This window comes from Chitinophaga deserti, assembly GCF_003149455.1.
Lineage (GTDB): Bacteria > Bacteroidota > Bacteroidia > Chitinophagales > Chitinophagaceae > Chitinophaga > Chitinophaga deserti.
This window is the reverse complement of sequence record NZ_QFFK01000006.1, coordinates 173,014-230,684: the sequence shown is the minus strand read 5'-3', so window position 1 is coordinate 230,684 and position 57,671 is coordinate 173,014. Positions and strand designations below refer to the sequence as shown.

General features: G+C 51.2%; 49 protein-coding genes (2 of these 49 only partly in view). 21 read left to right on the top strand and 28 right to left on the bottom strand.

Translation table 11 applies throughout. The features are described 5' to 3' along the window. The 4 genes in view from DEV76_RS15430 to DEV76_RS15415 are tightly spaced (at most 11 nt apart) and all read right to left on the bottom strand, a layout consistent with a single transcriptional unit that may run on beyond the window. Positions 1 to 355, bottom strand: partial view of a hotdog fold thioesterase gene (locus DEV76_RS15430; RefSeq protein WP_109699028.1) — the 5' portion only. 89 nt of this gene lie to the left of the window's left edge; the window shows 355 of its 444 coding nt (coding positions 1–355); its start codon is at positions 353 to 355; the stop codon falls past the left edge of the window. Between the two features lie 11 nt (positions 356 to 366). Then, complete coding sequence (gene coaD, locus DEV76_RS15425; protein ID WP_109698818.1) at positions 367 to 849, bottom strand: pantetheine-phosphate adenylyltransferase; 483 nt, start codon at positions 847 to 849, stop codon at positions 367 to 369. 10 nt (positions 850 to 859) lie between these two features. Then, positions 860 to 1,423, bottom strand: a complete 564-nt coding sequence (locus DEV76_RS15420) for an RsmD family RNA methyltransferase (RefSeq protein WP_109698817.1) — start codon at positions 1,421 to 1,423, stop codon at positions 860 to 862. Then, on the bottom strand, positions 1,414 to 2,289 hold the full coding sequence (locus DEV76_RS15415; RefSeq protein WP_109698816.1) for a DUF3822 family protein: 876 nt from the start codon (positions 2,287 to 2,289) through the stop codon (positions 1,414 to 1,416). The genes DEV76_RS15420 and DEV76_RS15415 overlap by 10 nt, the downstream gene beginning before the upstream one ends. A 165-nt stretch (positions 2,290 to 2,454) precedes the next feature. On the opposite strand from DEV76_RS15415, the gene DEV76_RS15410 reads away from it, so the two are divergent. After that, entirely contained in the window at positions 2,455 to 3,789 is a 1,335-nt protein-coding gene (locus tag DEV76_RS15410; protein WP_109698815.1) for an MATE family efflux transporter, read from the top strand. Between the two features lie 11 nt (positions 3,790 to 3,800). On the opposite strand, the gene DEV76_RS15405 is transcribed toward DEV76_RS15410, so the two are convergent. The 5 genes from DEV76_RS15405 to DEV76_RS15385 form a co-directional block, all read right to left on the bottom strand. After that, positions 3,801 to 4,556, bottom strand: coding sequence for a tetratricopeptide repeat protein (locus DEV76_RS15405; RefSeq protein ID WP_109698814.1), 756 nt, complete (start codon positions 4,554 to 4,556; stop codon positions 3,801 to 3,803). 103 nt (positions 4,557 to 4,659) lie between these two features. After that, positions 4,660 to 5,010, bottom strand: coding sequence for a dihydroneopterin aldolase (locus DEV76_RS15400; protein ID WP_109698813.1), 351 nt, complete (start codon positions 5,008 to 5,010; stop codon positions 4,660 to 4,662). A gap of 53 nt (positions 5,011 to 5,063) precedes the next feature. Continuing rightward, entirely contained in the window at positions 5,064 to 6,011 is a 948-nt protein-coding gene (trxB, locus tag DEV76_RS15395; RefSeq protein ID WP_109698812.1) for a thioredoxin-disulfide reductase, read from the bottom strand. A 45-nt stretch (positions 6,012 to 6,056) separates the two neighbouring features. Continuing rightward, complete coding sequence (locus DEV76_RS15390) at positions 6,057 to 6,902, bottom strand: DUF4249 family protein (protein ID WP_109698811.1); 846 nt, start codon at positions 6,900 to 6,902, stop codon at positions 6,057 to 6,059. A 162-nt stretch (positions 6,903 to 7,064) separates the two neighbouring features. After that, positions 7,065 to 7,922: a sigma-70 family RNA polymerase sigma factor gene (locus DEV76_RS15385; protein ID WP_109698810.1), complete on the bottom strand. Its 858-nt coding sequence runs from the start codon at positions 7,920 to 7,922 to the stop codon at positions 7,065 to 7,067. Between the two features lie 392 nt (positions 7,923 to 8,314). Here DEV76_RS15385 and DEV76_RS15380 point away from each other — a divergent pair, with 392 nt between their 5' ends. Continuing rightward, positions 8,315 to 9,331: a threonine aldolase family protein gene (locus DEV76_RS15380; protein WP_109698809.1), complete on the top strand. Its 1,017-nt coding sequence runs from the start codon at positions 8,315 to 8,317 to the stop codon at positions 9,329 to 9,331. Positions 9,332 to 9,450: 119 nt separating this feature from the next. On the opposite strand, the gene DEV76_RS15375 is transcribed toward DEV76_RS15380, so the two are convergent. From DEV76_RS15375 to DEV76_RS15340, 8 genes are all read right to left on the bottom strand, one after another. Next, positions 9,451 to 9,987: a hypothetical protein gene (locus DEV76_RS15375; protein WP_109698808.1), complete on the bottom strand. Its 537-nt coding sequence runs from the start codon at positions 9,985 to 9,987 to the stop codon at positions 9,451 to 9,453. Between the two features lie 391 nt (positions 9,988 to 10,378). After that, positions 10,379 to 11,740, bottom strand: coding sequence for a TlpA disulfide reductase family protein (locus DEV76_RS15370; protein ID WP_109698807.1), 1,362 nt, complete (start codon positions 11,738 to 11,740; stop codon positions 10,379 to 10,381). A gap of 77 nt (positions 11,741 to 11,817) precedes the next feature. Next, positions 11,818 to 13,329 (bottom strand): PKD-like family lipoprotein, encoded by a 1,512-nt coding sequence (locus tag DEV76_RS15365; RefSeq protein WP_109698806.1) that lies wholly within the window; start codon positions 13,327 to 13,329, stop codon positions 11,818 to 11,820. 17 nt (positions 13,330 to 13,346) lie between these two features. Then, positions 13,347 to 14,111, bottom strand: coding sequence for a DUF4843 domain-containing protein (locus DEV76_RS15360; protein WP_109698805.1), 765 nt, complete (start codon positions 14,109 to 14,111; stop codon positions 13,347 to 13,349). 18 nt (positions 14,112 to 14,129) lie between these two features. Continuing rightward, a complete protein-coding gene (locus DEV76_RS15355) occupies positions 14,130 to 15,620 on the bottom strand; it encodes a RagB/SusD family nutrient uptake outer membrane protein (RefSeq protein ID WP_109698804.1) in 1,491 nt (496 codons plus the stop codon). A 22-nt stretch (positions 15,621 to 15,642) separates the two neighbouring features. Continuing rightward, positions 15,643 to 18,951: a SusC/RagA family TonB-linked outer membrane protein gene (locus tag DEV76_RS15350; protein WP_109698803.1), complete on the bottom strand. Its 3,309-nt coding sequence runs from the start codon at positions 18,949 to 18,951 to the stop codon at positions 15,643 to 15,645. Between the two features lie 242 nt (positions 18,952 to 19,193). After that, complete coding sequence (locus DEV76_RS15345; RefSeq protein ID WP_109698802.1) at positions 19,194 to 20,327, bottom strand: FecR family protein; 1,134 nt, start codon at positions 20,325 to 20,327, stop codon at positions 19,194 to 19,196. A 66-nt stretch (positions 20,328 to 20,393) separates the two neighbouring features. After that, a complete protein-coding gene (locus tag DEV76_RS15340) occupies positions 20,394 to 20,972 on the bottom strand; it encodes an RNA polymerase sigma-70 factor (RefSeq protein ID WP_157962911.1) in 579 nt (192 codons plus the stop codon). 193 nt (positions 20,973 to 21,165) lie between these two features. Between DEV76_RS15340 and DEV76_RS15335 the strand changes: the two genes are divergently transcribed. Together DEV76_RS15335 and DEV76_RS15330 are read left to right on the top strand one after the other, a co-directional pair. Then, positions 21,166 to 23,802: a valine--tRNA ligase gene (locus DEV76_RS15335; RefSeq protein WP_109698800.1), complete on the top strand. Its 2,637-nt coding sequence runs from the start codon at positions 21,166 to 21,168 to the stop codon at positions 23,800 to 23,802. A gap of 51 nt (positions 23,803 to 23,853) precedes the next feature. After that, a complete protein-coding gene (locus DEV76_RS15330; RefSeq protein WP_109698799.1) occupies positions 23,854 to 24,345 on the top strand; it encodes a hypothetical protein in 492 nt (163 codons plus the stop codon). On the opposite strand, the gene DEV76_RS15325 is transcribed toward DEV76_RS15330, so the two are convergent. Both DEV76_RS15325 and DEV76_RS15320 read right to left on the bottom strand, forming a co-directional pair. Beyond that, a complete protein-coding gene (locus DEV76_RS15325; protein WP_109698798.1) occupies positions 24,342 to 25,394 on the bottom strand; it encodes an AI-2E family transporter in 1,053 nt (350 codons plus the stop codon). The genes DEV76_RS15330 and DEV76_RS15325 overlap by 4 nt on opposite strands. 10 nt (positions 25,395 to 25,404) lie before the next feature. Further along, a complete protein-coding gene (locus DEV76_RS15320; protein WP_109698797.1) occupies positions 25,405 to 28,224 on the bottom strand; it encodes a TolB-like translocation protein in 2,820 nt (939 codons plus the stop codon). 132 nt (positions 28,225 to 28,356) lie between these two features. On the opposite strand from DEV76_RS15320, the gene DEV76_RS15315 reads away from it, so the two are divergent. Then, entirely contained in the window at positions 28,357 to 28,701 is a 345-nt protein-coding gene (locus DEV76_RS15315) for a HesB/IscA family protein (protein WP_109698796.1), read from the top strand. 777 nt (positions 28,702 to 29,478) lie between these two features. Here DEV76_RS15315 and secDF read toward each other — a convergent pair. Beyond that, a complete protein-coding gene (gene secDF / locus DEV76_RS15310; protein WP_109698795.1) occupies positions 29,479 to 32,631 on the bottom strand; it encodes a protein translocase subunit SecDF in 3,153 nt (1,050 codons plus the stop codon). A 224-nt stretch (positions 32,632 to 32,855) separates the two neighbouring features. On the opposite strand from secDF, the gene DEV76_RS15305 reads away from it, so the two are divergent. From DEV76_RS15305 to DEV76_RS15295, 3 genes are all read left to right on the top strand, one after another. Continuing rightward, positions 32,856 to 34,052: a serine hydrolase gene (locus DEV76_RS15305; protein WP_157962910.1), complete on the top strand. Its 1,197-nt coding sequence runs from the start codon at positions 32,856 to 32,858 to the stop codon at positions 34,050 to 34,052. Positions 34,053 to 34,108: 56 nt separating this feature from the next. Further along, positions 34,109 to 34,816, top strand: a complete 708-nt coding sequence (locus DEV76_RS15300; RefSeq protein WP_109698793.1) for a DUF4397 domain-containing protein — start codon at positions 34,109 to 34,111, stop codon at positions 34,814 to 34,816. A gap of 122 nt (positions 34,817 to 34,938) precedes the next feature. Then, complete coding sequence (locus DEV76_RS15295) at positions 34,939 to 36,129, top strand: pyridoxal phosphate-dependent aminotransferase (RefSeq protein ID WP_109698792.1); 1,191 nt, start codon at positions 34,939 to 34,941, stop codon at positions 36,127 to 36,129. A gap of 295 nt (positions 36,130 to 36,424) precedes the next feature. On the opposite strand, the gene DEV76_RS15290 is transcribed toward DEV76_RS15295, so the two are convergent. The 5 genes from DEV76_RS15290 to nusB form a co-directional block, all read right to left on the bottom strand. After that, positions 36,425 to 37,066 (bottom strand): hypothetical protein, encoded by a 642-nt coding sequence (locus DEV76_RS15290; protein WP_109698791.1) that lies wholly within the window; start codon positions 37,064 to 37,066, stop codon positions 36,425 to 36,427. Between the two features lie 24 nt (positions 37,067 to 37,090). After that, entirely contained in the window at positions 37,091 to 37,678 is a 588-nt protein-coding gene (gene coaE / locus DEV76_RS15285) for a dephospho-CoA kinase (protein ID WP_109698790.1), read from the bottom strand. Positions 37,679 to 37,748: 70 nt separating this feature from the next. Continuing rightward, positions 37,749 to 38,105, bottom strand: coding sequence for a preprotein translocase subunit YajC (gene yajC / locus DEV76_RS15280; RefSeq protein WP_109698789.1), 357 nt, complete (start codon positions 38,103 to 38,105; stop codon positions 37,749 to 37,751). Positions 38,106 to 38,141: 36 nt separating this feature from the next. Beyond that, positions 38,142 to 38,585 (bottom strand): DUF1573 domain-containing protein, encoded by a 444-nt coding sequence (locus DEV76_RS15275; protein ID WP_109698788.1) that lies wholly within the window; start codon positions 38,583 to 38,585, stop codon positions 38,142 to 38,144. A 10-nt stretch (positions 38,586 to 38,595) separates the two neighbouring features. After that, positions 38,596 to 39,525 carry a transcription antitermination factor NusB gene (nusB, locus tag DEV76_RS15270; RefSeq protein ID WP_109698787.1) on the bottom strand — a complete coding sequence of 310 codons (930 nt, stop codon included), beginning with the start codon at positions 39,523 to 39,525 and terminating at the stop codon, positions 38,596 to 38,598. Positions 39,526 to 39,822: 297 nt separating this feature from the next. Here nusB and DEV76_RS15265 point away from each other — a divergent pair, with 297 nt between their 5' ends. From DEV76_RS15265 to DEV76_RS15220, 10 genes are all read left to right on the top strand, one after another. Next, positions 39,823 to 40,107, top strand: coding sequence for a co-chaperone GroES (locus tag DEV76_RS15265; RefSeq protein ID WP_109698786.1), 285 nt, complete (start codon positions 39,823 to 39,825; stop codon positions 40,105 to 40,107). A 48-nt stretch (positions 40,108 to 40,155) separates the two neighbouring features. After that, entirely contained in the window at positions 40,156 to 41,793 is a 1,638-nt protein-coding gene (groL, locus tag DEV76_RS15260) for a chaperonin GroEL (RefSeq protein WP_109698785.1), read from the top strand. 112 nt (positions 41,794 to 41,905) lie between these two features. Next, positions 41,906 to 42,433, top strand: coding sequence for an FKBP-type peptidyl-prolyl cis-trans isomerase (locus DEV76_RS15255; protein ID WP_109698784.1), 528 nt, complete (start codon positions 41,906 to 41,908; stop codon positions 42,431 to 42,433). Positions 42,434 to 42,445: 12 nt separating this feature from the next. After that, complete coding sequence (locus tag DEV76_RS15250) at positions 42,446 to 42,946, top strand: FKBP-type peptidyl-prolyl cis-trans isomerase (RefSeq protein WP_109698783.1); 501 nt, start codon at positions 42,446 to 42,448, stop codon at positions 42,944 to 42,946. A 136-nt stretch (positions 42,947 to 43,082) separates the two neighbouring features. Continuing rightward, on the top strand, positions 43,083 to 43,661 hold the full coding sequence (locus tag DEV76_RS15245) for an RNA polymerase sigma factor (protein WP_109698782.1): 579 nt from the start codon (positions 43,083 to 43,085) through the stop codon (positions 43,659 to 43,661). Between the two features lie 51 nt (positions 43,662 to 43,712). Beyond that, positions 43,713 to 44,666, top strand: a complete 954-nt coding sequence (locus DEV76_RS15240; RefSeq protein ID WP_109698781.1) for a FecR family protein — start codon at positions 43,713 to 43,715, stop codon at positions 44,664 to 44,666. Positions 44,667 to 44,909: 243 nt separating this feature from the next. Beyond that, entirely contained in the window at positions 44,910 to 48,407 is a 3,498-nt protein-coding gene (locus tag DEV76_RS15235; protein ID WP_109699027.1) for a SusC/RagA family TonB-linked outer membrane protein, read from the top strand. A gap of 11 nt (positions 48,408 to 48,418) precedes the next feature. Beyond that, entirely contained in the window at positions 48,419 to 49,813 is a 1,395-nt protein-coding gene (locus DEV76_RS15230) for a SusD/RagB family nutrient-binding outer membrane lipoprotein (protein ID WP_109698780.1), read from the top strand. 115 nt (positions 49,814 to 49,928) lie between these two features. Further along, positions 49,929 to 51,359 carry an L-serine ammonia-lyase gene (locus DEV76_RS15225; protein ID WP_109699026.1) on the top strand — a complete coding sequence of 477 codons (1,431 nt, stop codon included), beginning with the start codon at positions 49,929 to 49,931 and terminating at the stop codon, positions 51,357 to 51,359. Between the two features lie 63 nt (positions 51,360 to 51,422). Beyond that, positions 51,423 to 51,965: a DUF7935 family protein gene (locus tag DEV76_RS15220; protein WP_109698779.1), complete on the top strand. Its 543-nt coding sequence runs from the start codon at positions 51,423 to 51,425 to the stop codon at positions 51,963 to 51,965. 56 nt (positions 51,966 to 52,021) lie between these two features. Here DEV76_RS15220 and DEV76_RS15215 read toward each other — a convergent pair whose 3' ends face one another. Next, positions 52,022 to 52,927 (bottom strand): M23 family metallopeptidase, encoded by a 906-nt coding sequence (locus DEV76_RS15215; RefSeq protein ID WP_109698778.1) that lies wholly within the window; start codon positions 52,925 to 52,927, stop codon positions 52,022 to 52,024. 55 nt (positions 52,928 to 52,982) lie between these two features. Here DEV76_RS15215 and DEV76_RS15210 point away from each other — a divergent pair, with 55 nt between their 5' ends. The 3 genes from DEV76_RS15210 to DEV76_RS15200 are packed head-to-tail and all read left to right on the top strand — an operon-like array spanning position 52,983 to position 55,859. Beyond that, positions 52,983 to 54,536, top strand: coding sequence for an acyl-CoA mutase large subunit family protein (locus tag DEV76_RS15210; protein WP_109698777.1), 1,554 nt, complete (start codon positions 52,983 to 52,985; stop codon positions 54,534 to 54,536). Positions 54,537 to 54,569: 33 nt separating this feature from the next. Then, positions 54,570 to 55,463 carry a class I SAM-dependent methyltransferase gene (locus DEV76_RS15205; RefSeq protein ID WP_109698776.1) on the top strand — a complete coding sequence of 298 codons (894 nt, stop codon included), beginning with the start codon at positions 54,570 to 54,572 and terminating at the stop codon, positions 55,461 to 55,463. A gap of 27 nt (positions 55,464 to 55,490) precedes the next feature. After that, positions 55,491 to 55,859, top strand: a complete 369-nt coding sequence (locus DEV76_RS15200; protein WP_109698775.1) for a hypothetical protein — start codon at positions 55,491 to 55,493, stop codon at positions 55,857 to 55,859. A gap of 55 nt (positions 55,860 to 55,914) precedes the next feature. Here the strand turns inward: DEV76_RS15200 and DEV76_RS15195 are convergent, their stop codons facing one another. Then, the gene (locus DEV76_RS15195) at positions 55,915 to 57,051 is read right to left on the bottom strand and encodes a TlpA disulfide reductase family protein (RefSeq protein ID WP_109698774.1); all 1,137 of its coding nucleotides are present in this window, start codon (positions 57,049 to 57,051) and stop codon (positions 55,915 to 55,917) included. Positions 57,052 to 57,072: 21 nt separating this feature from the next. Next, positions 57,073 to 57,671, bottom strand: partial view of a RagB/SusD family nutrient uptake outer membrane protein gene (locus DEV76_RS15190; protein WP_109698773.1) — the final stretch only. Its footprint extends 922 nt past the window's final position; the window shows 599 of its 1,521 coding nt (coding positions 923–1,521); its start codon lies beyond the right edge, outside the window; the stop codon is at positions 57,073 to 57,075.

Genomic DNA, 57,671 nt, shown 5'->3' with positions numbered 1-57,671 from the left:
CCCAGACGTGGGTGGCTGCACCAATGTGCAGGGGCTTGGCGATGGCGTGAACATATCCTTCGCGCACGCCGCGTACGTGGTTGGCGTTGATTTCCAGTCCTACGCAGATCTGCTTAGCAGGATCTATGATGAGTGCAGAAGCCACGCTGCCAACGGTTTCGGCTAAAGCAGCAGAAGCCCCGCCATGGAGGAGGCCATAAGGCTGCACCGTGCGGTGATCTACCGGCATCATGGCACGCAGGTAATCGGGGCCTATTTCGGTAAACTCCATGCCTACCCAGGCGCCCATTGTATTGCGGCCGTTTTCATTCAATTGATCCAGGGAAATATCCAGCGAAAACCAGATGGGTTTCATAGCCATTGTATTTACGATAGTTTGGAATATTGCAGGGAGGATGCTACGGCTTCCGGAAGGAACTGTGCAGCATCACCGCCATTGCGGATAACGTCGCGCACGAGGGTGCTGGCGATGGTGGAGAACTCGGGAGAGCAGGTCAGGAAGATCGTTTCTACTTCGTGGTCCATTTTCCTGTTGATGTCTGCAATGGCTTTTTCATATTCAAAATCCGCCACATAACGGATACCGCGGAGAATGAAATTTGCGCCTATCTGTTTGCAGAAATTGACGGTCAGCCCTTCATAAGACGTTACTTCTACCGTAGGCTGGTCTTTATAAATCTCGCGCAGCCAGTCCACCCGCTGCTCCACAGTAAACATGGGCACTTTACCGGAATTTACACCGATGCCGATAACGAGTTTATCGAATAAAGGAAGAGCACGGTCGATGATATCGGTATGCCCCAAAGTAACAGGATCGAAGGTACCAGGGAAGAGTGCGATTCTTTGCATATGGTTTGCGTTATTCGCCGGAAGGGGTTTTCAGTTCCTCCCGGTTGATGAAAATAGTGAATATCGTTGTGCCATAATTCCGCTCTGCACGGAAATAAGGATAATGGCGGAAATCATTTCTGCGCGTATGTTCCAGCACAAACCAACCTTCTTCTTTCAATAAATTCTGTGCAAATACGAGCCTGGGAAGTTCTTCCATATTACCCATTTCATAGGGCGGATCGGCGAAGATAAAATCGAACGGAGCCCCGCCCTGCTGGAGGTAACGGAATGCATCCATCTTCACGATCTGCGGCGCTATTTCAAGCTGGGCAGCGGTTTTGGCGATAAAGCCCGCCATGGTATTATCTTTCTCGACAACGGTAAGGTTTGTGGCTCCTCTGGAAGCCAGTTCAAACGTAATACTGCCGGTACCGCCGAACAGTTCGAGGCAACGGAGTGAAGGGATGTCGAGATTATTTTCGAGGATGTTGAAGAGCCCGCCCTTAGCAATGTCTGTAGTGGGCCGGGTATGCGGCATATTAGCAGGCGGATGTATGCGACGGCCGCCCAGATCGCCCCCTATTATACGCATAACGCCAGGGCGTAAAGATTATAGAATTGATGGCCGGCCATTTCATTCATTTTCGGAATGTAGAGGAACCCGTCAGGACGGTGCACCCATTCGATACGTGGCAGAAAGCGGCTCAGCTCCTGGAACACCTGTGAGTCTTTCGTGAGCGCCCCGCCAAGTTTGATACGTGCCTTTAGTTCACTGAGGCCCAGCTGGCGAAGACTGTTCACGATATAGTACACGATGTCCAGTCCACCCCGGTGCGCATATTGATGCTGCATGAGCAACTTGCCGCCGGCGTAAATGGTAAGGGTAAATTGCTGTGCCTGTATCTCGGCATAGGCGATGCCTTCCGGCGCCATATGGTCGGGATCCTGGCGGTAAGCCTTCAGCAATGCGGTATTGGCATGCATCACATTATCGGAGGAAAACTCTTTGCGGAGGAAGCCCAGCATATCCTTATCTACGGAGAAAACGTTTACCAGACCCAGTTCAGTGATTTCATCGGTGAGCACGGCATCCTGCGTTTTATGCGGGAGGGCGGCCTGGAGGTAATCTTTCCGGAGCTGTTGCTGGTAAAATTCCCTTGGTACAAGGGTATTGTCTGCCGAAGAAAAGGCGAGCTGCACTTTTTTGAATGCGGTAAAGAGGAGCCTGTCGGCATCGAAGATCTGTTCGATCATTTCGAGGTCAGCCATGGCAACGGTCCTGGGCTGGTAGCTGTAGCTCTTCAGGGCCAGGAACTTGCGCTGCAGGGGCGCCAGTACGGCATAGCTGAATGTACCGGAACCTATCATCACCAGCAGTGTGCAGTTGGTGAGGTCTGTTTCCAGCAACGTCGCGTCGTCTATCGCGTAGGTGGGTTGTATGGTGTATGCCACGGGCATTGTCTGTCTGTTATTCCGCACAATAATACTCAAAAATGTTGAGAACCACGCCCGTGGGCATGCCCAAGATATCAACCAGCAGGGCCGGAGGAATCGTTTTCGTCATTATTTCCCTTGCTGCGGCAGGGCAATCCTTTATTTTTGCCGGGTTTTACGGTTTGGAATATGCAAGTAGAAGTTAGCAACAGGCAGATAATCAATATCGCCGGCCCCATATGTCTCTCCCTGATCCTCCCACAGATCAATCACCTCACCAATGCCGCCTTCCTGGGGCACCTGGGCGAGTTCCCCATTGCCGTGAACGGCATAGCTGGGATCTATACGCTGGTAATATATATGATCTCCTACGGGCTTACCAACGGGATGCAGGTAATGTTTGCCCGCCGTACGGGGGAGCAGAACATTGGAGCTATGGGCTCCATCTTCATGAACGGACTGTTGCTCACCATGTGCATGTCGGTCATCGGCATCCTCGTTACCCAAACCCTGGCTCCGTCCTTTTTCCGGATGAGCCTGCATGACCCCCATATTGTAGAGGCCGCGTCCGACTTCACGCGCATCCGGATCTGGGGGCTCCCCTTCCTCATGCTCATGCGCCTTTGCACCTCCTTATATATAGGAACGGGCAATACACGGTTGCTGATAACTATTTCCCTTTTCCAGGAAGTAACCAATATTGTTTTCGACTATGGACTGATCTTCGGTAAGCTGGGCATGCCTGCGCTGGGACTGAATGGTGCGGCCTATGCTTCTATTCTTGCGGAGATTGCAGGGTTTGTGGCTGCATGGGGACTTCTTTTCATGGGGAAATTCCAGGTAAAGTATAAACTCTTCAGCATCCTGCGGCCCGACTGGAAAGGGAGCCGGAGCATTCTCATTATTTCCGCCCCGCTGGTGGTACAATATCTTTTCAGCATCGGCAGCTGGCTGATATTCTTCATTTTCATCGAGCACCTGGGGCAGCGGCCGCTGGCTATATCTAATATGATGCGCAGCATCTTCGGCCTGTTCGGCATATTCACCTGGGCACTGGGCTCCGCCTGTAATACCATGGTAAGCAACCTCATTGGTCAGGGGCGTGAAAATGAAGTGATTCCGCTTATCCGTAAGATCACGGTGATTTCCATTATCTGTTCTACCGCACTCTGTGTGCTGATCAATATATTCCCCTACCTCTGGCTGCGGATTTATACGACAGATGTAACGCTGATGGCAGATGCCATCCCCTCCATGCATGTGTGTACCCTTGTAATGCTGCTGACAGCCGTGGCCGCCGTGGTGTTCAATGGTGTAACGGGTACCGGCAATACGCGGGTGAACCTGGGTATCGAGGTACTGTCTGTAGCAGTATACCTGGTATATTGCTTCGTGGTGATCGAACAGATGCGCAGCGCCCTGCACTGGGCCTGGGGTGCGGAGTTCGTGTACTGGACTGCCATGGGCTCACTGGCATGGTTCTACCTTAAAAGCGGGCGCTGGAAAGGTAAAAAGCTTGCGTAGCGGTTACTCCATTATTGCATATCCTCCAGCAGCTTCTTGCATTCTGCCTTATATCCGGGATCGTCCTGGTATATGGGACGTAGGCGCATCACCTTGTTGAGGATTTCCATGGACTGGGTTTCCTGGTTATTTTGCCGCAGGGCGATGGCAAGATCGAGATAGTTGAGGATGAAAGAAGGCGTGAGCTGCCGGCATTTTTCATAGTTGGCAATCGCATCTTCGAGGGTGGCATTGGGCATACCACCGAAAAGCACTTTAGCAGCGGCCTTTTCAATACTGCTGAGGTTATAGATGTCGAAGTTCCATTTACCGAGGAGATGGAATGCTTCGCCATAATCGGGTTTGAATTTAAGGGCGAGGTCTACATACTTCTTCACTTCCTTCGCAGCGGCCACTTTCTCTTTAGCGCCTGATATCTGTGCGATGCGTGCCCAGGCGATGGCCATGGCGTAATTGGCTTCCGGGTGCTCCACATCCACCTTCATGGCTTCGTACGCGAAGATCTTCGCATTATTGAACCATTCCATTTTAGCGGTTTTCTCTTTCTGACGGGCGCCTTCGCGGCTGCAGATGAGACTGCTTTGATTGAGTGCGGTAACATTGCCGGGATCGGCCTGGAGGACTTCCTTGTATTGCTGCAGCGCTTCCAGCTCTTTCATTTGCAGGGTGAGCTGTTTGGCCTGGGCGAGCGATTCATCCACCGACTGCCCCAGTGATGTAAGCGCCAGGATGCAGGCGCAGCATAGTAAAAAGGTTTTCTTAAGCATAGGAACGAATTTAACAGGTTCCCAAAAATACACATTTTCTTTGCCTGGTTACATGCCCTGCATGGTTTCTACACAGGCGGCCGGAACTATAACACCCTACCCCTTAGTATTGTTTCTCCAGTGCCACGCAGGACCAGGCCAGATCGCCTCCAAAGGGAGGCGCCTGTTTCCGTAACGTTACTTTAGAATAGCTGATGACCGGAAAAACTTCCTTGATGGATGCGGAGATATCGTGCACCACCTGCTCCAGCAATGCCTGCGGTACTTCCATTACCTGGCGGGATATATCGTACAGTCCTTCGTAGTTCACCGACTCCGCCAGTTGGGAAGGGTGTTCCGGCTCGGGGAGCTGCACGAGCACGTCGAGCATAAAATGATTACCGAGTACGCGCTCTTCCTTATAAAACCCGTGGTGGGCGAAGAATCGCATGCTCTCCAGCGCAATAGTCAGCATAAAAGAGAATTGAAAAGGGCCCCGGTAAGTGTCGGGGCCCTTTATATGGATAATTAATGTCCTTTCGCGGAAAGGTAGCGCTCAGCGTCGAGCGCAGCCATGCAACCACTGCCTGCAGCGGTAACTGCCTGGCGGTAGTTTTTATCCTGTACGTCGCCACAGGCAAACACACCTTCCACATTGGTTTTGGTGGTACCGGGGATGGTTTTGATATATCCCTGCTCGTCCATTTCCAGCTGGCCGGCGAAGATGCCGGAATTGGGCTGGTGGCCGATGGCTACGAAGAAAGCGTTGATGGGAATGGTTTTCTCTTCTTTGGTTTGCGTATTGAGGATGCGCACACCTTCCACTTTGTTTTCGCCGGTTACTTCGAGGGTTTCCGTGTTCCAGTATACCATGATATTGGAGGTTTTGAGGACGCGGTCCTGCATTACCTTGGAAGCTCTCATTTCGTGACGGCGAACGAGCATATGTACGTTAGAGCAGATTTTAGAGAGATAGAGGGCTTCTTCTGCTGCGGTATCGCCGGCGCCCACGATGGCGGCTTCTTTACCACGGAAGAAGAATCCGTCGCACACGGCGCAGGCGGAAACACCGCTGCCATTGAGGCGCTGTTCGGAGGGGAGGCCCAGCCATTTGGCAGAGGCGCCGGTGGCTATGATGATGGCATCAGCGGTCAGGGTCTTTTCTTCGTCGATCACCACTTTGAAGGGGTGCGAGGAGAAGTCTACGGAGGTAGCCATGCCGAAGCGGATGTCTGCTCCCATGCGGGCGGCTTGTTTTTCAAAGTCCACCATCATTTCGGGGCCCTGGATGCCTTCGGGATATCCGGGATAGTTTTCCACTTCTGTGGTGATGGTAAGCTGGCCTCCGGGCTGGATGCCCTGGTAAAGTACGGGCTTGAGATTAGCTCTGGCGGCATAGATGGCTGCGGTATACCCTGCGGGGCCGGAGCCGATGATCAGGACATGTGCATGTTCCTGGTTAGTGTTGTTTTCCATGCTGTTGTTTTCTGCTTTGTTGGTTTGGTTTGGTTTTGATTTCGATTATTTCAGAATGATCTGTTCGATAGTTATGCTGTATCCGCCCCAGTATCCGTGTGCGCCGGATACGTTGCCTTTCGCACGTACCTGCGGCCCCAGGGGGTCTTTCCCTTCGGCCCATGCGCTGCCGGTGCTGCGCCAGAAGTCATAGGTCTGATGATCCACATTACACAATTTCAGCTGCACGGTATCCCCTATCCTGAATGCCTGCTGTAATCCGGCACTGCTCCTGTCCACCCCTTCGGTAAGCATTACTTCAAAAGTGCCGTTGCGGTGCAGTTCTGAAGAAAGCGGGTGCAATCCTGGCAGGAAAGCTTCCTGGTTGCGGGCGGTAAAGTACCTGGCGTAGCTTCCGCTACCGGGGGTACCGGAAAGAGTGGCCATTAATCCGCCTTTTGCGGGAGACCACCATACGGAGTCGGGCCGGAGGCCGTTAGCCGGGATAGTAGTGATAGACTGGTATCGTTTCCCTTCCGATTCGATCGTTAAGGTATAACTTTTACCAGTTTCTCCGCGAAAAGCAACCGGGAGAAAAGCAGTGTCCACAGTGTAGGCCCAGTAAGGCATGCCTGTACCGTCAGTCATCCTGTACTCTTTGAGCTGCTGGGTGTTAGGGCCGTTGGAAACGGTTACCACAGCATTATGCACCCAGGAGTCGGGTAACATCAGGGGAAGTGTTCCGGCGAAGTACTGCATGTTCCGGGTGATCCTGACCATGGGGTAGCCGTTTTCTTCGATGATGCCTTCCACTACGGGGAGTATGGGGATGGTTTGCTGTCCTGTCTTTTCTTTTTCACAAGCGGGTCCTAACAGCGAGCAGAGGACCAGTGTAAAAGATGCCTTTCGCATAAGATTGCAAAAATAAAGGGTTGAGAGGAGAATTACGAATAGGAAGGTATGAAAGGTGTCTATGCACCCATAACCGTTCTCTATAGGATAAAAAAAAACATCCCGCCATTTCACAGGCGGGATGTTTTTATCCCAGAATCAATTCAATAAATGTGGTTACGATTATCCCAGATAGGATTTCAGTGCGCCGCTGTAGCGGGCTTTCTGAAGGCGTTTGATGGCCCTTTCCTTGATTTGACGGATACGCTCCTTGGTCAAATCATACTTCTGTCCTATTTGTTCGATCGTTGCGCCGTTTTCACCATCCAGACCAAAGTATGCGTTAACGATCTCAGCTTCGCGGGGGCTCAGGGACTTGAGCACGCGGCGGATTTCTTCTCTCAGCGAGTCCTGCATCACATCATCGTCTGTCACATCGCCGCCTTCCAGGAGGTCGCCCATGGCTACGTCTTCTGCTTCGTGAACGGGAGCGTCGAGAGACATGTGGCGGGTATTGCTCTGGAAGATATTGTTGATCTCCGATTCTGACATTTCCAGGATTTCGGCCAGTTCCTCTGTAGAGGGCTCGCGTTCGTTTTCCTGTTCGAATGCCATGTAGGCTTTATTTGCCTTGTTGTAAGTGCCGATTTTGTTCTGAGGCAGGCGGACCAGACGGCCCTGTTCTGCCAAAGCCTGCAGGATAGACTGGCGAATCCACCATACAGCGTAAGAAATGAATTTGAAACCCTTGGTTTCGTCGAACCGTTGTGCCGCTTTGATCAACCCTAAATTGCCTTCATTAATGAGGTCGCTGAGGCTTAAGCCCTGGTGCTGATATTGTTTGGCGACGGATACAACGAACCGGAGGTTACCGGTCGTTAATCTTTCGAGAGCGCGCTGGTCCCCCATTTTTATACGTTGGGCCAGTATCGTCTCTTCCTCTGGAGTTAACAAAGGGATCTTCGAGATTTCCTGGAGGTATTTTTCTACCGCCTGCGAATCACGATTTGTGATCTGGGTGGCAATTTTAAGTTGCCTCATATATTTAAAAGTATTGGTTTAAGAATATTATACTAACAAGCCGAAAGATAATTTTGTTGTAACATTTAAATGGTATATCTTACACGGTTGCGAAATTAGCCTGCAAAGATCGTGCTAATCCCCCACTCTTCCAAATATCACTGATATGGTTTTGATCTTGGGTTACGAACCGGGGTAAGATGCCTGTTACGCATTCATTTTCAATGATCGGGCACATTGTCATAACGGCATTTGTGCGTGTTTGCTATAACAAAGTACACTGTATAAACGTATTCTAATAGCTTTTTAGTCGCTATTTTCGGGGGTTTATGCAAATTTTAACAATTGAAAAATATCCTCATTTAAATTAACAACTTCTCTAATTTATTCAATCACTCCTTGCATTTTTTTCAATGGATTTCAGAAGCGACACTTTTACCCAACCCACCCCAGCCATGCTGGAAGCCATGTTACAAGCCCGTACAGGCGACGACGTTTTCGGAGAAGACCCCACCGTTCAGGAACTTGAAGCCAGGATGGCAGCCCTCTTTGACATGGAGGCAGCCCTTTACTGCCCTTCCGGCACTATGAGCAACCAGATCGCCATCAAGGTACATACCCGCTCCGGCGATGAAGTCATCTGCTCTTCCCTCGCTCATGTATACATATATGAAGGTGGCGGCATTGCATTCAACTCCTCCGCACAGGCTCGTCCCATTGATGGCGACCGCGGCATGATCACAGCGGCCGATGTGGCAGCGGCCGTCAATCCGGCAGATGATGACCATAAAGCCACTTCCTCCCTCGTATGCCTGGAGAACACCTCCAACCGCGGCGGCGGATGCTGTTATGACTGGAATGAGATACTCCGCATCCGGCAAACCTGCCTCGATCATAACCTCCGCCTCCATCTCGACGGCGCCCGGCTGTTCAACGCCCTCCTCTCCACCGGCCAGCAGGCCGCGGAATATGGCCGGGTGTTCGACAGTATCTCCGTTTGCCTGAATAAAGGTCTCGGCTGCCCTATCGGCTCCGTGCTCATCGGCTCCCGCGATTTCATCCGTGAAGCCAAACGCGTCCGGAAAAAACTGGGTGGCGGTATGCGCCAGGCTGGATATATGGCAGCAACCGGCATCTATGCGCTCGACCATCACATCGACCGCCTTGCGGAAGACCATGCCCATGCCAAAGCCATCGCAGCAGCATTACTGGAACAAACCTTCGTAGGCCACATGCTTCCCGTAGAAACCAATATCCTCATCTTTGAGGTGTATGGAGACTGGACACCCGTCAAGTTCCGGGACTACCTCGCCAAATACGGCATCCGCGTAATGGCCATCTCCCCCACACAGGTACGCATTGTAACCCATCTTGGCATCACACCGGAAATGGTGCGCAAAACAGTTGATGTTATACGTACTATGTCGTAGTAGCTAATGTTGGATAATAGATATAGAAAACGGCCGGCCGGGTGAAATCCTGACCGGCCGTTTTCTTTCCTCTACACGCCATCTGACTGGTGTGCAGGTTGTATTTTTTATCCGTACGCTTACTCTTCAATGCCGTAATACTTTACTACTGCCCTGTAATCGTTCAGATCCACAGGAGGCGCCTGTCGCGCACCGTTGATCACCACATTGGCCGGCACTATAAAGATCCTTGTTTTCCGGAAGGTTAAAGGTGTTGCATACACTGCTCCCGCAGGCGTTACTACTCTTAAAGCCACCGTATACTGCGAAGGTTCGGGAGCAGACTGGAAAGTTAATATACGTGTATTGTATTGTCCGCCGGAACCACCACCGGGTGCCGGGTACCATGCCGATGCCGCTTCCGCCTCAGGATTATAATACACCAGCAACATGCTGGAATCCATTTTACCCTGTGATACGTTCACAGTGAAATTAAGAGAGGACGTAAAAGTGCGTGTCCCGAAATTGTACACGGTTACATTAGCGTTACCGTCTTTACCTGCCGGGCCTGCATCACCTTTTTTGGAACAGGCGGCCGAGAAAAGTACCAGAATAAGGGGGAGCTGCCGCAGCCAGGTTATGCCGCGTAAGGGAAATGCTGAAAATTGATGTTTCATGATGATTATATATTGGGATTTTATGCTTGCGGGGTATCCGGTTGGGGGATTTTCAGTTTTTATCGATCCGGGGTTCGGGTGATTCCTGCCTTTAGACTACGGTGTTACTACCTCCGGACTGCCTTTCCACTGCCTCCAGACTGCCTTTACACCTAGGGTAGACTGCCTCTACACTGCCTTCCACTGCCTTTAGGAGGCATTTGCCGGCCGCAAAAGTAACAGCCTTCCCATATAATTATACATCAATATGAAAACCGGGGCTTTTCAGTTCATTTGCGGCGCTCAAACAAGGATACCCGGTATGGATAGCCTATAAACAAAACGGCGCCAAAAATGGCGCCGCCTGTATCTGTCATTTCAATCTGAATCTTTGTCTTATCGTATGGAGTATTTATTTCGCAGCTGCTGTAGCCAGCAGCAGTTTCTTCAGTTCCGGGTTAGACGGCCTCGGTGAATCCACACTCACGATCTTCCCCTGCTTATCGAACACCAGGAAGCGCGGGATACCGCTTATCTTGTAGTAATCCATCATATCCCCTTTAGAGCCGGCGAATAACTGCAGGCCTGTAAGGTTCTCCTTCTTCACAAAATCTTCCCATTTCTGTTTATCCGCATCTTTATCTACCGAAATGCTCACCACCTGGATATCAGTGCCGTGCAGTTCTTCTTCCAGTTTCTTCAGATGAGGGATCTCCTGCTTGCAGGGCCCGCACCAGGTAGCCCACATATCCACCAGCACTACTTTCCCTTTCAGGCTTTCCAGCGAAACGGCTTTACCATTGATGTCGGGGTAAGAAAAGCTAAATGCTTTGGTGCCTTTGGAAAAGGTAGCCAGTGATGCTACTGCTCTTGCATAACGTGCTTTCAGCGAGTCGGTCACCAGCAGGTGCTGATAAGGCGCCATGCCATCGATAAGCGCCTGCTGATCGCGGTAGCGGCCCAGGCCGTTAACGAGGAATATGCCTTTCAGGGTATCGTTCTGCAGGTTATCAACCATAGGCTCATTTGCAGCAGCCTTTCCTTTCTGCAGGCTTCCGTAGAGCAGATAAGCACTCATGCGGCGAACACCATCTCCGAGGCGGAGTATCTGTGTATTTGAATACTTATTGCCTTGCATGATCTGATTGTAATACGCGGGGTACTGTGATTTCTCCGGGTGCTTGGAACGGGGCATGAAAAGGAAGTTGACAGCAGCAGCGTCCACATCATTCTCCATAAGGAACTGCATATAGGCGTCAAACGATTTGTTACCCGTAGTCTTCAATGATTTCCGGAAAGCTTCATACTTAGGGATGAAGGATTCGAAGATGGGGAAGAAATCTTCATAGGTACCTCTGTACTGCACGCCGCTCCAGGAAGGAATGGCAATATCATCATATACCTCCTGCCATTTGGCAAGTTGCTGGTTTTCCTTAGTGCCACCTTTTACAACGGCCTTCTGTCCTTTGATGTCCATCTCAATGGTAGCAGCGCCTTTCACATAAATACGGTGCGGGATGACTGCATTCGTATTTGTGCTGGTGGCTACATAGTAAAAACCTTCTTCCGGATTGGCTACTGCGAATGCAAAAGTACCCTCGGGCGATACCTTAACGGAAGCATACTGTTCCATGTTACCATCATCCACGCGGTAGAGGTACATGGTACGCAGGTTCTTCGCATCAACGGAACCCTGAATGTAGGTTGTGGGCGGCACAGCGGCGAGGCCCTGTAGCGAAACCGCCATGGCGGCTATGAGCAATAACTTTTTCATGTGCGTTTTGAATGAAAGGCGCAGGCCGTATTTGCCTGCGCCAACGTGGGTATTATAATGGTTGGTAACTGACTGGCTTAATAACCTCCGGCGCGGCTTCTGAACTGTGCGCCTACCACTTCACCAAATCCTGTGAGTGTTTCCACATGTGTGATCTGTGTGGGGGCACCCTGGTTAAAGGTCTGGAAGAAGCGGAGCTTTCCGCCTGTTTCCGGCTTGCTGGCATCGAATGTGGATACCAGCAATTTAGTACGGAAAACATCATACACTTTGGCAGACGGGATATTGGTAGGGAAAAACAGGTATGTGATCTTTTCTCCGAAATCCTGGATCATCCGCTCCTGGTTCGCGTCGGGATAATAGGCATACAGCTTATTTCCTGAAGAGAAGTACAGGGTAGACCATTGCGGATCGGCAACGATGAGGGAATTCGCATCCAGTGCGCTGATATTCATTTTCTGGAAGATCAGCTGTTCAGAGGAGCTTTCGTTGAACAGGGCAAAGTAATATTCACCGGCGGAGTTTTTAAGTACGCAGAAAATATTATAACCGATGTAGCTGCGGCTCATCCACACCAGGTCCATCCCTACATTATTGAAATCGAATTTCGCACCGGAAGGATTATTGAAAGGGACTGCATAGGCATCTACCCCCTGTGTACGGATAATTTGCTTGGCGAAGCGCTTCTTATCCATATCAAACATGACGAGGCTGGTACTGAGCCCGGCGGTGGTGCCTACGTTAAAGTAGGGCGATGCACGGAAAGGCCTTGGCTCATTGGCCAGCTGATTCGCAGGTGCACCCATATTGAACAGGGTGGCGTTAGTATAGGTGTAAATAGTGCCCTTATCGTACATGTGGTAATTGGTAAATACGCTCCAGAACATGGTAGGCGCAAAATCTTTCGGTACGGTACCGAAACACAGATAGGCAATATTCTTGGTACGGTCCCATTTGAGGGTGTTACGGTCCAGCGAGTTGGAGCCCTTGTCTGTCGAGATCATGATAGTATAATCCCTGTTTTTGGATGCTGTATGCAGGCCGAGGGGTTTACCGATGGGGCGCGGATATTCGGAATTGAATTGTTCCAGCACATCGGTATACATCCTTTTGGAATCGTAGCTCACACCGTCGAACCCTACGAAATCGAGGCGCGAAGAGTCTCCGGATTTGCCCAGTACAAACCAGCCTTCATAAGCTGCGGTTGTAACGATCAGCGTGAAATACTTATGATAGGTAACACCGGATTTCTTGTCTTTCACCATATACGCCGCACTGTAAGTGCCTGTATTGATATTGTTCAGCGGCTGGTTAAAGTCGCGGGTACTGGCAATAGTGGTGATTTTATTATCGAAGAAGATAACCCATTTATGGGAATAGAGCGTGGTATCGGAACCATCGCCGGCATCCTGTGTGAAATGCAGCTCGGGACGCAAGGTGAGTGTATCACCGAAAATACCGCTTACCGTGCCCGGAATATTGGTAATCGTTGCTTCGTTAATCTCGTTATAATCGTAATTCCCTTTGTCTTTCATACAGGCTGCAAAAACAAGCGTGAGTGCAGCGGCAAGGAATGAATATCTTTTCATAAATGTTGCTTGTAAGGTTATTGAACCACTGATCCCATGATCATTTTTGTACCATCATCTTCCAGCACTGGCGTACCATCGGCTTCCATTTCGTTGAGATAGCGCTGCATGGCATATGCTCCTGCCAGCACGAAATTGATGCTTGCAGTGGGACCATAAGGAGGCTTCTGCCAATCGTTCGCAAAATCAAAATTGAACAGGTCCGTCATCAGCTGCGTCTTCTTAATGGAATAAGGCCCGAGGTAAGAATCGATCCAGATGGGTGGCCTTGACGCGAAATCATTGAACATTACGCGGTACTTGTGAAAAGGAACCGTTCGTGCCACCGAGCTTAACTTCCTGTCAGGAATATCGGTCTGGAAATGTTCGTTGGGCAGCATTTTAAAGCGCATGTACTTGATTTTATCCTTCAGCTCACGTGTGCGGTAAAGGGTAATGAACACCGTATCGTGCAGCCTGCCTGCGCGCATCACGGTGGGGCCGATTTTATAGTCGGTTCCTTCCACAGCAATTGACACAGAATCTTCCTTTACCATTGTAAAAGGCCGGTCGAAAGTTTCTGCTTTACCCATGGCACTGATGAGGATCGGCAACCGCATGGTATCGTCCTTGGAGTATACGAAGGAATAGAAAGTACTGTCGATAGCCGAGCCTTCCGTAGTATTCCTGGCAAGTGTAAAATAAATGGTACTGGAGCTGTCGAAGGTCAGCAGGGCTTCCTTCTTACAGGAAGCGAGCATACCGGATGCAACAACTGTTATGGCGATGAGGATTTTTTTCATGTCCTTACTCGTTTTCAATTATTGATAAATGATTTCTGCGTCAGGAATGGGCATCACATATTGCGCGGGCGTCATTGCCTGATAATTCGAAGATGTGGTACCTGTAGTGCTGCCTTTCAGGATACGGCCGGTATTGGTGCGTTTGTAGTAGAAGAAAAGCTGTCCTTCCCCATAAAACTCCTTCGCGTATTCCTTCTGTATTTCCTGTGCCAGTACGGTTGTATTGGGCGCTACGGTCAGCCCTCTGTGACTGCGTACCTGGTTGAGCCAGTCAAAGCCTTCTGTATCGTTAGGAGCGGTTTCTGCTGCGATGTAATACAGTTCACTCTTGCGCAGCATGGGCATCCTGTAGCGGAACTGCACCTGATCACCATCGGGGTTATTGTATTTACGCATGGTTTTGAAAGCGATGTCTCCGCCGCCGGGCACTTCCCACCAGCCGTAAACGAGGCTGCTGGCGAAACGGTAATCGGTCAGGAGGTTATTCTCGTAAGTGCTGTTGAGGCGTGCACTGTTAGGTGTAAACATCGCATCGCGCCGGGTAGCACCGCTGAAAAGATCGCGACTCCAGTCGTACAGGTTAGGGATGTTCAGCGCAAAAATCACTTCACTGCTGAAGCACCTGTCTACCGGCGATCGTCCCTTCACGGGATCAAACCAGGGGAACTCCTTCTCCAGCTGGGGAATAAGGGCGGTAGCTGCTGCATAGGCTGCCGCTTTATTATTGCGGTACAATAACATCCGTGCTTCCAGCGCTTTCACAGCGTAATAGTTCATTTTGAGGTTACGCATGCGGCTGTAGTCCAGCCCGTCGTTCCCTGTTCTGTCCATTTTCCCTTCTGTAAGGATGGGATCGGCAGCAAGCAGTTCCAGCGCCTGACTGAGATCGCGCATTACGCTGTCCATCACCTGTGTGGCTGGGATGCGGGCCATTACACCAGGTTGTGCTTTGGTATAGTAAGGAATAGACACTGCGGCGGAATCCGTTACGTACACCGGCCCGAAGAGGCGCAGCAGATCGAAGTGGATCATGGCACGCAGGGCATATACTTCGCCCCGGTACAGCTTCTCTTCCTGTTGAGGAACCACGCCGGGATATTTGTCGAGGTTAGTGAGGAACAGGTTGATGTTAAGCACCGTCCTGTATGCCTGCGACCATAACCTGCTCATACCATCCATCAACGCAGGATCACGGAAGGAGTAATCAGTATAAGGCTTTGCCGGCGTACCGGTGGTAGTGGCTTCAGGGCTTCCGGCTACGTTCAGCTGGGCACCTGAATGCAGTTGCGCCAATGCATCTACGGCAGTAAACGTCATGGTTCTGCCGTAGAATTCAGGTTTGGCCACATTGCTGTAAATACCATTCAGCGCGGCGCGTACGTTGTCAGGATCGGAAAACACCTGGTCTTCCAGCAGCCGGTCGTTCGGCTGCACATCCACCCACTTCTTACAGGCCGAAAAGGTAGTGAGCAGGCCCAATGCATATATGCGGAGAAGATTGCTTTTCATTTTTTACGTTGCTTTTAATGGATTAGAAACTGGCGTTGATGGAAAGAGAACCGGAGCGGGTGAAGGGATAATCCATCCCTCTCTCTGCACGGATGGTAGACCAGCGTACAAACTCGTTCAGGTAAGCGTTGAGACGAAGGTTTTCCAGTCCCAGTTTTTTAATCCATTTCGATTGACTGAATTCATATCCGAAGCTGATAGACTCACCGGTGAAGTTTTCGTCTTTCTGCACAAACCGTGAGCTTACATTGGTAACCGTTCCGTTCTTCCCTACTTCGGAGAAACCACGGTATTGAGCAACGTCGCCGGCTTTCACCCAACGGTCGTAGAGCGCACGGCGGTCGAGGTTGTAATACATCTCTTCCACTTTGATATCTTCCACCTTATTGTAAAGGGCAGTGTTGATCTGCTGGCCGCCAAAACGGTAGCGGAAATAGACGCCGATGTTAAAGCCTTCGTAGTTGAGATTAGTGCCGACTACGCCTTCCATAGTGGGGCGGGAGTTACCAACCACAACAATGTCCTGCGGATCATAAGCGAAGGTGCGTGTACCGTCTTTCTTCAGGAATACTTCACGGCCGGTACCGGGATCGATGCCGAGGGAACGTACTGCCCAGAGATCGTACTGGCTGTAACCGTCGCGGTAACGCTGGAACTGTACTGCCAGCACGGAGTCGGAAGCGAACTTACTGTTCTGCTGCTCGAGCGCTTTACCAAGGCCGTTGAACTCACTGTTCTGCCAAAGCCCGTTAAGGGTGATGTTCCATGCAGCACGGCGCTGGGGATTAGCCCAGGGTGTAACACGCGCAGTGATCTCAATGCCCTGGTTATCCATACCTCCGAGGTTGGTATTAAAGGTGCTGAAACCTGTTGATGGCGGCATGCTCAGTGGCACTACCATATCGGTGGTCTTTTTCGTGAAGTAGTTCACCGTAGCATTGATACGCGATTTGAGGAACGATACATCGAAGCCCATGTTCACGTTGCGGGTGATAGGCCATTTCAGATCGGGGTTACCCATGGCACCAAGGTCGAGCGACTGCCCCATGGCTACGTTGTACAGGCCTGCGTAGGAATATACCGACGTGGAACCCATACCCACATAGTTCTGGTTACTGTTGGTACCGGTATTGATGAACAGTTTCAGGCGGTTGATGAACGTGATATCCCGAAAGAATGCTTCGTTGTGGAGGTTCCAGCCGAGGCCGAACGACCAGAAGGCGTGTGCATACTGGTTGGAACCGAAGGAAGTGGAAATATCGTACCGCAGCGATGCGTCCATGAGGAAACGGTTACGGAAGCTGTAGTTGGCACTGGCGATACCGGATGCGGAGCGGAATACGATATCAACATACCCGGGCAGCTTACTGTCCATATCGTAGCTGGTACCGTATGCGGGGTTACCATTGCTGCCATAGGGGAAGCCACGCACCGTGGTGGTGATGCCTTTCGACTGGCGCTCCGTTGCATCTCCACGCAGGTTAATGGAAACCTGGTGGCCGCCTTTCAACACTTTACCATAGTTCAGGGCGAGGTAGGTTTGCCAGGAGGTTGTACGGTTTTCACCAGAAACATACTTCCCTTTCTTTTCCATCGTCACGGTTTCAAATGAACTGTGGCGGGGGTCTGTGAACACTTCGGTTCCGGAATTGGATGCGGTGAAGCTGAGACCTGCCACTGCCTGCATACCATCCAGGATATTGTACTGGATAGCGAGGTTATCGGTGAGGGTCTGCTCTTTGCCCCAGTTATAACTGCGCAGGGTAGAGTTGTAAAGGGGATTGGTTACATAGTGGTTATTCCGGTAGGAGTCCGAAGTATATTCGAGATACTTACCGATCTGGCCATTCTCATCATACATTTCGTAGTACGGATTGGCTTTCGTGAATTCACTGAAACTGCCATAGGGCGATTCTTCGGATTTCACACCGGTAAAGAATGCTTTGTTGGAGATATTGAACCTGCCTTTACGGTAAATGAGGTCGAGGTTGATACCGTAGGTGTTACGGCCGGAGCCCTTCATTACGCCCTGGTTGCGGCGGTAGTTGGCGCCGATGCCATAACGCACGGCATCATCTCCCCCATCGGCATAAATGCTGTGGCGCTGGGAGAAAGCGTTCTGCAGCGGAGCCTTCAGCCAGTAGGTGTTTACCCCACGGGCAACGGCAGCCCTGCGGCGGTTGTACATACTATCCAGCTGCAGGAGGTTAGGACCGAAGAATACAGTGTTGTAACGGCCTGCCAGGCGTTCGAATTCCAGTTTCTCTGCAGCATCCATCAGGTTGTAATCGCGTAGGTCCGGAGTATCGAAAGTAAGGTCGGAGGTATAGGTAAGGCGCATCTGGCCGGGCTTCGGTTTGATGGTTTCGATTACCACAACGCCGTTGGCAGCTTTGGCACCGTAGATAGCTGTGGAGGCAGCATCTTTCAGGAGGGTTATGCTGGCTACGCGGTTAATGTCGAGATCCACTACCTGTTGCAGTGTTACTTCAAAACCGTCGAGGATAAAGAGTGGCTGGTTGGGATCGATGCCCTGCTGCGACTGGAAGCTGGAAATACCGGTCTGGCCGCGTACTTCAATAGTAGGCCGGCCGTTAGGGTTGGAGCCGAGGGTATTGTTGGGTACTACCTGGAAAGACGGATCGAGGGTACGGAGGGATTTCACCACATCCTGGTTACCGACAGTTTTCAGTTGTTCCCCGGTAAAGGTTGCGGTGGCGCCTGTGAAGCTTTCTTTCTTACGGGTGAAAAGACCAGTGGTTACCACTACTTCATTGATCTGCTGGGATACGCTTTCCAGTTCGATCTTCAGTTTACGTCCTTTCACTTCCACCTCTTTCTGTTTGAAGCCCATCATACGTACAATGAGTACGGCATCATCGGGAACATTATTGAGGGTAAAGTTGCCTTTGTCGTCGGTATAAGCTGCATTCTGTGTGCCTTTCACCACTACGATGGCTCCTGAAACAGGCTGGCCCTTCGCATCAGTTACACGGCCTGTGATCTCACTGTCTGCCGGTGCTGCTGTGGGTTTACGGACAACGGCCGCCTTTACCACAATGTACTTTCCCTGGCGTGCCCATGTGAGGGGCTGATCTTCAAAGCTTACATCCAGTACCTTTTCCAACGGTGCGTTGGTAACTGTCAGGGTAACTGGTTTGGCGGTCTGCAGTTCTGTTTTCGTATACACGAAACTGATACCGGTTTGCTGCTGCACCTTTCGGAAAATCGTTTCCAGTGATGCGTTCTTTTCCGCCAATGTGACGCTCTGCGCCATCAGCGCAACGCTCCCCTGCAGGCATAGCAGCAGGGTGATCCAAAAACCTTTCATTTGCGTATGGGTTGGTTGATTAAAAAAGTTTCCCCCGGCGCCGCATCACACATGCAGCACCCTGTCTCCCTCTTCCGGGAGATGTATATATAAATCCTTCTTGTTGATTGAACCGGTTGTGCGGTTAGATTCGTAGTATCCTGTCCTTTGCTCGATTCAGCTGTTTACTGATTATTCCCCACTATCTCTAAAGTCCCTTGTCTGTCACTGTATATATATCACTAATCCGATTGTCTGTTTTATTACGGCTTCACCGTTACCTGCCGCCCGTTTGTTACAAAATGCACGCGGTTGGTCATTTCCAGTAGTTTCAGTATCTCTTCCAGCTGCGCATCCCGAGGGATGTCTGCCACAAAGAGGTGCTGTATATCACCCTGGTATTCGGTTTCTATATTGTACCAGCGTTCCAGCTGGCGCATAATCGTTTTAATGTCGGTGCCGCGAAAGCGGAAGTACCCGTCTTTCCAGGCAGTGGCTATCTCTGTATCGGCAGACTGAACTGCTATCTGCCCGTCTTCACCGGCTACGGCCTGTTGTGCAGGGCGCAGGGTAACGGGAGTGCCGCCTGTGGCGAACTGCACTTTACCGGATACGAGGGTGGTTACGATGCGGGCATCTTCTGTATATGCCTGCACGTTAAAGGCGGTGCCCAGTACGCGTACGGTGGCTTTGTTGTGTACATCCACCACAAATGGCTGCTGCTCACTGCCGGTTACTTCAAAATAAGCTTCGCCGGTAACGGTTACTTTACGCTCCCCGTCTGTAAAGCGCGCGGGGTAACGGATAGAGGAAGCAGCGTTGAGCCATACCTTCGTACCGTCTGATAAAGTGAGGCGGAATTTACCGCCTGCAGGTGTTTTAAGGGTGTTGTAGACAGGCGCCGCATCAGCAGTGCCTTCGTCATTATAAGTGAGCGCATCGCCACCCAGTGCAATTTGCGCACCTCCCTGGTTAGCAGGGATGGCGCCGGTAGAATCGTCCAGCACTACTACCTGCCCGTTGGCAAGCGTAAGGGTGGCTACGTCTTTACCAGGCTGTGGTACCGGCTGCTGTTTAATATTGGCGGCTACCCGGGGCTTTTCGGGCTGCAGCATCCACCAGGCTGCGCCAGACATTACTACGATAGCTGCCGCTGCTGCCGCACGGCGCACCCAAAGGCGGCGTACCGGTGTTTCCACAGGAGCAGGGATACCCGCATTCTCAAACACTTTCGCCAGCATGGCAACGCGCATCGCTTCCTCCGTTTCCGCATCGGGAACGGGGGCCGCCTGCTGCTTCATGGTATCGTAATAAGCCTCCAGCAGCTGCTTTTCTGCGGCTGTGGCGGTACCATTCAGGTAGCGGTCGATCAGTGTGGTGAGTGTCTGCTGGTTCATGCGCTATGTACTTTAGTACCACTCAAAAAGCGATACCCTACGGTTTGTTAAAAAAAAATTAATTTTTTAAGGAAGAATGGTGAACATGGCATCGCGGAGACGGGTGCGAAGCACTTTCAGGGTGGCGGTCATTTTCTTTTCCACGGTCTTAACAGAAATCTCCAGTTCCCCGGCAATCTCTTTGTACGACTTCTTCTCTTCCCGGCTTAGCAGGAAGATGCGGCGGGCATCACCAGGCAGGGAAGCCAGGATCTCACGCACCAGCCCGTCCAGCTCCTTGAACAGCAAAGGCTGATCGTCCAGCAATTCGGAAGAGGTTTCCATAAGGCGGTCGTAAAACCGTTCATCGATCTTCTGGTCGCGGATGGCTTTAAATACCTGGAAACGGATGGCCTGCTGCAGCCAGGCATTGGGGTAAGCGATCTCCAGTTCGTGCCGGCGCACCCATAGCTGGGTAAATACATCCTGCACCAGGTCGCGGCTAACATCGTCGCGGCGGAGAATATTCAGGGCGGTAAGGTATAGATTACGGTAATGACGATTGAAGAGCATGGTGAACGCTGAAGCGTCGTTCGCCCGGATGCCCTGCATCAATTCATGGTCGGTATGTTGCGCATAACTCGTCATTTTCAACAAAAACGCCACAAGATACCGATTAAATCACCTTAACTTGTGTACTATTTTGCAGTAATCCGGTACTTTTTTCACAAAAAGGATGTTTAAACGTACATTCAACAAATATTAATGCCCCTTACCGGCATTTATGATATTGAAATTCGGAATACTTGCGATATTCGATATTTTTGCATGCCTAAAACAGACATAGCCTGATAAACTGATGGAACTTTCGAAGAACTATATTCCTGCTGCGGCAGAAGACAAATGGTATCAATATTGGCTCGACAAGCAATATTTCCGTTCGGTGCCCGACGGCCGTCCTCCTTTTACGATCGTTATCCCCCCGCCTAACGTAACCGGGGTATTGCACATGGGCCATACCCTGAATGAAACCGTGCAGGATATCCTTACCCGCCATGCCCGTATGAGCGGCTTCAACGCCTGCTGGGTTCCGGGGTCCGACCATGCTTCCATCGCTACCGAAACGAAAGTGGTGAACATGCTCAAGGATGAGAAAGGCATCGAAAAAAGCCAGCTCACCCGCCAGGAGTTCCTCAAATACGCATACGAATGGAAAGATAAATACGGCGGCATCATCTACCACCAGATCCGTAAACTGGGCTGTTCGGTAGACTGGGACCGTGTTACCTTTACCATGGACCAGCATTATTACGATGCGGTGATCAAGGTGTTCGTAGACCTCTACGGCAAAGGCCTCATTTACCGCGGCGCCCGAATGATCAACTGGGACCCTAAAGCCAAAACCGCCCTTTCCGACGAGGAAGTGGAATATAAAGAGATCAACGGCAAGCTCTACCACGTGAAATACGCGGTGGTAAACGCTGCCGGTGAGCCTACCGGTGAATTCATCACCATCGCCACCCAGCGCCCCGAAACCATCATGGGCGATACTGCGATCTGCGTAAACCCCGACGATGAGCGTTATGTGCATCTGAAAGGTCACTTCGCCATCGTGCCACTCGTGAACCGTAAGGTGCCCGTGATCTTCGATGAATATGTAGATAAAGAATTCGGTACCGGCGCCCTTAAAGTGACGCCTGCACACGATATCAATGACTACAATCTCGGCCTCAAACACAACCTCGAAGTGGTGGATACCCTCAACGATGATGGTACCCTTTCCGCCGCGGCTGAAGTGTTTGTAGGGGAAGACCGCTTCCGCGCACGCAAGAAAGTAGTAGCGGCCCTTCACGAACAGGGCCTCCTCGTTAAAGAACAGGAATACACCACCCGCCTCGGTTACAGCCAGCGCAACCCCGACACCGTTGTGGAGCCTAAAATCTCCACCCAATGGTTCGTGAAAATGTCTGAACTCGCCAAGCCTGCACTGGATGCAGTAGTAAACGGCGATGTACGCATCCACCCGGGCGACCGCTTCCTCGCTACCTACAAGTACTGGATGGAGAACGTGAAAGACTGGTGTATTTCCCGCCAGCTCTGGTGGGGGCAGCAGATCCCTGCATGGTACGATGCCCAGGGCCAGTTTGTAGTGGCAGAAACACTGGAAACCGCCCTCGATAAATACGAAGCCGCATACGGCAGCCGCCCTGCCACACTGCGTCAGGACGAAGACTGCCTGGATACCTGGTTCTCTTCCTGGCTCTGGCCAATGGAGGTGTTCAACGGTATCAGCAACCCCGGCAACGAAGACATCAACTACTACTACCCCACTTCCGTACTGGTAACGGGTCAGGATATCATTTTCTTCTGGGTGGCGCGTATGATCATGGCCGGCGAGGAATATCATAAAGAGAAGCCCTTCTCCGATGTATACTTCACCGGTATGGTGCGTGATAAGCAGGGCCGCAAGATGTCCAAATCACTGGGCAACTCACCAGACCTGCTGGATCTCATTGACCGCTTCGGTGCCGATGCCGTTCGTTTCGGTATCATGATCGCGTCCCCTGCGGGTAACGATCTGCTGTTCGACGATTCCAGCTGCGAACAGGGCCGTTTCTTCAACAACAAGATGTGGAATGCCCTGAAGCTCGTGAAGATGTGGACGCCTGCAGAAAATACCGGCGCCCCCGTTCCGGAGTTTGCAGTAGAATGGTTCGGTAACCGCTTCAACGAAGTGCATGCCGAAGTAGAGAAGCTCTTCCGCGACTTCCGCCTCAGCGAAGCCCTCAAAGCCATATACAGCCTTATCTGGGACGACTTCTGCTCCTGGTACCTCGAGTGGATCAAACCCGGATTCGAGCAGCCTATCGATGCAGGTGTTTACAAAAAGACTATTGAGTACTTCGAACAGCTCATGCAACTGCTGCACCCGTTCATGCCTTTCGTAACGGAAGACATATACCACCTGCTGGCCGACCGTGCAGAGGGAGACGATCTGGTGATCAAACAGTTCCAGGCTCCCGGAAGCATCAATGCAGACATCCTCGCTGAAGCAACGCTCGCCAAAGACACTATCACCGCTATCCGTGATGCACGTAACAAGCAGCAGCTGAAACCGAAAGATACCATCGGACTGTTCGTGGAAACACAGAACAAGCAAGCCTTTAAGCGGATCGAAAGCATCATCGCCAAACAGGTAAATGCAAATGAATTCGGATATGCTACAGAAGCGATTGCAGGCGCCGCCTCCATCGTGGTAGGTACCGATAAGTTCTATATGGTGACCGATAAGGAAGTGGACCCTGCAGCGCAGAAAGAACTGTTGCTGAAAGACCTTACCTATCAGCAGGGCTTCCGCACCAGTGTGGAGAAGAAATTATCCAACGAAAAGTTTGTTGCCAATGCCAAGCCGGAAGCGGTGGAAGCAGAGCGCAGGAAGCTGGCGGATTGCCAGGCCCGCATACAGGCCATTGAAGAAAGTCTGAAACTGTTATAATATACAGGATCGTCCGGCGTTACATACTCCGGACGATCTTTTTTTTGCCCTATGACGAAACAACTGCTGATAACGCTCACACTTTTTGCCGGGATAACCACATCCGCGGCGGCACAATCCAAACCCAAACCTGCAGCGCGTACGGCAAAGCCTGCAGCAGCAGCTACAGCTGATAAGAAGCTGGCCTTCCGCACCACCTGGGGCATCTACCTCAGCGATTCCCTCCCACGCCCCGAAGTACTTAAAATTCTGGACTCCGCACTGGTAGTGCGCGATAACAAGAACATCAAATACCCCGTCATATCTTTCGATTTCCTGTACGAAGCGAAGGAAGCTTATCTCAATGATACCACCAGCCAGGTGGCCTTTTATTCGGAAACTACGGGCGATAGCTTTAAAGGCGACCGCCTCTCTCCCCTTTGGAGCAAACGCCTGAAAGAAACCATTCAGAAAGGCGAAGCGCTTATCTTCTCAAATATTATTATTCAGTATTCCGAAGATAAATTCTACCGCGTGCCCGAACTGCGCATCGCTGTGCGCTAGTCTTCATTTCCCATAATCATGCCCCAGGGGCGCATGTTCGGAATCTTATCGAACACTACTTTCAGCAATGCCATTGCCGGAATGGAAATAAACATGCCCGCAATCCCCCAGATCATACTCCCTACAAACACGCCGATCAGCGTTACCATGGCGTTGATAGACACCTTGGAACCCACGATCCTTGGCAGCAGTACGTTTGCATCCAGCAGGTGAATACCGAACATGACAGCAGCTGCCCAGAAAGCCTGTCCGCCTGTACCCGTAGTAAGCGTTACCAGCACCGTGATGCCGATGGTGAGCACCATACCGAGGTAGGGTATGATGTTGAAAATTGCACCCAGCGTACCCAGCAACACAGCGTATTTCACACCGAGGCATACCAGCGCAAGGATGTATAAGGCAGCTACTACGATCATTTCAATGAAGAGGCCCACCACATAGCTTTTCACTACAATTCGGCTGTGTGCGATTACCTCATGTACTTCGCCTGCATGTTCACGGCGGAAGAGGCGCAGCACAAACTGCACGAGCAGCCTGCGGTAAAAGAGCAGGAAGAACGTATAGAGGGGAATAAATACGAGAAAGATGAGGATCGAAGAAACGGATGTTACCGCATTCACGGCAAACTGCGACAGTGAACTGATACTCTTGGCCGCAGTTTCATTCAGCCAGGCCAGCTGCTGGTCCGAATCCACCTGGAACTTGTCATCGATCCAGATAGTGAGGTTATTGGCCAGCAACATGAGGCGCTTTTCCAATACGGGTAAATCTGTGAGGAAGCTGCTTGTTTGCCATGAAATGAAATACAGCATCCCCGCCATAAAAATCACGAATATTAATACTGCAATACCGGCTGCCGCTGCACGTGGCAGGCGGAGCTTTTCCAGCCCCTGTGCGAGGGGAAGCAGGAGTATGGCGAAAAGGAAACCGAAAGCCACCGGCGCCAGGATATCTTTCGTGGTGCGCAGGATTACAACGATGAGCACGAGCGATAAAAGGATATTGCTCAGTTTCATGTAGAATGGCGGCTTTAAAACGGGAGGACGCATGAAGAATAGTTTAGTAAGAAAATAATTGCTGCAGAGGAACGATCAGCTCATAACGCCCTTTCCGCGAAGGATCACCGGGATTATCGTTGAGCAGGTGGCTATACCGCATCCCGAAAGTGAAAGGCAGCACATTCCCGATTTTTGTATCAAAGAACAATTCCCCGCCGGCAGATGCAAATGTAACAGTGCGGCGGTTCCTAAAGTTGAAAGCACTCATATAGTCGTAAAACCCATTGGCCCTTATACGGGAGAAGTAGAGCAGGTTGGCAAAGCCCCAGTCCGGGTACGCCACAGGGAAATGATAATTCGATCCCACTTTGAAAATATGCTCATAGAATGGTTTGCTATAGCCCCTTGCGTAGGAAAACGGATCGCTGAAGGCATAACGAAGGCTCGTATCTTTCTTCAGATAGGAAAGCTGCACTACGATGCTGTGTGAGTTGCGGATACCGGGAAACGTAAGATCGGCACGGCCAAAGATCTGCTCTGCCGGAATATTATTCACCGAACGGCTGTAGCGCATGGTGAGCGACTGCCCGAAGTGCGAATAGATCTGCTGCAATGCTTTTACCCGCTGGTTAGAGAAGCCGATACCCAGATCCACGTACTGGATGTTTTTATCCCGGAAGCGGTATTTGCTGTTGCCTGCACTGCTGCGCATTACCTGGTGGAAATCCCCGCTGAGGGTAAGCCCCCGGAAGAATTTTCCGGAACTAAGCCGCAGAGGGATGCTCAGGCCACCGTACCAGTCGAGTTCGTTCCAAAGTACCTGTATAGAGTCATTGACGTTGAGGTAACGGTTGGATTTATAATCCGCCCCGGCCCTCAGCACCGGGAACCATCCGCCCCAGGATACCTGTCCGCCAACGGAAGGACTGCTCTCATTCCTGTTATACCCTGCGCCGATGCGGGTCTGCAGGGTGCCCAGTACATTCTCTCCGAGGAGGTAATATCCGTAGTCCGGATCATCCACCACCGGCAACCAGCTGTGGAAGTTGAATAAACGGTGTGTTTTAGGGTAATCCCTGACCTTTCTGCCCTCATCCTTTACATGACCCAGCAAATCGCCTCCCTCCCCGAATTCGGGCTGTAACCAGCCTTTTTGATGATTCACCGTGGGGTCGAAAGGTTCCCCTGCGGTGAGGGGGATGGAAAAGAGTTTAAAACCGTCTGCCGTGAATTCGTTGAAAACGATCTTCCCCTGGCTGATGGCGAGGTGATACACCCCGTTGGGCCGGTGGGTATGGCGGCGCACTTCCCCTCCGCCCAGCGGCACACTGTAAATGTCATCTACATCCGCGAAAGCAGCGGTAAAATACACCCGGCCGTCGTGCAGTACGGGTATCCCGATGGTACGCATGCCGAATGGTACCAGCACCCTGGTTTCCCCGCCGGATATTGCCTGTTTGACCAGCGCCATGCGGCCAATGCTGTCGCGCACGGCGGTAACGATTTCCTTATCATCCGCCGTGAACTTGGGATAGGTATAGTACCAGTTGCCCGGGTTAGGCAGCTGCTGCAGTACTTTACCGGATTCCGCATCCAGCAGCTCCAGCCGGTATTGCTGATCCGGCGTAGTAGCGGAAACTACAACGGTTTTATAATCATGCGAAAGGTCTGGCGAGAAGCAGCGGCGCTCGTGTTTGAGGATATGCCTTCTATTGAGCGAACCGGGTTGGTAAATCACCACCACGGAGCGCTCATCCCATCCCCAGCGGGCGCTGTAGCGGCTTTCGGTCCACAACAGGCGGCCGTCGCGGTAGTTGATGTAATCATCAAAACCCACACCGGGCGCCGTCATCCTAAATGCCCTGCGGGAATTGTGCGATGCTGAATGGTATATAGCTGGGATGGTTTGAAAAGTATTGTGCAGGTAAACGAGGCCACTGTCTGCATCGGCATACACATACCGGTAGTTGGATACTGTTTTTGCATTCGCATCAGAAGGTAATCTGAGTGTATCGGCCTGCTCCGCATCCTTCGCGGTCCAGTTTTGCCGGTAGTGGTTGTATGCGGCATCAAAGAAGGCAGCGGCATTTTTACCCGTTCTGCGCTTCAGGCTTTGGGAGAATGGATAGAACACGCCGCGGTAGCGAACGGCATCGTCCGTTACATCTTTCCAGAAATCCTTACCATGCTGCAGGCGGCCGTAGCTCGCCATGAGGTATCCGGTATGGTAATGATTGGGTATAATGCGCCTGTAGGAGCCGTTGCGGATCTGCATGTACGAATACTCTTTCCCTGCCAGTGCGAGGGCGCGGTAGCCATCGAAGAATGCAGGCAGCCTTCCCCTGCCCTGCTGGCTCAGCGCAGTTTCTGCCACTACGGCATCGCCTTCCCAGAACCAGTCGGGCACCGCTATGTTGGTGAGTGCGGCCTGCCCCATTTCTCCGAAAATATAATACCCGGCTTTACTGATGCCTTTCCGGAAATTGTTGTTCTGAATCACATGGCGGTACTCATGCAATGCCAGCTGGTCGGTCCAGTTAATGGAACCCAGATCTGAAGAAGCCGGTGGCGGGGTGAGGTAGAAAACGGAGCGGAAAGGCCCCAGTTGCACAAAGCCGTTGCTCTGCATGGTTTCGTGCTGGAGGATGATATTGATCTTCCTTACGGTGGGGCCCAGTGTAGCGGTGTGCGACCGGGCAATATGATGAACCACATCAGCCACCCTGCGGCCCTGTGTTTCCAGGCCGGCGGGGAATATTACCCGGACTGTATCCGAATTTACCTGCCGCCATTTCACGGTAGGCCGGTTGCCACCGAATTGCTGTGCGTTCGCCGAATGGGCAAGGGATATGGCCAGAGCCAGGCATAGATAGTTGCGCATATGTAGGAAAGGGTTTTCCACCGGGCAACAAATTACATACAAATTTCAGATAATAGCGCCCCGGTGGTGACATAGAGGTGACAACGTACTTTGCCCATTTTTCCGTACTTTTGTATTCAAACTTTTCGATACATGGAAACAATCTCTCAGGCACCTATACAACTGACCGCCGGCGCGGTTAAAGAATTAAAGCGGCTCATGGAAGAAGTCAGCTTCGACCATTCGCAGTTCCTGCGCATTGGCGTAAAGGGCGGCGGATGCTCCGGTTTGTCCTACATCCTCGGTTTTGACGCTAAAATGGAAGACGACGATATTTATGAGCTGGAAGGCATCCCCGTGGTAATGAAAAAAGCACACGGCCTTTACCTCCTCGGTATCGAAATCGACTTCCAGCATGGCCTCAATGCCCGCGGTTTTACTTTCAACAACCCGAATGCTTCGTCCAGCTGCGGCTGCGGAACATCTTTCGCCGTATAAATCAAATAGTTATACACTAAAAAGTGACTAAGGAAGCAGTCTGCTGCTTGTTTAGTCACTTTTTTTATGCCCCTGCATCTTCCTTCCTTCTTCACTCATCTGTTTCCCGGGTCCTTACCCCGGGAATTCCTTTTTATCCCCTAACCTCCCCTCATGACAAACCCATCGTTTCTTCATGACAAAAGCAGGTTTTATTGGGAGATAAGCCGCCCTTAAGCCGCCTTTAAGCCGCCCATATCCCGCCCATAAGCCGCCCCTATATAGAGGCGGCTTATCTACGGCTTATCCCCGGGTTGAGTACGGTTGAAATACGGCTTATCATGAAGGATACCTTCTTTTTACCCCCGGGCTGCTATCCTGCAAAGGCGGGGGAAAGGTATTTGGGAAGGGGCAAAACATCACAGCCATCCCGCGAGAAGCCTCCAGCTATTGTTCTGAAAGGACGGGGAATGGAAAAGATGGAGGAAACAGAACAGGGCTGCTGTTCCGCTTCTGCATGGGGTTAAGCCGGTTGACACCTTTATGAAAGGACGGGGAAGGGTATGGACAGAGGGACCTTTTCATGCCTGCCAGCCCGTTTTTACCGTTGGTTTAGCCCGCCGGCATAGTTCTGCAGGGAAAAGGAATTGAGGGCATAAAAAGGGCTTATTGTGGACGCTATGCCGCTATTGAATTTGGGGTGGCCTGCCGAATGTTTGGATAAGGGTAAGGGGCACAAAAAAACAGCCGCCTCCCGGGGGAGACGGCTGTTTGCAATTATGTTAGTGTAGTTCAGGCTTATTTGCCGCGTACTAACGGGGGTGCTTTCTCGATCACCACGGCTTCACGCTCGTTGGAGAGGGAGTTCTTCTTGTCGAAGTCCACCAGGATGGGGGCAGCAACGAAGATAGAAGAGTAAGTACCGGTCAGTACACCGATGAGCATCGCGAATGCGAAACCACGTGTCACCTCGCCACCGAAGATGAAGAGGATGAGGATGGTGAGGAATACCGTCACAGAGGTCATGATGGTACGGCTCAGGGTTTCGTTGATCGCGCGGTTGATCACCACTTTTGTATCCAGCCCTTTCGTGTTACGGAACGTTTCACGGATACGGTCGAATACGATCACCGTATCGTTCATTGAGAAACCGATTACCGTAAGGATTGCCGCGATAAAGTGCTGGTCGATCTCCAGGGAGAAAGGCACAATGTTGCGGCAGAAGGAGAATACTGCCAGTGTTACGAGTACGTCGTGCAGGAGAGAGAAAATGGTACCGATAGAGTATTGCCATTTGCTGAAACGCAGCAGGATGTACAGGAAGATCACGAAGATAGACAGCAGGGTTGCTTTTACCGCTCCGGACCGGAGGTCATCGGAGATGGTTGGTGCTACCGTCTGGGAACCAATGAGGTATTTCGTTTCGAAAGCGGCCTGGTCGGGCTTGCTGTCGTAGAATGCCTGAAGGCCCGCGTGCAGTTTCGTCAGCGCGTCTTTCGCCGCTTCGTCGGAGTTTTCCTCGATGCGGTAAGGCGTGGTGATGTTCAGCTGGTTGTTTTCGCCGATGGTTTTTACAAACGTTTCGGAATCGAAGGTTTTATTCAGTGCGCTGTGTACAGCTTCACGATCAATCGGTTTGTCGAAACGAACGGTGTAGCTGCGGCCTCCGCTGAAGTCAACACCATGGTCGAACCCATTGAAGAAGGAGCCGATACCGAGCAGCATTACAACAGCAGAGATCATGTAAGCGTACTTACGCTTGGCAACGAAATCGAAGTTGGCATGCTTGAAGATGCGGCGGCTGATAGGTGTGAAATACTCGAAGTGGCGTTTGCGCTTCATCCAGAAGTCCGTTACCATGCGGGATACGAGGATACCGCAGAACAGGGACAGGAGCAGACCGATGATCTGTGTGGTGGCAAAGCCGAGTACAGGGCCGAGGCCGAAGTAGAACAGGATGATAGCGGTAAGCAGGGAGGTTACGTGACCATCCAGTACCGGTGCGTAGGAACGTTTGTAACCGTCGGCAACTGCCTGTTGGTACGTTTTTCCTTTGCTGAGCTCATCCTTTATACGTTCGAAGATAATTACGTTGGTGTCTACCGCCATACCGATCGTCAGTACCAGACCAGCGATACCAGGCATGGTAAGCGTAGCGCCGAGAGACGCGAGGATACCTACGGTAAAGAGGAGGTTGAGGATCAGGGCGATGTTGGCTACCCATCCGCCGGTGTTGTAATACACCAGCATGAGGATAAAGATTACCGCGAAGGAGATGATGAAGGATTTGGCACCTGCCTCGATAGATTCCTGACCGAGGGTGGGGCCTACTACCTGCTCCTGCACGATCTTGGCGGGAGCCGGCATTCTGCCGGACACCAGGATGTTGGCAAGATCCTGCGCTTCTTCCAGCGTAAAGCTGCCGCTGATGGAGGAAACACCGTTAGGGATTTCTCCGCGGATAGAAGGTGCGGTATATACTACGTTATCGAGAATTACAGCTACATAGTTGTCGGTTCTCGGATCGTCAGGGTTCGAAGGTTTAAGTGCACGGGTCAGGTTACGCCAGTCTTTGGTACCTACGGCATCCATAGTCATGGATACTTCGGGGCGGTTGTTATCCTGTCCGAAATCTGCTTTGGCAGCGATCACCCTTTCACCCGTGATTTTAGCTTTCGGGTTGGCGGGGTTTACTTTCACACCATATACCTGCAGGGGCTGGCTGCGGTCTTCCTTGTTGGAAGGACCGTAGAGGAACACCAGGTCTTTCGGCAGAATGGCTTTTACCGCAGGCAGTTCCAGGTATTTCCGGAAAGTAGCGGTATCGGAAGAGGCGATCTGGCCGAGTACTGAGCTGGGGATGATGCCTTCCTGCGTAGCATTGGGACGGAAGATGGCGAAGAGCGGATTATCTTTCATCGCCTGCTCCTGGAGGAGTTTCGCAGAATCGGCAGATGTTTTGGCACCGCCGGAAGCGAGGAGTCCTTTCAGGGAAGCAGAGTCTTTCGTGTCGGTAGTGGTAGTAGCAGCTACAGTAGTGGAATCAGTTGCTTTGGCAGCGGTATCCACTTTAGGAGCGTTACCCTGGGCAGCACGGATGGCCTCGTTCATGGGGGTCAGAATGCCCATGTAGAATTCCTCACCGTTCTTATAGGTTTCGCGGAATTCGAGGTTGGCGCTGGCCTGAAGGTATTGGCGAACACGGTCTGCATCATCCACACCTGCCAGTTCCACGGAAATGATACCGCGGTTCTCGTCGAGGTTAATGGTGGGGGATGCAACACCGAATTTATCGATACGGTTCTGCAGTACTTTGTAAGTATTCTTGATGGCAGCCTTTGCTTCCGTACGGATCACGTTCAGCACCTGATCGTTGGAGCTGTTGAAAGTGATCTCTTTCAGCTGGGCGTTGGCAAACACGGTGGAGAGCTTCCCGTTGGGATTCTTTTCCTTGTATGCTTCGCCGAACAGGGTCACAAAGTCAGACTGGCTGTTCTTCTTGCGCTCACGGGCAGTAGCGATGGCTGCGTTGAGGGTGGGATCGTTGGGATTACCCGCGAGGGCACGCACCACGTCTTCCACGCTAACTTCCAGCACTACGTTCATACCCCCCTGCAGGTCGAGACCCAGGTTGAGCTGTTTCTCTTTGGCCTTGATGTAGGTCGTATTCCAGGGGAACCCCGCAATCTCCTTGCCACTGGCGCTATCCAGCTTGTAGTCCAAACGTTCTTTCAACAAATTGTCCAGCGTATCCTGGTAAAGTGCCTGAAGCTCTTTATTGCCGGGATATTTCGTTTCGGCGGAGGGATGATTTTGGCGGGCAACATCAGCTGCGGCCTCATCCTTCATCTTCTTCTCAAAGTTCCGCACCACAAACGTGAAGGACAACTGATACAAAGAAATAAGGATCAGGGCGGCAGTAAAAAATCTAACCAGTCCTTTTAGTTGCATTTTCTTTTCGGATTATTAATACAAATTTTTAAAGAGTTGCAAAGATAGAATTTAAATTGATATATTAAAGCCCGGATCAAAACAGCCTTAAAATCACTATGTGATTGGTTTTGATAGGGATTTCGCCTTCAATTTTGACTTCTATGCAGCAACGGATTTTGTTGGCGTCTGCAATATTGGTTTTTTTTGCGAACTGCCAAACTTACCGGGAAAGAAATTTCCACATGACACACTCCAGTAAAGACAAATACCTGGATTCCCTCCTGGAGGCCCATGCCACCAGGCTGGGACCCGCTTTTGCCGACCCTTCGGGGTACCGGGTGGAGATTTATTATACCCGGATAGACAGGGATGCCCGTAACAGGCCCCGCCTCACGGAGTACCACTGGCCGGAGGCCCCTTCCTCCTACTTCTACCCCGCCTCCACCGTTAAGCTCCCTGCCGCCCTGCTGGCGCTGGAAACCCTTAACGGCCTCGGCATACCAAGGGATGCGGTGATGCTGACCGACAGTTTGCCCGGCATCTCTCCGGCTACGCTTACCGATACCTCCCACCCATCCGGGAAGCCCAGTGCGGAGCATTACATTAAGAAAATATTCATGGTCAGCGATAATGATGCCTTTAACCGGTTCTATGAACTGCTGGGGCAGGAAGGCTTTAATACCGCCCTCCACAAGAAGGGCTATCCCGCCGCCCGTATCGTACACCGCCTCAGTATGCCGCTCCCCCCTGAGGCCAACCGGCAAACGAATGGCGCCCGCTTCTTCCTCCCCGGTGCTGCCACTCCACTATATATTCAGCAACCCCGGCATTATAAAGGCCCCGTACCCGGTACGCCTTTTGTGGAACCGGAAAAGGCCGGGAACGCACATTATGCGGGAGATAGTCTGGTGAACGCCCCTTTCGACTTCTCCATGAAGAACAGGATGCTGCTGGGCGACCTGCATCATATCCTCCAGAGTATAATTTTTCCGGAAACTGTAACATCCCGGCAACGTTTCCGTTTAACGGAAGATGATTACCGGTTTTTATACCGGTATATGTCTAAACTGCCAACGGAAAGCGGGCCGGCAGATCCGAAGTATGACACAACCGAGTTTCACAGAAACTACACCAAGTACCTGATGGGAGGTGCAGACAGCAGCGTGCGGCTGCCACAGGGCTTAAGGATATTCAATAAATCCGGCTGGGCTTATGGGTTTCTGACAGATGTCGCTTATTTTGCGGACTTTGACGCTAAAATAGAGTTTCTGCTGTCTGCCAGAATCTACACCAATTCGGACGGCATCATCGGGGATGATACCTACGACTACGAAACCATTGGGAAACCTTTCCTGCGGGAACTGGGGACCATCATTTATGAAACTGAACTGAAAAGGGAAAGAAAATACAAACCAGACTTTCAACGTTATCAGAACTGACATATTTCAACTTCATAACCGTAACTAATCACTGATCAATAAAAACCTAAGAGCGCATGGTAACCAAAAAGAGCCGTTTATGGACATTGGCGGCATTGACCGTAGCTGTTACAGGATTTTCGTCCTGTCTGAAAAACTCTGAACCGGAACCGCAGAAGCCTGTCACCTACGTGGCTTTCGTCAATTCCCTCGCTACCACTTTCGGTACCGACATCTTCCTCGATGGTACTAAAATCACCACCAAGGAAATCAAATTCGGAGAGGCTGCCGGTCAGGTATTTAACCCGAAATCTTACAAATTCGATTTCAAGAAGTATGGTGCTGACAGCCTGATGGCCACTGTCACAGCAGTTTTCGACACATCAGCCTACACTACCCTCATTCTCTACGGAGATAAAAATGACGGAGCGCACATCCACCGTATCCGGGAAACATGGTCTAACCCTGCTACCGATAAGGCTAATGTCCGTTTCTTCAACCTGATGCCAGGATCACCTGCCGTGGATATTTTCATTGGCGGAACCAAAGTATTCAACAGCCGTCAATACGAAGATTTTGAAACCGGCCAGTACGATAGCTTCACCCCCGCAGCGGAAGGCTCACATGTAGTAGTAGCCAAAGATGCGGCAGGCGCCGAGATCGCTATTGACAACAACAGCGTAACCTTCAAACGTGGTGGTTTCTATAATATTTATCTCCAGGGCGTAACAGGCACCACTACCGGTGATCTGAAACCCCGGATCCGTATTATGGCGTATCAATAGCAGATTGATTTCAAACCTTTTTTAAAACATTCCGGAGCCCTGGTTCCGGAATGTTTTTTTTATGCTTTTCCTCTCATTTTTTTGCTGTAGGTTTGCCGCGGTCAACCCAAAAAATAGTACCCATGCAACTAGCAGAAAGATTAACGCGGATCTCTGTTCCGCAAACCATCAGAATGGCCAAACTGAGCCGGGAACTGAAAGCCCAGGGCATTGACATTGTGGACCTCAGTATCGGAGAGCCCGATTTCGATACCCCGGAACACATCCGTGAGGCCGCTAAAAAAGCCATCGACGAAGGGTATACGCATTATACCCCCGTAGCCGGATACCTCGACCTGAAACAGGCCGTGGCGCATAAACTACAGCGCGATAATTCACTGGAATACACTCCCGAACAAATCGTTGTATCTACCGGCGCCAAACAATCCATCGCCAACGCCGTGCTCTCTATCGTGAATCCCGGCGACGAAGTGATTATACCCACCCCCTACTGGGTCACCTACTCCGAACTGGTGAAACTCTGCCAGGGCGTAGTGAAATTTGTGCCCTGCGGCATCGAGAATAACTACAAGATCACCCCTCAGCAGCTGGAAGCCGCCATCACCCCGCAAACGAAGCTGTTCATGTTCTCTTCCCCCTGCAACCCTACCGGTTCCGTGTACTCGCACGACGAACTGAAGGGGCTGGCCGAAGTGTTCGAAAAGCATCCCAATATCTTCATCATTTCCGATGAGATCTACGAATACATCAACTACGTGGCGCCCCACACCAGCATCGCTACTTTCGGTACGCTGAAAGACCGTACTATCATCATCAACGGTCTTAGTAAAGGCTTTGCGATGACAGGCTGGCGCCTTGGTTACCTCGCCGCACCGCTCGAAATTGCGAAAGCTGCCGATATGGTGCAAAGCCAGTTTACCTCCGCTACCTGTTCCATTACCCAGCGTTGCGCCATTACAGCCCTCCGCGGCCCGCTGGACACGGCAAAGGATATGGTGAAAGCCTTCGGTGAACGCCGCGCTTTCATCTTCGAAGCACTGCAAAACATCCCCGGGCTGCATGTAAACCTGCCGGACGGCGCTTTTTATATGTTCCCTAACGTGAGCAGCTTCTTCGGTAAACAATATGAGGGCCAGCGCATTGAAAATGCAGACGACCTCTGTATGTTCCTCCTGCACAAAGCCAATGTATCCGTGGTTTCCGGCGCAGCGTTCGAACAACCGCAATGTATCCGTATCTCCTACGCTACCGGTCTCGACCGTATTAAGGAAGGGATGAAGCGCATGGCGGAATGGCTGCCCAAACTTCAATAAGCTTATTTCAAATATGCAAAAGGCCGTCTCATGTAATTGAGACGGCCTTTTGCATTATTTGGGATAGTATAAGCTCCGCAGTTAATATTGCATCGGATTCGCACCTTTTATCCTTCAACCATCCTTCATCCATCCTTCATCGAAGGCCAGCTTTTGATATAGTTTGGATATAGGATGGATGAAGGATGGATGAACAATCATTTCAGAATGATTGAGTTATGACATAACTAAAAACACACATAACAAGACTATCCTGATAGAATTTTAACTGAATGGAGAACGTTTACATATGGGCCTAATGTATCGTGTCCTTTTTGAGTGTATCCAGGTAATTTTTGTATTGACGCTTTATATATACCCCGAGGTCATAGGCCGTGGCATTGGCCAGGAGGTCTGCCGGCGGGCGGCTCTTTTCCACGAAGTCGTAGAGACTGTCGCCCCGCAGGGGAATGAAGCGGGCCACGGCTTCGGGGGTGTAATACCGCTGGAAGAAATGCTCTTGTTGCACGGCTTCTACCCTTCTCCGGAAAGCATCGTTTCGGTTGTTTTTTCCGAACGAGAGCAGGGAAGCCAGGGCGCCTATGTTCACAGAAGCACCCGGGAGGTGGTGGGTTCTGCCATCCGCCCCTTTCACTTCATTACCCATTTTATCTTTATCGAAATTGAAGACCGTACTGAACGAGGGCTTTTTAGCACCACGGAGCAGGCGTTCCATTTCAAGTGAGTCCTGCAGGTAATTACGTCCTCTTTTCTGAAAGGTTTTGAGGGTGATGACACGCATGGAATCGGGGTTCCGGGATGGCATGGTGTCCGTCACCAGCAATTGCGGGCGAACGTAGCCTGCATAAGGGAATGCGGGCTTCCGGGCAGTGTCTTGTGCGGATAAAGCCGTGCAGCACATAGTAGCGCCGCAGAGGGTGATCAGGCGGGGATCCATGTACCGAATGTAACCGATGCGATGCTAAGAAAAGGTTAAAAAAGTTTCGTGAAGGGCGAGTACCTGGGGGATGACCAGCTGCTGCTCGTCGTTGAACACTACATAGTCTGCCAGCTTGCGTTTGATCTGTTCATCGAGCTGTTTATGCATACGGGCTATCACCGCGTTGCGGTCGGTATTATCGCGCTGCATAACGCGTTTGATGCGGAGGGCTTCAGGGGCGTATACGGTGATTACCTTATCCACGTGGTGAAACGATTCGGTCTCAAACATCAATGCGGCCTCTTTGATGACATAAGGAGCGTTTTGTTGTTGGGCCCAGGCTGCAGAATCGCGGATGGTGGCGGGGTGAACGAGGGAATTGAGGATGGCCAGTTCTTCCTTATCGGCGAATACAATATCGGCGATGTGTTTGCGGTTGAGGGAACCGTCGGGAAAGTAGGCGGCGTCTCCGAAATGCCGGCGTATCTGGGAAGCAAGGAGCGTGTCGCGCACCATGATATCTTTCGCTGCTTCATCGGCATAATAGACCGGGATGCCGAGAACGGCAAATATTTTTGCTACAGTGGTTTTTCCGGAGCCGATGCCGCCGGTGATTCCGATAATACGCATAAGGGCAAAATAATAAAAAAAGAGAAGGCGTAAAGCCTTCTCTTCATGAAGTTTCCGGGATATTCCGGAATTATTTTACTTCTGCAGCCTTGTTCAGGGCAGCAGTGTATTCCATGCTGATAGCGGAGCGCTCCATGGTGAAGAAAGTGCCGGGGCTCACTTCAACCTGAAGGGTGCCGTTGTCGTTGATTTTCTTCACTTTGCCGTGGATACCGGCTATGGAAACTACCTTGTCGCCTTCGCGCAGGTTATCGATGAATGTTTTCTGCGCTTTCGCTTTTTTAGTTTGCGGACGGATCATAAAGAGCCACATAACCAGGATCATGCCTCCGAAGAAGATCATGCTGCCCCAGCCGCCCATGCCGCCGCCCTGTGCGCCACCGGCTGCCGGTGTCATCAGGAATACGTTTGTTAAGAAGTTGTACATCTGTATGTGTTTGTTTGATTTGAACGGTTAAAGGTACTATTTCTTTGCCACGATCTCACAGGAGATGCGCGGGCCGTTGATACCTGAGGGATTGGTGTTGGCCTGGATGTAAATTTCCTTTTCGGTATAGCCTTCCGGGCGGCCTTTACTGTCGAACTTCACTTTGATGTATGCGCTGTCGCCCGGGCGTATGGGTGCTTTGGGCCATTCCGGGATAGTGCATCCGCAGGAGGCTTCGGCACGGTTGATCAGGAGATCGCTGCCGCCGGTATTTTTGAATTTGAAGGAATACTCGACTACTTCCCCGGCCACTATCTTGCCGAAATCGTGCATCTGCTTGTCGAAAGTGATCTCCGGTGCGCTTTTCGAGGTGTCCTGTACGGAGGTGCCGGCATCAGACGGTGCTTTGCTGCCGTTCTGACTATTGCAGGCGCCGAGCGCGAGGGCGGTGGCGAAAATAGCGATGAGGGTGGCTTTCATAAGCGTCGTTTTATTTACGGTTACGATCGGTCTTTTCCACGAGGTTAGCCTGCACAAGATCTTTCAGGATGTTATCGAGAATGCCGTTTACAAACTGCCCGCTTTGCGGCGTGGAGTAGGCTTTGGCAAGGTCGATATACTCGTTGATGGTTACTTTGGTGGGAATGGTCGGGAAATAGAGGAATTCGCAAACCCCCATTTCCATAAGCAGCATATCTACGGAAGCAATACGCTCAGGGTCCCAGTTCTGAAGTTTGGGACGGATGAGTTCATGGCAGTATTCCTTTTTGTTGAGTACGGTGCTGAGGAGGTCGCGGGCATATTCCAGCTTTTCGCGGGAGATGAGCTGGAGGAAATTGAAGAGCTGGGGCTTGGAGAGGTAGTTACCCACCAGGATGCCCATCATGTCTTCATCATCGCCCCAATGGATGAAGGTATCATCCATATGCTGGCGGAAGAGTTCGTTCTTTTCCAGTATCTCTGTGAAAATGAATTCGATGATTTGTTTTTCGGAAGCTTTCTCGCGGGAGGGGACAGAAATGTATGTTTTATACGTTTCTGACTCAGCGAGCTGGTTATAGAGCTTCCGGGTGATTTCGGGGTCTTCGAGGCGGCGAAGCTTCCAGTTGTCGAGGTTTACGAGGAACCCTTTGTCGTTCAGGACCTGAAAAACAAAGTCGTTCCCTGCCACCTTAGTGTTCACGACAAGGTCTTCCGCGCTGGGCAGGTGTTTGGATGCCCGTTGCTGGGAATCCGTCTCCGCATACTGAGCCACACGGGCCATCGAGTACAGGAGGTAGGTGAAAATCTGACACGTCTGGTCCAGTTTCTCATTCAGCAAACCCATTGCAGTGCCCGGTTTCACCGTTTCCTGCTCCATGGTGTCCATGGCATACAGAGTTTGCATTACTTTTACCCGGATATTTCTTCTACTGATCATCTTGTATGCTTAGGAAAATGGCGGCAAATCTACTGTTTTACAGGGACTTTTTAAAAAATACTTCCCGGGGGCTCCGGAGGGTGGCCCGGAAACTGCCATTACAGGGTGCCTGACAGGCCAAAAATGAAAAAATGTCATTTTCTGGCAGACCCGTGTCAATTTAACTATCTTTGGAACCTGCAAATTTGACCCGAATCTCGTTTGGCACAATCTCTGTCAGGAGATAGCGCGTCAGATTTCCACGTAACAAACCGGAAATTGAATTCCTAAACTCATCTTTTTAAAAATAGAATCAAAATGGCTAAAAGCAAATTGAGTATCAAACCTCTGGCAGACAGGGTGATCGTAAAACCCGCAGCAGCTGAAGAAAAAACCGCAGGCGGCATCATCATCCCCGATACCGCTAAAGAAAAACCGCAGCGTGGAACGGTAGTAGCAGCCGGTCCTGGTAAAAAAGATGAACCCGTGAGCGTGAAAGTAGGCGATACAGTATTGTACGGCAAGTACTCCGGTACTGAAATCAGCCTCGAAGGAGAAGATTACTTGATCATGCGCGAATCCGACATCCTGGCTGTTATCTAATCCTGCCCAGAACATTAACCTTCACGACCAAAGAAAATTTATACGACTATGGCAAAGCAAATATTCTTTAATACCGACGCCCGCAACAAAATGAAGAAAGGCGTTGACACACTGGCAAACGCCGTGAAAGTAACCCTGGGCCCCAAAGGCCGCAACGTGGTAATCGAAAAGAAATTCGGTGCTCCCGGTGTAACCAAAGACGGTGTTACTGTAGCTAAAGAAATCGAACTGGAAGACCCTATCGAGAACATGGGCGCTCAAATGGTGAAGGAAGTTGCTTCCAAAACCGCTGACATCGCAGGTGACGGTACAACTACCGCAACCGTACTGGCTCAGTCCATCATCGGTGAAGGCCTGAAAAACGTAGCCGCAGGCGCTAACCCCATGGATCTGAAACGCGGTATCGACAAAGCCGTGAAAGCCGTGGTGGAAAACCTGAAGAAACAATCCGAAAAAGTTGGCAACGACAATAAAAAGATCGAACAGGTAGCCGCTATCTCCGCCAACAACGACCAGGAAATCGGTAAACTGATCGCTGAAGCTATGCGTAAAGTAACCAAAGACGGTGTTATCACCGTTGAGGAAGCGAAAGGCACCGAAACTACTGTAGAAGTAGTAGAAGGTATGCAGTTCGACCGTGGTTACCTCTCCCCTTACTTCATCACCAACAGCGAAAAAATGCAGGCTGAGCTGCAGAATCCTTACATCCTGATCTACGACAAGAAGATCAGCACCATGAAGGATATCCTGCACATCCTCGAGAAAGTTGCCCAGCAAGGCGCTCCTCTTCTGATCATCTCTGAAGATCTCGAAGGTGAAGCACTGGCTACCCTCGTGGTAAACAAACTGCGTGGTACCCTGAAAGTGGCTGCAGTTAAAGCCCCCGGCTTTGGCGACCGCCGCAAGGAAATGCTCCAGGACATCGCTACCCTCACCGCAGGTGTGGTTATCAGCGAAGATCAGGGCTACAAACTGGAAAACGCTGACCTCACTTACCTCGGCCGCGCTGAGTCTGTGACCATCGATAAAGACAATACCACCGTAGTAGGCGGTAAAGGCAAGAAAACTGACATCCAGGCTCGTATCAATCAGATCAAATCCCAGATCGAAGTAACCACCTCCGATTACGATCGTGAGAAACTGCAGGAGCGCCTCGCCAAACTGAGCGGCGGTGTTGCTGTTCTCTACGTAGGTGCTGCTACCGAAGTGGAAATGAAAGAAAAGAAAGACCGTGTGGACGACGCCCTGCACGCTACCCGTGCTGCCGTTGAAGAAGGTATCATCGCTGGTGGTGGTGTAGCTTTCATCCGCGCTATCGAAGGCCTGGACAAAGTGAAAGGTGAAAACGAAGACGAAATGACCGGTATCGCTATCGTTAAACGCGCTATCGAAGAACCGCTCCGTCAGATCACCGCCAACGCAGGTATCGAAGGTTCCATCGTAGTGCAGAAAGTAAAAGAAGGTAAAGGCGACTTCGGTTTCAACGCCCGCACCGAAACTTACGAGAAAATGCTGTCTGCAGGTGTAATCGACCCCACTAAAGTGGCCCGTATTGCTCTGGAAAACGCTGCATCCATCGCTGGTATGCTGCTGACCACCGAATGCGTGATCGCTGACAAACCTGAACCTAAATCCGCAGCTCCCGCAATGCCGGGTGGCGGTCACGGTATGGGCATGGATTACTAATCCTCCCGTTCCGGAAATATTCCTTTCCCGTCCCGGCTTTGCCTGGACGGGATTTTTTTAATTTGTAACTTTCCGGCGCTTCCCGCCGTTTAAGGTTAAATTCTGCACCAAGATGATGTTGAAAATTGGAATCCGCCTGCAACGTATACTTATTGCCCTGTGCCTCCTGGCACTGCCGGCCGGTATGCTTACAGGTTGTGCCAAATCCGAGGAAAACCCCAACGCTATCCTCGAAGGCGTAATCCGGCAATCTGATGCCATCATCAAATACCTGCAGGACACTAAACAGGATTCCGGAATAACCCTTCATCCCAGTGGCCTGGTATATAAGGTTTTAAATGAAGGATATCATACCGATACCATCAGTCTGGAAGAAATACCGGTAGTCACCTTTACCCGGCGTTTACTTGGTAATGACCAGATCATTGAATCTTCCCCCCTCCCTACTTCTTTCGACAACCGGAAACTGAAAGATCATATTCCGGGCTGGCAATACGGGCTTCCCATGATTTCCAAAGGAGGCCGCATCCAATTGTTCATCCCCAGCAGGCTTGCATTCGGCAACGTCGGCATCCCCGGTAAAATCCCCCCTAACGCCATCCTCTTTTGTGACATTACTTTAATCGATATCAGAAAATAACCACTTAAACGCATGAAGAAACATTACCTGGGCCTGCTCGCCCTTCTGGGCATCACCCTGGCCGTAGCCTGCAAGAAAGACAAAGACGATGAAGTTCCTTATGATGCGGTAAAACAGGCCGCCATTGATGAACAAACCATCAAGGATTATATCGCAGCCAACAATATTACCGGTATGCAGCGCGATACTACCGGCGTTTACTGGAAAGTACTGCAGCACGGTGAAGCCGGAGATACCATTAAGCTCACCGACCGGTTCAATATCTCCTACAAAGGCTGGCTCCTGAATGGTACCCGCTTCGATTCTACCGACAACACTACATTTGGCGATATCCGCCTCGGTGATGGCGGGCTTATCCCCGGCTTTAAGGTAGGACCCATGAAAACTACCAAGAAAGGCATCGTGCAATACCTCATCCCCTCCGTACTGGGTTACCGTAACGCTAACCGCGGCACCATTCCTCCTAACAGCGTGCTGAAATTTGAGGTAAAACTCAACAATTACTATTATTAATATCTGCCGGAAACGGCTTCAGTATAACATGCCCGTCCCGTTACTACCCGGACGGGCATTTTTGTTTCCGGGAAAAAATAGTACATTTAGAAAGACCATCATCTAACGCAATTCGTTGGAACTATTCCCGTCCCGCATGCGCCGTGAATCTGTTCATACCGCCCCCTCATCACTGCAGGAACACCGCTTCCTGGAGGTATTCCGTGACCAGGAAGCAAGGTTGTATGCGTTAGCCCTGAAGATGACCAAATCTGCGGGATATGCACAGGACCTTGTGCAGGAAACATTTCTTAAATTATGGGAACACCGTGAGCAAATGTCCGACATCCGGAATATGGATGCCTGGCTGTACCGGGTGATGGAGAATAAACTGATGGACTTTCTCCGTAAGGCCGCTGCCGATGAGCGGATGCGCGAATACATCTGGAACGCCCTCGATCAGGGCGCACCCACCCCTGCCGCTATTACCGAAGCCCGTGAATACCATACCCTGGTAGCCAAAGCCATCGACCGCCTGCCGGCCCAACGCCGCCTCATTTACCGCCTTAACCGCGAAGAGGGCATGAGCTACCTCGAAATAGCCGATGAGCTGAAAATAAGCCGCCATACCGTTAAAAACCAGCTATCCTCCGCCCTTCAGGCCATCCGCACCTTTATCGTCAAAACCTCCGGCCCCCTCCCCCTCTTTTTTTCACTTTTTTTCTTCCGCCAATAGGAACATTTCGCTGCTGCTTCGTCTACACATGTATATACACCAATTCTACGCATGGAAGAACGGATACAATACCTGTTCAGGCGCTATCGCGACAATACCTGCACCCGCCAGGAGTACGAGGAGTTTTTTGCCCTCCTGCGGCAAGCCGATCATGACGAGGCTATCCGGAACATGATCCGGCAGGCCTGGAACAGTGAAGAAGAACTACCGCACGCGGAAACATACGTCAACCGCCGCGGGCAGCTCGTACATCCTGCAGGCCGGCAGCTGAAGCTGGTAAAAGTAGCCATAGCAGCAGCCGTGGTTACCCTTGTTACCACAGCCGCCTGGCTGCTGTACCCTTCTGTAGCGGAACAGGCTCCTGCCGCTATGACCGGGCAGCAAACCGCACGCAGGGAAGTGAGACAGCTGACACTGCCAGACGGAACACAGGTGTGGCTCAATACCGCCAGCAGCCTGCGATATCAGGAAGACTTCGGGCAAAAGGCCCGGACCGTCTACCTCTCCGGCGAAGCCTACTTCGATGTGAAACAGAATGAAGAACAACCCTTCATTATCCACACCGGCAACATTTCTACCACCGTGCTGGGCACCGCATTCAACATCCGCGCATACCCCGGCCAGCAGGATGTGACTGTGGCAGTCAGCAGCGGGAAAGTGCGGGTACAATATGGTAAAGAGAAAACCGCTACCCTTACCGGCGGACAGCTGGTGAAAGTAAGGCCGGAAGGCAGCAGCGATGCACCCAGGCCTATCATAGCCTCGGAAGCTGCGCCATGGAAAGAAGGGAAGATGGCATATGACGGGGAGAAGCTGGCCGATATTATCAGCGACCTCGAACGTACGTACGATGTGCGTATCCGGATTGTACGGACTGAATTGGGAGAAGAAAGAGTATCTACCTCCTTCCGCCGGGATATTGGTGTGGATGAGGCCCTAAAAATACTATGCAAACTAACAGATGGCCGGCTCACGCTGGCTGAAGGAACATACGCGATTCATTAACCAAAATCTGATAAGATGGCACATACCTGTAAACGTTTGTCAGGGTAAGGCCTGGAAATGCGGAGAGCCGCTCCGATTGCGACCCGGCTGCGGCTCCTCCAGCTTTTCAATAATCCCTATTCGGTAATTATTAAACAATTCAAAGCTATGAATTTGTATGTAGAAAACTGCACTTTCATCGACCCCCGCGTGGAAAAAAGGCAGTCCCTAAATTCCGGACTGCCACGTCTCAAAAGGTTGATTATGCGCATATCCATCCTGGCCATCCTATTGACTTTCAATGGAATCCTCCTTGCCGCCGACGGTTCAGGGCAGGATATCCGGAAAGTGATTGTTTCGGTCGATCTCAACAACATTTCCCTTCGGCAGGCTCTCCGGCAGATAGAATCCCTGGCCGATTGCTCTTTTACGTACAAAACCCGTGATATAGAAGGTCATGGCAATGTTACCTATCGCGCCTCCGGCATCCCCGTTGGCCAGTTGCTGGACGCACTGCTGCTGCCCAAAGGGTTGCGGTACGAGCAGGTTAATACACACATCGTTATAAAAAAAGCGCCTGCCAGCGCTGCCGTGTTTGAAGCCGTACCCGCTACCGCACCCGATTTCGACGGGGGCATCAGGGGCGTTGTACGAACATCTGACGGCAATCCCCTCCCCTTCGCCACCATCCAGATCGCCGGCACCACGCACGGCACTGTGGCGGATGCCGAAGGCAGGTACAGCATCGGTGGCCTGAAAGCAGGTACTTATGAAGTAACAGCCAGCGCAATGGGCCATAACCCGTTGAAAATGACAGTCACGGTAACTGATGGCTTCGCTGAAGCTAACTTCACCGTTACAGAAAACGACCGCCAGCTCTCAGAAGTGGTGGTTACGGCTCTCGGCATTAAACGCGACGCCCGCTCGCTCGGTTACGCCACACAGGGAGTAAAAGGTGAAAACCTCACCTATACCAAAGAAACCAACGTGCTCGGCTCACTGGCAGGCAAAATTGCAGGCGTACAGGTTACCGGTGCTTCCGGCGCCAGTATGGGCGGTACACAGAAAATAAAGATCCGCGGCGTTAACTCCCTCTCCGGAACCGACCAGCCGCTCATAGTGGTAGACGGTACCCCCATTTCCAACTCCAACTACGCAGGCCTGGATGGGGCCGATTATGGCAACCTGGCGCAGGATATTAACGCTGAAGACATTGAGAATATAGAAGTCCTGAAAGGCCCTGCCGCCTCCGCCCTGTACGGCTTGCGCGGTCAATACGGCGTAATCATGATCACCACCCGCAAGGGCAGTAAAGGGCCTAAAAAGGTGAATGTAACGCTGAACAGCGCCTTCTCCCTTGAAAGGGCAGGCAATTTTATGCCTATGCAGAATATCTACGGTGGCGGCTCCACGCAAACCTGGAGCACCAATGCCGCCGGACAGAAAGTAGTAGGCATGAGTGTGGATGAAAGCTGGGGCCCCAAAGCGGATGGCACTCCTGCAAGACAGGTATTCAGCTACTACCCGCAGGATCCTACTTTCGGAAAGGAAACCCCTTTCGTTGCCTACCCCGATAACATCAAAGACTATTACGAAACCGGCTATACGTTCAATAACGGCGTCAATGTAACAGGCGGTAACGAGAACTCCACTTTCCGTGTGAGCTACAACAACACCAGCATCGGCGGCGTAGAACCCAACACCTGGCTGAAACGTAACAACCTCGGTATCAGCGGCTCACTCGATATTACCCCCAAACTCACCGTTTCCACGAACCTGAACTACGCCAATAACAAAGCACAACGGCCGAAACAAGGATCGGAAGACGGTGCAAGGTTCATCGTACAGTGGTTCCAGCGGAGTATGGATATGCGCCGGCTGCGCGACTATAAATACCCGGACGGCCGCATCCTCGGATGGAGCATCGCCACTCCCACCGCCGCCAATCCCAATCCACGACTTACCAACTGGAACAACCCTTATTTCCTTGCGTATGAAAGTCCGGCTAACGACAACCGCGACCGTTTCTTCGGTGATGTGGGGCTTACCTACGAAATATTACCGGGCCTGAAAGTAAGCGGCTTTGCACGTGGCGACATGTTCTCCCAGAACATTGAAACGCGCCATGGCTTCGGAGGACTGGGCACACCGGAATATACTGTCGGCAAATACCAGAATACTGAAATGAACTATGAGTTCCTCGCCCAGTACACCAAAAACTGGGGTGATATCTCGCTCCATGCCAACCTCGGTGGGAACAGCTTCTACCGCAAAAATACATACATGACAGGTGCCACGGTGGGAGGACTGAACAGTCCGGATTACTTCAACCTGGCGGCTTCCAACGACCGGCCGGAGATTGCGAACTATCTCAGTGAAAAGAAGATCAGAAGCGGCTACGGCATGGTTTCTCTCGGATATAAAAACCGTTACTTCCTGGAAGGCTCCCTTCGGAATGATAACTCCTCCACCCTCATGGAGCAATACAACTCCTATTGGTATCCTTCCGTTTCAGCGAGCTATGTGTTCAGCGACGATCTTAAATGGAAAGCACTTTCTTATGGTAAAGTACGCATGAGCTATGCACAGGCCGGCAGCGACCTCAGTGTATACCAGACCAGCCAGAACTTTGGCGTAGGAACCATTTATACCCTCCCCGACGGTACTCCGGTGAATACCATGTATGTACGCGATAACCTGGTGAATCCCAATATCAAGCCTTCGTTTGCACATGCTTTCGAAGCCGGTGCCGATCTGAAGTTCCTCGACAACCGTATTGGCCTGGACTTTACCTGGTACCAGCAGAAGAACCGGAACCAGATCATCCCCCTTGCCCTTTCCAGTACCAGCGGCTATAGCGGAACCATTATAAACGCAGGGCTTATTCAAAGTAAGGGTTTCGAAATATCACTGAGCGCAACGCCGGTACGTGGTGAATTCTTCACCTGGCAAACCATCTTCAACATGAACCGCAACAGGAGCATGGTGGTAGAGCTGGGACCAAATCAAAACGTGTACCCCATCGACAATACCCGCTATTCGCAGGCAGACAGTTACCTCAACTCCTATGTAGGAGAAGCTTTCGGCAGTCTGATCGGCAAGGCATACCAGCGTGATTCCGCAACCGGAATGATCCTGCTCGACAATAACAATATGCCGATGTACACTTCCGCCACACACAACTTCGGCTCTGTATTACCGGATATGACAGGTGGCTGGCAGAATACGTTTAAGATCGGCAAGTTTGATCTGAGCGCGATGATCGACTGGCAGAAAGGTGGCCAGTTCTTCAGCCGCAGCTGGATGCTCGCACATAAAACAGGCATCGCACCGGCAACAGCAGCTATGAACGACAGAGGCAAGAATGTACGCGACCCTGTGGCACAGGGCGGCGGTATGAAAGTAACAGGTATCTCTAATGCCACGAAACAATACACGGAAGCGTATGTAGATGCCAAAGTATACTGGCGCACCCATGTAGGTACGCATGTGTACGAAGAATGGCTCATAGACGCCTCGTACATCAAGCTGCGCGAGCTGCGGCTGGGTTATACCTTCAGCAAAAAGGACCTTGGCAGATTGCCCTTCCAGAGCATCAACCTGGCCCTCATTGCACGCAACCCGGCAATGATCTGGCAGAAAGCTCCCAAAGGTCTCGATCCTTCCGAACTTTCAACCGGCTCTACTTCCATCAGCTGGCGTGAAAGCGGACAGGCCAATACGGTACGATCTTTTGGTGCTAACCTTATTGTGAACTTCTAAAAGCCGACATCATGCGAAAAATAAATATCCTTATCGTTACCGCCCTCATGCTGTCTGGCTGCAATAAATTCGGGGATATCAACGTGAACCCCAACCTGCCGTCTAAAGCATCCAACACACAGCTCATTGCCAATGCACAGCTGATGCTGCCCGTACTGCAGGAAGTACCGCAGGGTGAGTTCTACGCACAGTATCTCATGGAAACGCTCTACCCGAACCTTTCCCTGTATACCGAGCCATCCGCCAGCTTCTACACGCTCTATCACGATCCGCTGATGAACCTGGAATCGGTGCTCACCAAGCCGGAACAGAATTCCCTCGACGGGCCTATCCCCAACCAGATAGCTGTGGCCAAAGTACTGAAAGCTTACTTCTTCTGGCATATTACCGACCGTTGGGGCGATATTCCGTATTCACAGGCACTGAAAGGTGAATCCACCTTCACTCCTGTATACGACACGCAGGAATCCATCTACAACAACCTCCTTGCCCTGCTTACACAGGCTTCGGGAGAATTTGTAGCCGGTAAGATCACCAACGACATCATATATGCCGGTGACCCCGACAAATGGAAAAGGCTCAGCAACACCATCCGCCTGCTCATGGCACTCCGTATGTCTGACGCATCACCTGATAAAGCACGTGAAGAATTCAACAAAGCCCTCACCGCTGGGATCATGCTCAGCAACAGCGACAACTTCACTTTCAAAAACCTTCCGGACGCCAACAACGAAAGCTTCTGGTATAACCAGTGGACCGTTCAGGGCCGCGAATGGTGGGCCGGTTCCGAATTGCTGGTAAATACATTGAAAAACGCAGATGATCCCCGGCTGGCAGTATACGTCCTCCCTAATGCCCAGGACGGCCTGTATGTAGGTCTGCCATATGGCAGTACCGACGGGTCCAACATCGATAAATACTCCCTGCTCGGCGAAGCCGTACGTACGCAGGACGCCCCTGTTTACCTCGTAACCTATGCACAGGCGCTGTTTGCGCTGGCCGAAGGGGCTAAGCGCGGATGGATCAACGGTGGCGAAGCCAAAGCGCAGGAATATTACGAAGATGCCATCGAGCAATCACTGATTCAATGGACGGGCAATGCTACCGGCCTTGCAGCATTGCTGGCAAAACCCGGTGTGGCATATACAGCAGCAACCGGAATGCAGCAGATAGCCACCCAGCGCTGGGTACACCTGTTCATGCATGGCTTTGAAGCCTGGGCAGAATATCGCAGAACGGGATATCCTGCATTGGTACCTGTGAATGGAAAACCAGTGCCAACCCGGCAAACTTATCCTGCAGATGAATCATTTAACAACGGAGATAACTACCGTGCCGCCATCAGCAGGCAGTTCGCCAATGCAGGCGATACGCCGAACGGGAAAGTATGGTGGGATAAGAACTGACGGTTACAACAGCAAAAAACGGAAACGCCATATGTAATAACGCGCTGCCATCATTGGCAGCGCGTTCCTTTTTTGTGCCTTCAAACCCTTAACTTTGGAGGCTAAACCTGATATTTTGCCACACGAGTGTATTTCCGTATTTGATATTTTCAAGATAGGCGTTGGCCCGTCCAGCTCCCACACACTGGGGCCCTGGCGTGCCGCCATGCGTTTCCTCGACGAGATGAAAGCCCAGGACCGGCTGGATAACATCCGGCAGCTGTCTGTTCTCCTGTATGGCTCCCTTGCCAAAACGGGCCACGGCCACGGTACCGATATCGCAGTACTGCTGGGCCTTTCAGGAGATGACCCCGTTACTTTTGACGTTAACCGGATCGATTCCAAGATCGATGGCATCCGCCGCGACCGTAAGCTGCACCTGCATGGTGAACGCTTCATCGATTTCGATCCCGTAACTGATATTTCATTCCTTTATGAGGAATCCCTCCCTTTCCATCCAAACGCCCTTACTTTCCTCGTAACATTGGATAATGGCGAACAACAGGCCGCCACTTACTATTCCATCGGCGGCGGGTTCGTGGTGAAAGAAGGTGAGATCGGCGGAGGCAGCAACAGCAGTGTAGACCTCCCTTTCCCTATCGATACCGCCCGCCAGCTCCTGCAATGGTGTATCAAGACCGGTTTTTCCATCTCCGAGCTGGTAATGGAAAACGAGCATGCCTGGCGCAGCGAGGCCGAAACAAAGGCCGGCGTAATGAAGATCTGGGATGTAATGCGGGAATGTACCTATCGCGGATGCCATACCACAGGAGAGCTTCCCGGCGGACTCAAAGTAGGGCGCAGGGCTGCATCTTTAAACAAGAAACTGCTGAACGGCCGTACTTACGAAGATTATAGTTCATGGATTGAGGCCATCCGCGCAGGGGGACAGCATTTCTCCTATACGCTCGACTGGGTGAGCTGCTTTGCACTGGCAGTAAATGAAGAGAACGCCTCTTTCGGACGGGTGGTAACAGCGCCTACCAATGGCGCCGCCGGTGTAATACCCGCTGTACTGCAGTATTACATCACTTTCTGTGATGGTTTCCACGAAGACCGTATCCTCCAGTTTGTACTGTGCGCATCAGAAATCGGCAGCATCTTCAAGAAACGGGCTACTATCTCTGCTGCTATGGGCGGTTGCCAGGCTGAGATCGGAGTTTCCTCCGCTATGGCTGCCGCGGCCCTTACAGAATGCCTGGGTGGATCGCAGCGCCAGGTACTGATGGCCGCTGAAATAGCCATGGAACATCACCTTGGCCTCACCTGCGACCCCATTGGCGGACTCGTACAGATACCCTGTATAGAACGGAACACCATGGGAGCCATTAAAGCCATCACTGCCAGCCAGCTGGCCCTCCAAAGCAATCCTGAACTGGCAAAAGTATCGCTGGACGCGGTTGTGAAAACCATGTGGGACACTGCCCTGGATATGAATTCCAAATACAAGGAAACCTCCGACGGAGGGCTTGCCGTTAATATTCCTATCAGTTTACCGGAATGTTAATAAAAGAATCCCTTATGAATTACAATTTCCTGTTATATTTGTAAATATAAACGTCACACGATTATGCCATCCAGTCAGGAATTGTTATTTATTTTGATCATCGCCGGCGCGGTAGTGCTCGTGATTTGGACTTTGAAAGACACTTTGAAGAAGGGAGAAAAGAAAGAGAAGGAGAAAGAGGAAGAGAGCACGCATCCCAAAGGTGAAAATCCCAATATTGTTCTGCCCTTACAATTGCAGGCATACGAGCGGATCATTCTATTTGTTGAGCGTATAGCTCCTCAGAACCTGATCAGCCGTGTGAACCAGCCGGGCTTTACTGTACTGGACATGCAGATCGGCATGGTATCGAGTATCAAATCAGAATACGACCACAATGTTTCGCAGCAGATATATGTAACGCCTACTGCCTGGGAAGCTGTAAAAACGGTGAAGGAACAAACCATTTCCATCATCAACCAGCTGGCACTCAAACTGCCGCCAGATGCACCTTCCATAGATCTGAACAAGCAAATCCTTGAACTGTTCATGCTGCAACCGGAATCACCTTCCGATATTGCTTCGGAGATCATCAATGCGGAAGCCCGTAAACTGATGAAACGGTAACAGCAACTTAACGATATCAAAAAAGAGGGTCCCGGTTTTACCAGGACCCTCTTTTTTTATTTCAGATGCTTTTTGCGGATCATCTCATTCAGCAGATATCCATGCCCGTTGAAATTAATATACAACGGCTCGGATGCATACCAGGGTTTCCCTTTCTCCTTACGGTGCACCTGGATGTGGAGGTGAGGCTCAGTACTGAAACCGGAATTGCCCACGCAGGCCATTGGCTGCCCAGTCTTCACCTCATCCCCTTCCTTCACTATCACACTCCCTTGTTTGAGGTGCCCCATGAATACATAATATTCCCCGGCATCAATCAATACGGCATTAGTATTCTTCGGCCCGCGCTTCATATTCGGTGGGATATTATCCGGATCATCCCCATGTGCACGGATGATACGGCCCGAACAGGGGCTATACACCGTATCCCCGAAAATGGCATAGTCTTCCAGATTTTTGGAGAAGACGGTATTGGCACGGTTTCCCCAGTCGTTCAGCCTTACAATATCCATTGCATAGATAGCCCCCCGCAGGCTGAAATGGAATACGTTGGACGGAAGGCCTTTCCCGCCCTGCAACACGAAATAACGGCCCTTCTTCATGGGAAAATCCAGCTCTACGGTCCGGGGGGTACCTGTAGTTCCGGTGAAATATAAAACTACGGCTAATGTAAGGAGTACAAAGAAAGTGAGTCTTACAAAAGGTGTGCGCCGGGGCAGATCGGTTTTTCTACGGATCAGGAAATAGCAGAAAAGACAAACGTATAAACCTCCGAAAACATATTTGAGATAAATGCTCCCATACACCCAGGTGCCATACAGGTAAACGAAAGCCGCCAGCGCCAGCGATACCAGCGATGAATAAACGATGTCGGGGAATGGCCGCCGGGCGCCACGCCGCACCATCAGGATGCTCCATAATGCCAGTCCAACCGTGAGTCCAAGCAACAGATAGGTAATCATAAGCCAGTCAACAAAATTTCCCGCAATTTATCGTTTTTACCCTAACATTGTAAATATGGAAAAGCCAATCAAAACAGATTCGGGAATCGAAATCCGGCCCTTATACACCACACCGGTTCCGATGGACGAGCTACCGGGTCGTTTCCCTTTCACCCGGGGCATCCACGCCACCATGTACCGCGATAAACTCTGGACAATGCGTCAGTATGCGGGCTTCAGTACTGCCGAAGAATCCAACAAAAGATATCATTTTCTCCTGAGCCAGGGCGTAATGGGCCTCAGCGTAGCGTTCGACCTCCCTACCCAGATCGGGTATGATTCCGACCACGCCATGGCAGAAGGTGAAGTGGGTAAAGTGGGCGTAGCCATCGATTCGCTGGAAGATATGGAAACGCTCTTTGCCGGCATTGAGCTGGAGAAAGTATCTTCTTCCATGACCATTAACGCCACGGCATTTATCCTGCTTGCATTTTATGTGGCATTAGCTAAAAAACAGGGGGCCGATCTGAAGAAGATTTCCGGCACCATCCAGAACGATATCCTGAAAGAATATGCCGCCCGCGGTACGTTCATATATCCGCCGCAACCATCTATGCGGCTTATCACTGATATTTTCGACTATTGCAGCCATGAAGTACCGAAATGGAATACAATTTCCATCAGCGGTTACCACATCCGTGAAGCGGGCGCCAACGCCGTACAGGAGCTGGCTTTTACGCTCTCCAACGGCAAGGCTTACCTGAAGGCCGCCCTGGAAAAGGGGCTTGATATCAACGTGTTTGCCAAGCGCCTCAGTTTCTTCTTCAATGCACATAACCATTTGTTTGAAGAAGTGGCGAAATTCCGTGCTGCCCGTAACATGTGGGCACATATCACCCAGAACCTCGGCGCCACCGATCCTAAAGCGCAAATGCTCCGTTTCCATACCCAAACCGGTGGCAGCACCCTCACTGCCCAGCAACCACACAACAACATTGTGCGTGTAGCCGTGCAAACCCTGGCTGCTACTCTGGGCGGCACACAGTCACTCCATACGAATGGATTTGACGAAGCCATTTCCCTGCCTACGGAATCAGCCGCCCGCATCGCCCTCCGCACCCAGCAGATTGTAGGGTACGAAAGCGGTATTGCTGACACGGTAGACCCGCTGGCAGGCTCCTACTACGTGGAAGCCCTTACCAAAGAAATGGAAGAACGCGCCTGGGAGCTGGTACATAAGATCGATGCCATGGGCGGATCTGTCAGCGCTATTGAACAGGGCTTCATTCAGGACGAGATTGCCCGCAGCGCCTATCAATACCAGCAGGAAATTGAAAGCGGCGAAAAAATCATTGTCGGCGTTAACAAATTTGTAGTGGAAGAAACCGCGGATACCGAGGTATTCCGGATCGACGACAGCATCCGTAAACATCAATCCGATAAACTGGCTTCTCTACGTGCCCGGCGCGACAACGTAAAAGTGGAAGCCCTGCTGGCCGCCATCGCCGAAAAAGCGCAGACGACAGAGAACCTCATGCCCCTGGTAGTAGAAGCCGTGGAGCATTATTGCACCCTTGGCGAAATCGCTGATACCCTGCGGAACGTATGGGGGGAATACAAGGGGATTTAATTTTGTTATATTGCAGCCAGTTTTTTTCACCACATGAATCGTATCGAATATCAGCAGTGCCCGGTTTGCCAGTCTGACCGCATCAGTCATCAACTGAGCGCCAAAGACTTTACCGTGTCGCTGGAAAAATTTGACATCTGGGAATGTGCCGCATGTACGGCCCGTTTTACCCAGAACATCCCTCCTATCGAAGCAATAGGCGCGTATTACCAATCCGCTGAATATATCTCCCATTCAGACACCCGCGAAGGCCTGATCAACCGCATGTATCACAGCGTGAGGAAGATCACTATGCGCTCCAAGCAAAACTGGGTCAAAACGGCGGCTGGCGTTAAGTCCGGCAACCTGTTAGACATCGGTAGCGGTAGCGGGGCCTTCCTGCATCATATGAAGCTGCTGGGCTGGAATGTAACCGGACTGGAACCTGATGGTGGTGCCCGCGAAAACGCGAAGAAACTCTACAACCTCGACACCCTTCCCATTCATGAGCTTTTCACTCTGGAAGAAGGACAGTACGACTGTATCACGCTATGGCATGTACTCGAACATGTGCACGACCTGCAGGGCTACCTCGAAAAAATACGAAAACTCCTGAAGCCCGGAGGTGCCCTGCTGATTGCAGTACCCAACTATACCAGTACTGACGCACGTATATATGGCGAATACTGGGCAGCCTACGACGTACCGCGCCACCTCTACCACTTCTCCCCTGTTTCCATGGACGTGCTGATGCAGGGCCATGGTTTCCAGATAAGGGCGAAGTACCCCATGGTATTTGATGCATTCTATGTAAGCCTGCTCAGCGAGAAATACAAGTCCGGGAAAGACCGCATGATTGCTGGTGCCTGGAACGGTTTCCGCTCTTACTGGAAAGCATGGCGGCATGTCAACAAATGCAGCTCTATCGTGTATGAGATGAAGGTGTAGCACTTACCGGCAGCTTACCCCTTACCTATGAAAAAAAAGGAATTCAGAACACTGATCCTGGGAATCCGTCAAAATGCGGACAACCTCATCCCGCTGTTTAAGATCCGGAACAGATTAGCCGCAAAAGGTTACTCACCGGACATGATAAAGGAACTCATCAGCTACTGCATCCCTGATCAAAAAGCGTATTCAGGAAAAGTAATAAAGGCATGGCTGGCGATTTCCCTTTCTTTGCTGGCGATAGCTATGATAATTGGATTTTTTCTCTGGTGGAAAATCCTGCAGTTACCGTTCAAAAAGTTCATCGAAGATCCAACTGAGTTCCTCGTATTTTTCACTATCGTTGCATTCACAATAATCGGACTCTACCTTTACTTCACGCTCCGTAGAAAATAATTAAACCCCTCCGGCCAGGCCGGAGGGGTTTAATCTTTATGTGCAATTACTGCTATTAATTCAATACTTCCGCCAGCTTCTTTTCCAGCGCATCACCACGCAGGTTGCGTGCAATGATTTTGCCCTGGGGGTCGATAAGGAAATTCTGCGGGATACCGCGGATGCCATAGAGGCGCGCCACTTCATTGTCCCAGAATTTGAGATCGCTCACCTGCGTCCAGGTCAGTTTATCATCTGCGATAGCTTTCAGCCATTTGTCTTTGGCATTGGGCTGATCGAGCGATACTCCGAGCACGGTGAAGTTTTTGCTTTTATACTTATCGTAAGCTGCTACCACATGCGGGTTTTCTGCACGGCAGGGTCCGCACCACGAAGCCCAGAAATCGATCAGGGTGTATTTACCGCGGAAGTCCGCCAGTTTAACCGGCTTGCCTTCTGTATCGTTCTGTGTGAATTCGGGAGCCTGTGCACCAATCGCTGTGGCCTTCCAACCCGTCAGGGTTTTAGCGAAAGCTTCACCGCTGGCGCCTTTCTGCACAGCAGGAGCGAAGGATTTGTAAAGTGTTTCCAGTTCATCGATATTATCGGGGAGGGAACCGGCGTATGCCTGCAATGCGTCCAGTGCAATGGGGGATTTGGTATTTGCTTTAATGAATGCCAGCTGCGCAGCTTTCTCTTCTTTCCGGATGGCTTCGTATTTCGCGTTCAGTCCTTTCTGGAACTCTTCCGATTTACGAACATCGGGTGCCGCATCCGCATATTCCTTATTTACAGCCTCATACTGGGGCTTTGTGAACTTAAGGGCATGCTGATACCGGGTGAAGTCTTCATTGAGTTTACCGCCCTTTACGGAGGCGTCGCTGAGGCCTTTATCGCCCTTCACAACGATATCGCCTTTCTCCAGGTACAGGCTCAGCATATCCTGGCGCATGGCCATGGCTTTACCGGGAACGGGAATGGCGCGTACTACCAGCGTACCGCGTACTGCGGAGGGGATGGTGCCTTTGAACTGGAAAGCGCCGCCTGTCAGTTCCGAAGAGTCAGTAATGTTCTCTGCACCTTTACGGTAGTACAGGTAAGCTTTGGAGGGTTCTTCCGGGCTGGCTATCTGCCCTTTGATCTGGAAGGGAATGTCCTGCGCCAGGAGCGATATTGGCAGCAGCATCCCCGCAATGAGGAGGGTTTGTTTCATGATGAATGTGCGGTTTTGTTGTTAAAACGGTCGGTAATCGAGCGGTACATTCCAATGAGGATTATACTGCAGGATGGTATTGGCTATATTGAAAATGAATAAATCAGAATCCACCGCGGCTTCAAACGTTTCTGTGCCCAGTTTGTGAACGATTTTCGCTTTATGCCAGGGCTTACCGGCATCAGGTACAAAGCGTTTAAGATCCAGTAACCGTTTGATACCGCTGGCAGGCAGCTCTCTCCTTCTTTCTTTGAGCACTTCTGCGATCACTTCATCCTGCGTGCCCATGGCTATTGCCGGGGTACCCGTTTTGTAACGGTAGCGGCGCAGGAGGTTCAGGTCGGTGATGGCCTCAGCCAGTTTACCGGTCCGCGCATAAGCTTCCGCACGCATCAAAAGTACTTCCGGATAAGTGAAGCCCGATGTCAGCTGGGTTTTGGATCCACGATAATACTGAATCCGCTGGCCGTCATTGTAATCTACGCCATTATACGATGTTTTGTACCCCGGGGCTGTCAGAAAAAAGTAATTATACCGTAAATCATTAGCCGCATCGAAGAGAGCAATGTATTCTTCCGAAGGGTAACTGCTGGACGAGCGCCCCGCACCACGGTCTTCCG

Excerpts from the sequence above, each read along its gene's own strand:
- DEV76_RS15380 (WP_109698809.1), top strand. The coding sequence starts at position 8,315 with ATGGATTTCAGAAGCGACACTTTTACCCAACCCACCCCAGCCATGCTG.
- coaE (WP_109698790.1), bottom strand. The coding sequence starts at position 37,678 with ATGCGTATTATCGGAATCACCGGCGGCATCGGCTCCGGAAAAACCACT.
- nusB (WP_109698787.1), bottom strand. The coding sequence starts at position 39,525 with ATGATCAGTAGAAGAAATATCCGGGTAAAAGTAATGCAAACTCTGTAT.
- DEV76_RS15335 (WP_109698800.1), top strand. The coding sequence starts at position 21,166 with ATGGAACTTTCGAAGAACTATATTCCTGCTGCGGCAGAAGACAAATGG.
- DEV76_RS15305 (WP_157962910.1), top strand. The coding sequence starts at position 32,856 with ATGACACACTCCAGTAAAGACAAATACCTGGATTCCCTCCTGGAGGCC.
- DEV76_RS15210 (WP_109698777.1), top strand. The coding sequence starts at position 52,983 with ATGGAAAAGCCAATCAAAACAGATTCGGGAATCGAAATCCGGCCCTTA.
- DEV76_RS15345 (WP_109698802.1), bottom strand. The coding sequence starts at position 20,327 with ATGAACCAGCAGACACTCACCACACTGATCGACCGCTACCTGAATGGT.
- coaD (WP_109698818.1), bottom strand. The coding sequence starts at position 849 with ATGCAAAGAATCGCACTCTTCCCTGGTACCTTCGATCCTGTTACTTTG.
- DEV76_RS15290 (WP_109698791.1), bottom strand. The coding sequence starts at position 37,066 with ATGGATCCCCGCCTGATCACCCTCTGCGGCGCTACTATGTGCTGCACG.
- DEV76_RS15195 (WP_109698774.1), bottom strand. The coding sequence starts at position 57,051 with ATGAAACAAACCCTCCTCATTGCGGGGATGCTGCTGCCAATATCGCTC.
- DEV76_RS15375 (WP_109698808.1), bottom strand. The coding sequence starts at position 9,987 with ATGAAACATCAATTTTCAGCATTTCCCTTACGCGGCATAACCTGGCTG.
- DEV76_RS15385 (WP_109698810.1), bottom strand. The coding sequence starts at position 7,922 with ATGAGGCAACTTAAAATTGCCACCCAGATCACAAATCGTGATTCGCAG.
- DEV76_RS15400 (WP_109698813.1), bottom strand. The coding sequence starts at position 5,010 with ATGCTGACTATTGCGCTGGAGAGCATGCGATTCTTCGCCCACCACGGG.
- DEV76_RS15295 (WP_109698792.1), top strand. The coding sequence starts at position 34,939 with ATGCAACTAGCAGAAAGATTAACGCGGATCTCTGTTCCGCAAACCATC.
- DEV76_RS15220 (WP_109698779.1), top strand. The coding sequence starts at position 51,423 with ATGCCATCCAGTCAGGAATTGTTATTTATTTTGATCATCGCCGGCGCG.
- DEV76_RS15200 (WP_109698775.1), top strand. The coding sequence starts at position 55,491 with ATGAAAAAAAAGGAATTCAGAACACTGATCCTGGGAATCCGTCAAAAT.
- DEV76_RS15215 (WP_109698778.1), bottom strand. The coding sequence starts at position 52,927 with ATGATTACCTATCTGTTGCTTGGACTCACGGTTGGACTGGCATTATGG.
- yajC (WP_109698789.1), bottom strand. The coding sequence starts at position 38,105 with ATGTACAACTTCTTAACAAACGTATTCCTGATGACACCGGCAGCCGGT.
- DEV76_RS15230 (WP_109698780.1), top strand. The coding sequence starts at position 48,419 with ATGCGAAAAATAAATATCCTTATCGTTACCGCCCTCATGCTGTCTGGC.
- DEV76_RS15325 (WP_109698798.1), bottom strand. The coding sequence starts at position 25,394 with ATGCGTCCTCCCGTTTTAAAGCCGCCATTCTACATGAAACTGAGCAAT.
- DEV76_RS15390 (WP_109698811.1), bottom strand. The coding sequence starts at position 6,902 with ATGCGAAAGGCATCTTTTACACTGGTCCTCTGCTCGCTGTTAGGACCC.
- DEV76_RS15240 (WP_109698781.1), top strand. The coding sequence starts at position 43,713 with ATGGAAGAACGGATACAATACCTGTTCAGGCGCTATCGCGACAATACC.
- DEV76_RS15245 (WP_109698782.1), top strand. The coding sequence starts at position 43,083 with ATGCGCCGTGAATCTGTTCATACCGCCCCCTCATCACTGCAGGAACAC.
- DEV76_RS15315 (WP_109698796.1), top strand. The coding sequence starts at position 28,357 with ATGGAAACAATCTCTCAGGCACCTATACAACTGACCGCCGGCGCGGTT.
- DEV76_RS15330 (WP_109698799.1), top strand. The coding sequence starts at position 23,854 with ATGACGAAACAACTGCTGATAACGCTCACACTTTTTGCCGGGATAACC.
- DEV76_RS15265 (WP_109698786.1), top strand. The coding sequence starts at position 39,823 with ATGGCTAAAAGCAAATTGAGTATCAAACCTCTGGCAGACAGGGTGATC.
- DEV76_RS15300 (WP_109698793.1), top strand. The coding sequence starts at position 34,109 with ATGGTAACCAAAAAGAGCCGTTTATGGACATTGGCGGCATTGACCGTA.
- DEV76_RS15205 (WP_109698776.1), top strand. The coding sequence starts at position 54,570 with ATGAATCGTATCGAATATCAGCAGTGCCCGGTTTGCCAGTCTGACCGC.
- DEV76_RS15360 (WP_109698805.1), bottom strand. The coding sequence starts at position 14,111 with ATGAAAAAAATCCTCATCGCCATAACAGTTGTTGCATCCGGTATGCTC.
- DEV76_RS15255 (WP_109698784.1), top strand. The coding sequence starts at position 41,906 with ATGATGTTGAAAATTGGAATCCGCCTGCAACGTATACTTATTGCCCTG.
- DEV76_RS15365 (WP_109698806.1), bottom strand. The coding sequence starts at position 13,329 with ATGAAAAGATATTCATTCCTTGCCGCTGCACTCACGCTTGTTTTTGCA.
- DEV76_RS15420 (WP_109698817.1), bottom strand. The coding sequence starts at position 1,423 with ATGCGTATAATAGGGGGCGATCTGGGCGGCCGTCGCATACATCCGCCT.
- DEV76_RS15415 (WP_109698816.1), bottom strand. The coding sequence starts at position 2,289 with ATGCCCGTGGCATACACCATACAACCCACCTACGCGATAGACGACGCG.
- DEV76_RS15320 (WP_109698797.1), bottom strand. The coding sequence starts at position 28,224 with ATGCGCAACTATCTATGCCTGGCTCTGGCCATATCCCTTGCCCATTCG.
- DEV76_RS15235 (WP_109699027.1), top strand. The coding sequence starts at position 44,910 with ATGCGCATATCCATCCTGGCCATCCTATTGACTTTCAATGGAATCCTC.
- DEV76_RS15410 (WP_109698815.1), top strand. The coding sequence starts at position 2,455 with ATGCAAGTAGAAGTTAGCAACAGGCAGATAATCAATATCGCCGGCCCC.
- secDF (WP_109698795.1), bottom strand. The coding sequence starts at position 32,631 with ATGCAACTAAAAGGACTGGTTAGATTTTTTACTGCCGCCCTGATCCTT.
- DEV76_RS15355 (WP_109698804.1), bottom strand. The coding sequence starts at position 15,620 with ATGAAAAGCAATCTTCTCCGCATATATGCATTGGGCCTGCTCACTACC.
- DEV76_RS15405 (WP_109698814.1), bottom strand. The coding sequence starts at position 4,556 with ATGCTTAAGAAAACCTTTTTACTATGCTGCGCCTGCATCCTGGCGCTT.
- DEV76_RS15370 (WP_109698807.1), bottom strand. The coding sequence starts at position 11,740 with ATGAAAAAGTTATTGCTCATAGCCGCCATGGCGGTTTCGCTACAGGGC.
- DEV76_RS15275 (WP_109698788.1), bottom strand. The coding sequence starts at position 38,585 with ATGAAAGCCACCCTCATCGCTATTTTCGCCACCGCCCTCGCGCTCGGC.
- DEV76_RS15350 (WP_109698803.1), bottom strand. The coding sequence starts at position 18,951 with ATGAAAGGTTTTTGGATCACCCTGCTGCTATGCCTGCAGGGGAGCGTT.
- groL (WP_109698785.1), top strand. The coding sequence starts at position 40,156 with ATGGCAAAGCAAATATTCTTTAATACCGACGCCCGCAACAAAATGAAG.
- DEV76_RS15250 (WP_109698783.1), top strand. The coding sequence starts at position 42,446 with ATGAAGAAACATTACCTGGGCCTGCTCGCCCTTCTGGGCATCACCCTG.
- trxB (WP_109698812.1), bottom strand. The coding sequence starts at position 6,011 with ATGGAAAACAACACTAACCAGGAACATGCACATGTCCTGATCATCGGC.